Here is a 53,477-nt window from a genome sequence, read left to right on the forward strand (position 1 = left end):
TTGCAGAACCAATGCCCGTTCACGTTCATCCACAATGAACATCGACGACAGGCCGATAACTGCTGCGATCACCAGAATCGGTATGAGAAACGTTGTTTTACGCATCAGTTCGCCTCCTGCTGGGTCTGATTGCGACGCAGCTCGTTGAGCGGCAGATAGGGCACAACCCCCTGCCCGCCGCCAGTACTCGAATCATCAAGGATGATCTTGTCGACGTCTCCCAACACCTGCTCCATTCGTTCCAGATAGAGACGCTTGCGCGTCACTTCAGGCGCTTTGGCGTATTCCTTAAGAACCGCGCTGAAGCGGCTGGCTTCACCCTGGGCTTCATTGATCTGTTGGGCACGATACCCTTCGGATTCTTCCAGAAGCTGCGCGGCTTCACCGCGCGCTTCGGCCAGAACCCGGTTGGCATAGGCGTCGGCCACATTCTGCAGCCGGTCCCGTTCCTGCGCAGCGGCCTGAACATCACGGAAAGCGTCGATCACCGAAGGCGGCGGGTCGGCCTTGTCAAAGTTCACGCGGATGATGTTGACGCCACTGCCATAGCTGTCGAGCGTCAGTTGGATCAGGTCCTTCAGCCGTTCGGCGATGACACCGCGATCCCGGTTCAGGATCGGTGCCAGATCGGATTGCGCGATAATCTCGCGCATCGCCGATTCCGAGACCGCCTGAATCGTCTGACGCGGGTCGCGCAGGTTGAACAGGTATTGCGCCGGATCGTTGATGTTCCAGACCACCTGATAGTCGATATCGACCACGTTTTCGTCACCGGTCAGCATCAGGCCATCATTGCCACCACGGGCACCGCCCATGGGCTCGTTCCGTTCGCTGGTGACCGGGATCACCTCGGCGGTGACAAAGGGCCAGGGCGCGAAGTTCAGGCCGGGATTGCCGATGCCCGAAAACTCGCCCAGAAACAGTTCCACCGACTGTTCTTCCGGCTTCACGGTGTAGAAACTGGCGAAAAGCCAAACGCCGATTGCCGCCAGAATACCAAGACCGATCGTGCCTTTCGAAAACGCCGGTCCACCGGTTCCGCCCGAGCCACCGCCGCGGCGATTGTCGCCGCGACCGCCCATCAGGACGCGCAGCTGCTCCTGGCCCTTCTTCATCAACTCGTCGATCTCGGGGATCTGCGGGCCATCGCCTTCGGGCGGCTTTTGCCCGCCGCCATTGTTGCCCCGGTTTCCTCCGCCACCGGAAGAGCCTCCGCCCCCCCAGGGGCCACCGCTGTTGCCCGCCATGTGTGTTCAATCCTCGTCTGTTGTGCCGCGTTGCTGCGGCGTCAGTCTTAACCTGTGTGCGCGCCGGTGCAAATCAAGCGCTGCGCACCGGTGTTCGCATGGTTACCAGTTCTTCGGCCATAACGGGATGGACCGCAACCGTGCGGTCGAAATCTTCCTTGGTCGCGCCCATCTTGACCGCGATACCGGCCATCTGGATCATCTCGCCCGCCCCGGGAGCCACGATATGACAGCCCAGCACCTTGCGGCTGGCCTTGGACACGATCAGCTTCATCATCACCCGCGCGCTGCGACCCGCAAAGGCCGATTGCATCGGCTTGAACGAAGTCGCGTAGATCTCGACCGGTTCCTGTTCGGCAGCCGCTTCCTCGCTCAGGCCGATGGTGCCCATTTCGGGCTGGGTGAAGATCGCGGTCGGGATCAGGTCATGATCCACCGGCGTTGGCTTGCCCCGGAAAACGGTATCGACAAAGGCCATCCCTTCTCGGATCGCCACCGGCGTCAGGCTCACCCGGTCGGTCACATCCCCGATCGCATAGATCGAGGGCACACCGGTCTGGCTGTATTCATCCACGACGATCTGCCCCTTGCGGCCCAGTTCGACGCCCAGCGCTTCCAGCCCGAGATCATCGGTGTTGGGCGCGCGCCCGGTGGCATACATGACCACGTCAAAGAGGTTTTCATCGCCATTGGTGGCCTTGACCCTTATCTGGTCGCCTTCCTTGTGCATCTCAAGCACGTTGGTGCCCAGATGCACGTCGATGCCGTTCTGGCACATCTCTTCGCTGACCAGCCCGCGCGCCTCGTCATCAAAGCCGCGCAGAATCTGCGCGCCGCGATAATACTGTGTCACATCGACACCCAGCCCGTTCTTGATACCGGCAAACTCGCAGGCGATATAGCCGCCGCCGACGATCAGCATATTGCCGGGCAATTTCGGCAGGTGGAACACCTCGTTCGAGGTGATCGCCAGCTCCGAGCCGGGGAAGTCAGGCACCACGGGGCGGCCACCGGTGGCGATCAGGATGTGCTTGGCGCTCTTGCGGGTGCCATCGGCCAGCTCCACCGTATGCGGATCGACCAGCCGCGCGCGCTGATCGAAACTTTCGACGCCGTTGGTCTTGAGGATGTTGCGATAGATGCCTTCCAGCCGGTCCAGTTCAGCGGCCAGCTTGCCATGGAACATGTCCCAGTCGAAACCGCCCTGGCTGACATCCCAGCCATAGGCGCGCGCCTCGTCGATCATCTCGGGGTATTCGCTGGCAAAAACCATCAGCTTTTTCGGCACGCAGCCCCGGATCACGCAGGTGCCGCCATAGCGATCCTCTTCGGCCAGCGCCACCTTGGCCCCGGTCTCGCCCGCCGCCACACGCGCCGCCCGCACGCCGCCCGAGCCGCCGCCGATGACAAAGAGATCGTAGTCAAAGCTCATGGTTCTGCCTCATCCTTGGTCCCGCAAGGGGTGTAGCCTATCCCGCGCCACTGTCCAGCCCGTTCCGAGCCTTGATCTGATCCTGCCACGGTTTGTCCAGATCGGGCCAATAGGGGCGCAACGCTTCAACAAATTGCTCAGATATGTCCGAGGGCATTGATTTCAATGGCATCACAGAGCGCTTTAAACTCCCATTTTTCTTGTAGACAATGATGTTCTTGAAAGAGCGTCGACGACGCCCTTCGTAGATCTGAATGGCTTCTACTTTTTCCCAATTCAAACGAAAGGGTTTTCCAGTGCCGGTGCGCATATCTATTCCAGAGGCACCAACCGCTGCCTTCACATCGGTGAACTTTCGCACAGCTAAGTACTCTCCGGTGGCCCAAACGAGCGCGATCACGCCGCCAACACCTGTAATTGCGTTTGGATCGACCAATACGTTGTGAGCCAGCAAGAAAATTCCAACGACAAGTAGAAAGGTACCGTCCAAAACTCTCAGTACCCGCCTTAGATTAAGGCGAAATCGGCTTTCTCTGAAAACCAGACTTGGTTCTTCGCCCATTCTTAATCCGCGAGATCACTGAACAGGTTCTCGGTCTCGTCCAGCTCCAGCCGGTCATGTTCAACCGTGCCTTCGTTGATGTCGCGCAGCTCGACCCGGCCGTCGCCATAGCCGATCACGACGATGTCGCAGATGTCGATGAACAGGCCATTTTCAACGATGCCGGGGATCTGGTTGAGGGTCAGGGCCATCTGACGCGGGTTGCCGATGCGGCCCAGATGCAGGTCAAGGATGTGGTTGCCCTCATCGGTCATAAAAGGCGCGGAGCCGTTCATGCGCAGGCTCGACTGGCGGCCCAACACGTCCATCGAGACCAGCATCTCTTCGATCAGCGCCTGCGTGGTCTGCCAACCGAACGGGATCACCTCGACCGGCAGCGGGAAGGTGCCCAGCGCCTCGACCTCTTTGCCGACATCCGCGATCACCACCATCTGGTCCGAGGCGGTCGCCACGATCTTTTCCTGCAACAGCGCGCCGCCGCCGCCCTTGATCAGGTTCTGCTCGCCATCGAATTCGTCGGCGCCATCAATGGTCAGGTCCAGCCAGCGCGCCTCGTCCAGCGAGATCACCTCGATGCCGACCTCGCGCGCCAGTTCCGCCGTGCGGGTCGAGGTGGGCACGCCGCGAAACTTCAGCCCCCGCTCGCGCACCATCTCGCCCAGGCAACGCACCAGCCACACTGCGGTCGAGCCGGTGCCCAGCCCCACGCGCATTCCGTCCTCGACAAGGTCGGCAGCGCGCTTTGCGGCAACAAATTTGGCCCGGTCAATCGGTGACATTTCTGAGATCATGACAGCATCCCCTGGTTGGTCCCAGGGGACTTATAGGCAAGTCCCCCACCGCTTGCGAGAGGGATTCGGCGCGCCTAGCCCACGATCTGCTGCAGTTCGCTCAACTCGTCGAGCGTGGCCCAGCCATCGCGGTCGAGATCGATCAGCATGATCCGGCGCAATTCCTCGATATTCGCCGCGCCCATGGAAGACACCGCCTCGGCCTCGGCAAAGCCGCGCAGTTCCTGCGTGGTGACCGTACCGTCCGCGTCCTCGTCAGCGTAGCGGTGCAGCCGCACCAGCCGAGCGCGCAAACCCGCCGAGAGCGTCGGCAGAACCGTCCCCACCTCGGACCGGGTGACACTACCGTCATTGTCGAGATCAGCAAGGTTCAGGCGGCGATAATGACCGGCGCGCAGCGTGCCCAGCCGCACGGCGATCATCGCCTCGATCCCCGGCCTGTCAATGCGCCCGCCCTGCCCGTAGCCGATAATCGCGTCGGTCACCACGGTATAGAACTTGTCGGGTTCGGTTCCGAGCAGGTTCAGCAGCTCTTCTTCCAAGAAGCCCGCCAGATCCTGTGCCATCACGGCACGGGCCACGCCGCACCAGAACAGCAGAGATAGGAAAAGACACCTGAGCGCGCGCATCTGCGTTCCTCCGACGTTGCGAATGCGCCGAGCATGCACAGCGAAGGTAAACCCCGTCTTAAGACGCGCAGTGGTCGGCAGATCTGGCCACCTTGCATAAGACCGGCAGAAAATTTTGCGCGTTTCCTATCGGAAACGTCGGAAACGGTGTATGGGGAATCACCCAAACCCCCTAGAAGCCGATCATGACCGAAAAACTGCGCCTGCATTACGCCCCCGACAACGCCTCGCTGGTGATCCGGCTGGTGCTGGAAGAGATGGGCCTGCCCTATGAAACGGTGCTGGTCGACCGCTCGGTCCGTGAACAGGACAGCACCGCCTATCGCACGCTCAACCCCAATGGGCTGATCCCGGTGCTGGAGACCCCGCAGGGACCGATTTTCGAGACCGCCGCGATCCTGCTCTGGCTGGCCGACACGTATGGCATGATGGCACCGGCAGCAGACCACCCCGACCGGGGCGCCTTTCTGAAATGGCTGTTTTTCGCTTCGAACACGCTGCATGCCGATTTGCGCATCCTGTTCTATGCCGAGACCTATATCGACCCCGGTAACGCCGAGGCCCTGCGCGCCGGCATCCGACCCCGCCTGCGCCGCCACCTGCACCTTCTGGACAGCCAGGCCGCCGCCGCGCCGGGCTGGCTCTGCCCTGATCACCCGTCGGTTCTGACCTATTACCTGGCCTGCATGATGCGCTGGATGGCGCTCTATCCGGCGGGCAGCGACCGGGGCTGGTTTCAACTGCCCGACACGCCTTATCTGCAACGCCTGCTGAACGCGCTCGAAACGCGCGACGCCACGCGGGCGGCCATCGCCGCCGAGGGGCTCGGGGCGACGCCCTTCACCTCACCCACCCATCCCACGCCGCCGCAAGGGAGCGCGACCTGAATGTTTCTTTCCATCTTCGACATGTTCAAAGTGGGCGTCGGTCCGTCCTCGTCCCATACGATGGGGCCGATGGTGGCCGCAGCCCGGTTTCTGGACCTGATGCGCGCCTCGCCGTTTGAGTTCCACGGGCTGCGCGGCTCGCTGCACGGCTCGCTCGCTTTCACAGGGGTGGGCCATGCCACCGATCGTGCCACCATCCTGGGCCTCGCAGGCTTCAGTCCCGACAGCTATGATCATGACAAGGCCGAGGCTGAACTGGCGCGGATCGAGGCCGAGAAAACCGTGCAGCCCGAGGGTCTGCCAACGCTGCGCTTTGATCCCAAAGCCGATTTGATCTTCGACTATGACCAGACCTTGCCCGGTCATGCCAACGGCATGGTGCTGATGGCCACGGATGCGCAGGGCGATGTGATCCTGCGGCAGGTCTACTACTCGATCGGCGGCGGCTTTGTCCTGACCGAAGAGGAACTGGCCAATGGTGATGCCACCAATGAGGGCGATCCGGTTCCCTACCCGTTCAAATCCGCCGCCGAGATGTTGGAGATGGCGAAAACATCGGGCAAGAGCATCGCGGAAATGAAACGCGGCAACGAGATTGCGCGCGGTTGCGAGGTCTCGCTGAAATCCGGCACCGGTCGGATCTGGGAGGTGATGAATGCCTGTATCGAACGCGGATTGCACACCGACGGCATCCTGCCCGGCGGCCTCAGCGTGCGCCGCCGGGCCAAGGGCATCCATGACGCCCTGTTAGCTGAACGCGGCATGAACCTGAGCGCGCCGCACACCATCAACGACTGGATGAGCGTCTACGCGATGGCGGTCAACGAGGAAAACGCCGCAGGCGGTCAGGTCGTCACCGCGCCGACCAATGGCGCGGCGGGCGTTTTGCCTGCAACGCTGCGTTACTACCTCGACCATGTGCCCGGTGCGGCCCCCAGCCATGTCGAGGATTTTCTGCTGACCGCCGCCGCCATTGGCGGGCTGGTCAAGTACAACGCCTCGATCTCGGGCGCCGAGGCGGGCTGTCAGGCCGAGGTGGGCAGCGCCTCGGCGATGGCCGCTGCCGGCCTCTGCGCGGTGATGGGCGGCACGCCCGAGCAGGTGGAAAACGCCGCAGAGATCGCGCTGGAACATCATCTGGGCATGACCTGCGATCCAATCAAAGGGCTGGTGCAGGTGCCCTGTATCGAACGCAACGGGCTGGGGGCGATCAAAGCGGTGAGCGCCGCCTCGCTCGCCTTGCGCGGTGACGGTCAACATCTGGTGCCGCTGGATGCGGTGATCGAGACCATGCGCCAGACCGGTCAGGACATGCATGAGAAATACAAGGAAACCTCGCTGGGCGGGTTGGCCGTGAACGTGCCGAACTGCTGATCACCCGCTGGCCTAAAGCTTGTTCAGCGGGATCTTCAGCGTCGGGTTGCCGTCTTCGTCGGCGGGCACGTCGCCACCACGCATATTGACCTGCAGCGACGGCAGGATCAGTGCTGGCATGGCCAGTTCCGCGTCGCGCTCGGTGCGGAAGCGGATGAACTCGTCCCGGCTTTTGCCCGCGCCAACATGGATATTGGCGGCGCGTTCCTCGCCGATCGTGGTCTCCCAGGCGATTGCACGGCCGTTCGGGCCGTAGTCATGACAGATGAACAACCGCATCTCGTCCGGCAGGCTGAGGATGCGCTGGATCGAATCGTAGAGCTGCCCGGCATCGCCGCCGGGAAAATCCGCCCGCGCCGAGCCGCCGTCGGGCATGAACAGCGTGTCACCGGCAAAGACCGCGTCGCCCATCACGTGCACCATGCAGGCAGGCGTATGGCCCGGCGTATGCAGCGCGAAACACGCCATCTGCCCGACCTGATAGGTGTCGTTATCCGTGAACAATCGGTCGAACTGCGAGCCGTCGCGCTCGAACTCGGTGCCTTCGTTGAATATCTTGCCGAAGGTTTCCTGCACGGTGATGACGTACTCGCCAATGCCGATCCTGCCACCGATCCGGTCCTGAATATATGGCGCGCCGGACAGGTGGTCGGCGTGAACATGGGTCTCGATGATCCATTCGGTCGTCAGGCCATGTTCCTGGATGAAGGCGATGATCTTGTTGGAGCCGTCATGGGTCAGCCGCCCGGCGGCCGCGTCGAACTCCATCACCGGGTCGATCACCGCGCAGGCCGGGCTGGCCGGGTCCTTGGCCACATAGCTGATCGTGTTCGATTGCGCGTCGAAAAAGGCGGTGACCTCGGGCTTCACGGACAGATCGGGTTTGGGCTGGGTCATGACGTCCTCCTGCTGCGCGTGATGGTGACATGTGATCTGTGGCTATAAAAGTCAAAAACCACAGGCAGACTTGCTGAGAATATGATCCGGACCGCTGACTCCGGTCATATCCCCAGCGGTTTCGTCTTTCCCCGCGTCTGGTGACCGGATAGCGTCGCGCCATGACACAGGATCGCCCCGTTCTCGGCATCACGTTGATGCTTGCCTTTTGCGTGCTTGCCCCGCTGGGCGATGCGATCGCGAAATTGTTGTCGCACAGCCTGCCGGTCAGCCAGTTGGTCGTGGTCCGCTTCGGCATTCAATCCATCATTCTGGTGCCGCTGGTCTGGCTGACAGCGCGGCCCTGGCGCATGCCCGGTCGGTATTGGAGCCTGGCGGCGCTGCGCACCGTGCTGCATATCATCGGCATCGGTGCAATGTTCACATCGCTGAAATACCTGCCACTGGCGGACGCCTTCGCCATCGCTTTCGTGATGCCCTTCATCCTGCTGATCCTGGGCCGGTTTGTCCTGAATGAAGAGGTAGGCAAACGCCGCATCATCGCCTGCACCGTTGGCTTTGCCGGAACGCTGATGGTGATTCAGCCCAGCTTTGCCGCAGTTGGCTGGAACGCGCTCTGGCCCCTGCTCGTGGCCGTGGCTTTTGCCTTTTTCATCCTCGTCACGCGGCATCTGGCGAAGGACACCGACCCGGTCGCGCTGCAGGCGGTCTCGGGTCTCATGGCAACCGGATTTCTTGTGCCCGCGCTGGTTTTGGGCGACGCGGCAGGCCTGCACGATCTGGTGATCACCCCGCCCGAACGATGGGAGGCGTGGCTGCTGCTGTCGATCGGCCTGATTGGCACGGTGGCACATCTGCTGATGACGTGGTCGCTGCGCTTTGCGCCCTCGGCCACGCTGGCACCGATGCAGTATCTCGAGATACCCATGGCCACCCTGCTGGGCTGGCTGATTTTTCAGGACCTGCCGAACGGCTTGTCAAGCCTTGGCATCGCGATCACCATCGGCGCAGGGCTCTACGTCATCCTGCGCGAGCGGGCCATCGCGCGCGATCCGGGGCTAGAAACGCCTGCCTGACCTGCCCGATTGCGGCGCGCGGAACCATCACGATCATACCCGGATCATCAAAGCGCAAATGCACCGGACCAGTGACTTCGTTCGAGGTTCCGACCGCCCCGTCGGGTGCAAATGCGATCCCGTCAATGGGCCAGCGCAATCCGTCAGAGCGCCCCATTACCGGTGCCAATGGAAACAGTGACACAGTGGCGCCCGGATCCAGTGCCAGCCGGATCTCGGGCGGGGCATGGAAGATCACCTCGCGCGCGCCGATCAGGATGCAAGGCGATGTTTTCCGCCTGACCAAAGTGTTTAGGACGGCAAGTTGATGGTCCACCCGGCCGCCCAGAAACCCGGCAGCCAGAACAAGGGGGGCCGCGATGTGGCGCAGCGCCTTGTCAAAATCGGTGCTGTCCTGTTCACGAATCGGAAACAGGCGGTCGGCAGGCAGACGCGCCGCTGTTTCACCATCCAGAGAATCGAAATCGCCGATCACAGCATCCGGCACATGCCCCTGATCAAGCGCCGCCCGTGCCCCGCCATCCGCCGCAACCAGCGCCGTGCTGTCCGTCAGCGCCAGATCAATATCGCCCGCGTCGATCTGCCCGCCACCAATCAGGGCGACTACCCCACGTCGGGAAACAATAATTGCTTTTTTACCCATATTGTTTCCCAAAATCGAAGTTGGCCACATTCTGGCCACGAAATGATACTTTCATTTGCACAGATTCGGGCCGAAATTGACGCTACGCCGATGGTAAACGGGTAGCCACAAGTATGTGGAGGGCGAGCAACCCATGGTACAGAATAACAAGGTCTTAACTGTCTCTTACGGGACATTCTCCTGCACTCTGGAAGGGTTTGACGACTCGTTTGACACCATGAAGGCCATCGCCGAGTATTTCCGCGATCTGGCTTCGGATGACCGCTATTTCGGGGCCGAGCCTCCTCAGCCCGATGCCGACATGCTTGCGCGCATTGCCCAGCGCGAGGTTTCACGCCAGGTCGAGGCACGCACCGAACAGAAACATATCGTGCTGCGCGCGACGGAAACCGAAGCGGCGCCCGTCGCCCCTGCCCCGCAAACCGCCCCCGCACCACAAGTCGCCCCTGCCCCGCAGGCGGAAGCGGCGCCCGCGCCTCAGCCGGAGCCCGTTGCGGCACCGACCCCGGTCGCGCGCTCTGCCGCCGCACAGACAGCGCCTGCGCCCTCCGAGCCCGCAGCACCCGCCCCCGTCGAGAACATTGCCCCACCGGCACCCCCCGTAGCTGTCGAGCAGCCCATCCCAGAGGCGGAGCCGGTCGCAGAACCCGAAATCGTGCCCGCCGCCGACAGCATCGCCGCCAAGCTCAAGCGCATCCGCGAGGTTGTCTCGAACGCGGATCAGGAAACGGCTGGCCTGTCCTATTCCGAAGACGAACATGCCGAAGACACCACACCCAAAGTCGTGGCCGAAGAAGCGTCCGCGGATCTTTCGGAAGCGTTCGAGGAGGATGCATCGTCGGTCGAGGCATTCATGTCGCAGAACAGCGAGACGACAGAGACCGACTATGAGGAAGAGGCCGCCGAACCTGTCGCGTTGAAACCCGCCAACGTCGAATCTCTGTTTGATGATTCGGATGACGACGCCGAAGACGACAACGCGCTGTTCGGGGATCTGGATGACGAAGAAGGCGAGGATTTCTCCGCCGAGGATGACCTGTCCAACATCCTGATGAGCGATGACAGCCCGGAAGACGTTGAGACCGCCCCGGTCCATGTCCTGATGTCCAGCGCGGATGCCTCTGCACCACAGACCGGTGCTGCGGCTGACGCGCCCGACTTTGCCTCGGCCCTCTCGCCCGATGACGAAGCCGACCTGCTGCGCGAACTGGCTGCGGTGGAGGCCGAATTGAAGGCGGCTGCCGGAGAGGATACCGAAGCTGCGGAACAGACGCTGCCTGATCCGCGCGATGAGGCACCCGATACACCCCCTACTGAACACGCAACCCTGCCGCCGGTGACCGAGGAAGGCGGCGAGGACAACCTGTCGCGCCTGATGGCCGCTGCCGATGAGCGGCTGGACAATCCCGACGCTTCGACCAGCCGCGACACCTATTCGCATCTACGCGCCGCCGTCGCTGCCGCTGAGGCGGAGCGGTCGACCGGTGACACGCCGAAAGAGCCGGAACAGGCGGAAGAAACTGATCAATATGCCGACGATCTGTCCCATGTCGTGCGCCCGCGCCGCCCGATTGTGACTGAAGGTGCACCGCGTCCTCGCACCACGAACGACCGCCCCGCCCCTCTGAAACTGGTGGCCGAGCAGCGCGTCGATGTGACGACCGAGAGCAACAACAGCGGCCCGGTCCTGCCCCGCCGCATCGCCAGCGTCACCACCGAAGAGCCTGACGGCGAAAGCAGCGGTTTCGCCGAATATGCCACAGAAAACGGCGCCGTTTCGCTGCCCGACCTGCTTGAGGCTGCTGCTGCCTATATGTCCTTCGTCGAAGGTCGCGAGCAGTTTTCGCGCCCGCAACTGATGAACAAGGTTCGCCAGCTTGACACTCAGGAGTTCAACCGCGAGGACGGTCTGCGGTCCTTTGGTCAGTTGCTGCGCGATGGCAAGATCGAGAAAACCAGCGGTGGGCGTTTTACCGCATCGGGTGAAATCGGGTTTCGCCCGGACAATCGCGCCGCAGGTTAAGAAACCAGCAATAACGGTTTAAAAACGGGCCATTGTGGCCCGTTTTTCGTTTCAGAAACAGATCCTGGGTGATGCGATTTTGCCGCACCTGCATATTCGCCTCTTGCTGCGCCGCAGCGAAGCCCCCATCTAAGGCGTGAACTTCGTCAGACAGATCCTTTTGTAGGGGTAAAAGTCGATGCCGGATACAACGATACGCCAATTGCGGTCTTTCGATCAGGACCAGATCGAGGCCCATTTTCAGCGACTGAGCGCCGAAAGCCTGACCTCCCGCTTCAGCGGAGAGGTTTCCGAAAGCTATGTAGAGACATATGTGTCAAAAATCCTGAGCGATGACGCCTATGTCTATGGGGCGTTTCCCGACGGCCATCTGCGCGGTCTCGGGGAAATGCGCCTGATCGCGGACAGCGCGCCCGTTGCCTACGAGGCCGCCCTGACGGTTGAACCCGACTGGCAGCACCGCGGGTTGGGTGACGCCCTGCTGTCGCGGCTGATCATCGCCGCGCGCAACCGGGGCATCCGCGAACTGCACATGCTGTGTCTTGCAAGCAACCAGAAAATGCAGAACCTGGCGCGCAAACACGAGGCCGAACTCAAGACAATGCCCGGTCAGGTCGAGGCCACCCTCACCACACCCTGGCCGTCACCAGCGTCGCTGACCGAAGAAATCGCGGGCGAATGTGACGCGCTTGTTCGCGCAATATTGCACTGGCCCGCGCACGGCAAAGATTATTCTTCCCAGCCAACGGGTTGAGATCGAGCCTTTTTCCTGGCTGCCAGACGGGGCGGCCAGGATCGGACGTTCAACCACGCGCCACTGCAGGCCGCATCCAAGGGCCGCGCAGATCGTGCTGTGGGCGAAGCTATTTTTCCGCGCTGTCGGGGTCTTCCTGCCCCACACCGCGAAAAATGAACCGGAACGGCAGCGCCCAGAGCAGGCCAAGCCCCACATAGATTACCAGTTCCAGCCAAAGCGGCGGGCGGTCCAGCAGGTTCAGCACCGTCACCACCGCAACAATATAAAGCGGCAGCCCCAAAAGCAGGATCACCAGCGACCAGCGCCGCCGCGCCTTGTAGCTCAGCGCCATCAGTCGGCAAACGGGTCGGTCACCAGAATGGTGTCCTCCCGCTCCGGGCTGGTGGACAAGAGAGCCACCGGGCAGTCGATCAGTTCTTCGACCCGGCGCACATATTTGATGGCGTTGGCGGGCAGATCGGCCCAGCTGCGCGCGCCTTCGGTGGATTCGCTCCAGCCCGGCATCTCTTCGTAGATCGGGGTGCAGCGGGCCTGGGCGTCGGCGGCGGTGGGCAGATAATCCACGCGCTCGCCATCCAGCTCATAGCCGGTGCAGATTTTCAGGGTCTCGAACCCGTCCAGAACATCCAGCTTGGTCAGCGAGATGCCGTTGACGCCGCTGGTCGCGCAGGTCTGGCGCACCAGACAGGCATCGAACCAGCCGCAGCGGCGCTTGCGGCCTGTGGTGGTACCAAACTCATGGCCGCGCTCACCCAGCCTCTGGCCGTCAGCATCGTTCAACTCGCTCGGGAACGGGCCTTCTCCGACACGGGTGGTGTAGGCCTTGACGATGCCCAGCACGAAATCGATCGAGCCGGGGCCGATGCCAACACCGGTGGCGGCCTGTCCCGCGATCACGTTGGAGGACGTCACAAAAGGATAGGTGCCGAAATCAATATCCAACAGCGCGCCCTGCGCCCCTTCGAAGAGAATACGCTTACCGGCCTTGCGCTTTTCGTTCAGCACTTTCCAGACAGGCGCGGAAAACGGCAGGATATCGGCTGCAATCTCCTTTAGCTGGGCAATCAGCGCATCGCGGTCTACAGCGTCGATCCCAAGTCCTTTGCGCAGGGGATCGTGATGCTGCAACGCCCGGTCGACGCGCGCTTCAAGCGTTGCCTCATCGGCCAGATCAGCCACCCGGACCGAACGGCGGCCCACCTTGTCCTCATAGGCCGGACCAATGCCACGACCTGTGGTTCCGATCTTGGTGCCCTTGCTCGCGGCCTCTTCGCGGGCACGATCAAGCTCGCCATGGATGGGCAGGATCAGCGGCGTGTTCTCGGCGATCATCAGCGTGTCGGGCGTTATATCGACGCCCTGGGCGCGGATCGTCGCGATCTCTTTCATCAGATGCCAGGGGTCCAGCACCACGCCATTGCCGATCACACTCAGTTTGCCGCCGCGCACCACGCCCGAGGGCAGCGCGTGCAGCTTGTAGACCGCACCATCGATGACGAGGGTGTGCCCGGCATTGTGCCCGCCCTGAAAGCGCGCGATCACATCAGCGCGCTCGCTGAGCCAATCCACGATCTTGCCTTTACCTTCGTCACCCCATTGGGCGCCGACAACCACGACATTGGCCATTGCAGGTCCTTTTGCTGAAAAGAATGAAAACCCGCGCCGGTATAGCGTCGGGATCGTCCGGGCGAAACATCAAATTCGCCGCAGGGGAGCTGGCAGTAGGCCGGGGCCGGGTTTTCTGGCAGAATAAGCCATGGCGGAGGACCAGAGATGAAGAAAACAGACACCGATTTCCAGAAGTTCTATTTCGAAAAGGTCGCCACAGGCGAAGGCTGCGGCTGCGCCGAACGCATCATCGACGTGCATGAGTTCAACCGACTGGCCGGATCGAGGCCCCGCAAGCGCGCGGGATTCCCCTGGCCAAGCCGGACAGGGTTCCGGCGGTTTTTGCAAAAGGCCGGGCTGACCTCACGCCCAAGCGGGCGCGACGCCTGATTTGTTCCTCTGCCGCCATGGTTGGTACATTTGAGGGAGGATTTTCATGGACACCGAAACTGTCATTCGCAAGGCCGTGACCGCCTACGCCGCGTCGGATCTCGAAACCGTTCTGGGATTGTGCACCGACGACATCCACTATTGCATTCGATCGACGCCCGATTGTGGCCCCTACTGCGCCGACTGCCACGGAAAAGCGGCTTTCGTCGACGCCCTGAGCAAATATGTGGAAGACTGGACTTTCGGAGCATTCGAATTGATCGACCTGATCGTGTCTGGAAATCGCGCGGCGACGCGGCAGCGCGTCGAATTCATAAATCGCAGGACCGGCGCACCGCTGCAGACCCAGAACGCGTTGTTCTGGACGGTCGAGGACGGCAAGATCACCGAAATTCTGGAATTTCAGGATACCGCGACCATCTCAGCCGCACGGTCGTAGATTCGACTCGCGCTAGCCTGGCAGATGAACCGGCTGGCCATGCGGCGTGGTCAGGTAGGCGTTTTCCCATGCCTGCCGCACCCTGTCGCGTTCGCCGTCACCTGCCTCTCCGCTTTCGGCCAGCAAATCCTCAAGCGTTTCGAGCCAGGCGTTGAAATAGTCAGCGCCGCCGTTCAGTTCCCGTTCCAGCCCGTGCCGCTTCAGCGTTGCCGAAAAGCGCGCCGCCCAGTCCGGCCAGTCGAAGCGGCCGGTTTCGTTCAGATGCACGGTCAGCGCAAAAAGCTGCGCGTGCCAGGGGTCTTCGAAAACCGGTTCGGGTGCAGAATCGCTCATACCGGCTCCAGATAGCTTTGCCAGAGGTCCAGAACCACGTCGTCCTCGGGGTGTTCGGGGGCGGCCCACAGCGCGGATGCGTGGAACACCACCGCATAAAGCGGCTCTGGCGCTTCGCCCAGACCATGGGCGTTGCTGTCTGGCAGGACATGCGCGCCATGCAGGCGGAGGATGTATCCCAACGCGCCCTGAGCGTAGACCGGCAAACGGGTATGCCCCCCCTCAACCAGCCGGTTTGCGGCGGGCCGCAAGGTGCGGACCGCCTGCCCCTTGGTGAAACGCGGCGCCAGCGGGCTGGGCCGGTCGGCGGGTCCGCCACTGGCCAGAACGCCAGCAACCGAATCGGCGCGCAGAGCCTTGGCGGCCAGTTCACGCAGGTCCGAGTCCCCGGAACCACTCAGATCACCCACACTCAGCACCCCGGTTTTCACCAGCAGGTCGGCCAGCGCCGCGATCCATTTTTCGTAATAGCTGAAGCGGGCATAGTCCTGTGGCGACAGGCATTCACGGGCATGGCGCGAGATGTCGATGTTCCATTTGCCCAATGAACCGCAGGCCAACGTTACCGCCAGAACCCGCGCGTGCCAATCTTCGGCAAAGACCGGCGCGTCCTCGCGCTCGGGCACAACCGGACCATCGCCAAAACGGCCACCCATGTCATGCACGCGGGTCATGGCGCGCCCTCCGGCGCACGCGGCAGGCCGGTGCCGATCATGCTGTCGCGGGTGACCAGCGCCGCCAGCGCCTGTTCCGACAGACCGTCGCTGCCCTCGGGCCGCATGGGCAGGACCAGATAGCGAATCTCGGCGGTCGAATCCCAGACCCGCACCGAAGTCTCGGGCAGCAGTGTGACCCCGAACTCTGCCAGCACCTTGCGCGGCGCACGCACGGCGCGGGCGCGATAGGCGTCGGATTTGTACCAGCCGGGCGGAATGCCCAACAGCGGCCACGGGTAACAACTGCACAAGGTACAAACGACCATGTTGTGCTGCGAGGGCGTGTTTTCGACCACCACCATATGTTCGCCCTGACGGCCATAAAACCCCATCTCGGATACTGCGGCGGTCGCATCCTCCTGCAGCGCGGCGCGAAAGCCGGGATCGCTCCAGGCGCGGGCCACCACCTGCGCGCCGTTTCTGGGGCCGATACGGTTCTGGTAGGTGTCGATGATCTCGTCCAAAGCTGCCGGATCGATCAGCCCCTTGCGGGTCAGAATCGTCTCAAGCGCCTTGACACGCAGCGCCGGATCGGGTGGCAGAAGGGCATGCGGATGGTCGGAATGGTCATGTGGCATGGGGTCAGAGTGCGACCCCCGGACCGCCCCTGTCCAGTGCCTTTCTCGTGATGGTGCCCATCATCGGTTCTGATGCCATTCCTCCCTTGCCCCTGCCCGCAAACTTGCATACATACCGCGCGATACACGGCCCAAGCTGCTCAGGATTTCCGATGGAAAACGTCGTCCTCATCATTCACCTTCTTCTGGCCCTCGGGCTGATTGCCGTTGTGCTGATGCAACGGTCCGAAGGGGGTGGTCTGGGCATGGGCGGCGGCGGTGGCGGTGCGATGACCGGCCGGGCCGCGGCCACGGCGCTGAGCAAGGTGACCTGGGTTCTTGCGACCGCGTTCATCATCACCTCGATCACGCTGACGATCATCGCGGCAAAGAACGCCTCGGGCAGCTCGGTCATCGACCGGCTGGGAGTGTCGGCACCCGCCACAAACGACGAGGGCAGCACTGATCTGCCCGCAGGTCAGGACCTGCTGCCACCGGGTATCGACGAAACCGGTCCGCTGACGCCAACCGCCGAATAATCCACTACACCTTGCCATCCGGGAAAGAACCGCAACAGCATCTTGCGGTTCCCTTGCGCAATGCGCGCGAATCCTTTATTAGTGAAGTCCCGTGATGCAGCGGTTTTTCAGCGGACCGCCGGGCACTCGAATCTTGAAGTCTCACGGGGTAATCGGACACTTATGGCGCGTTTCATCTTCATCACGGGCGGGGTCGTATCCTCGTTGGGCAAAGGTCTTGCATCGGCGGCTCTGGGCGCGCTGTTGCAGGCGCGCGGCTTTTCAGTACGGCTGCGCAAGCTCGACCCCTACCTGAATGTCGATCCCGGCACGATGTCGCCGTTTGAACATGGCGAGGTCTTCGTGACCGATGACGGGGCCGAGACCGATCTGGACCTTGGCCACTATGAACGCTTCACCGGGGTTGCGGCGCGCAAGACGGACTCGGTCAGCTCGGGTCGCATCTATTCCAACGTGCTGGAAAAAGAGCGGCGCGGCGATTACCTGGGCAAGACCATTCAGGTCATTCCCCACGTCACCAACGAGATCAAGGATTTCATTTCGATCGGCGAGGATGAGGTCGATTTCATGCTCTGCGAGATCGGCGGCACCGTCGGCGATATCGAAGGCCTGCCGTTCTTCGAGGCGATCCGCCAGTTCAGCCAGGACAAGCCGCGCGGTCAGTGTCTGTTCATGCACCTGACCCTGCTGCCCTATATCAAGGCCAGCGGTGAGCTGAAAACCAAACCAACCCAGCACTCGGTCAAGGAACTGCGCTCGATCGGGCTGGCACCGGATATTCTGGTCTGCCGCTCCGAGGGGCCGATCCCGGCCAAGGAACGGGAAAAGCTGGCGCTGTTCTGCAATGTACGGCCCGACAGCGTGATCGCCGCACAGGACCTCGGCACCATCTATGACGCACCGCTCGCCTATCACGCCGAAGGGCTGGATCAGGCGGTCCTGGACGCGTTCCAGATCAGCCCCGCCCCGAAACCCGATCTGACCAAATGGGAAGATGTCAGCGACCGCATCCACAATGCCGAAGGTCAGGTCAAAGTGGCCATCGTCGGCAAATACACCCAGCTTGAGGATGCCTATAAGTCAATCGCCGAGGCGCTGACCCATGGCGGCATGGCCAACCGGGTACGCGTCAAGGTCGAGTGGGTCGATGCCGAGGTCTTCGACAGCGAAGACGCCGCGCCTTATCTTGAAGGCTATCATGCCATTCTGGTCCCCGGTGGCTTTGGCGAGCGCGGCACCGAGGGCAAGATCAAGGCGGCGCAATATGCCCGCGAGAACAATGTGCCTTATCTGGGTATCTGTCTGGGCATGCAGATGGCGGTGATCGAGGCGGCGCGCAATGTGGCCGGGATCGCCAAGGCGGGGTCCGAAGAATTTGACCACGAGGCGGGTCAGAAACGGTTCGAACCGGTGGTCTATCACCTCAAGGAATGGGTGCAGGGCAACCACAAGGTTGAACGCAAGGTTGGCGACGACAAGGGCGGCACCATGCGTCTGGGGGCTTATGATGCAGCCCTGAACGACGGCTCGCTGGTGGCCTCGGTCTATGGGTCCACCGCCATCGAGGAGCGCCATCGCCACCGCTATGAGGTGGATATCAAATACCGCGACAAGTTGGAAAAGGCCGGGTTGAAATTTTCCGGCATGTCTCCTGATGGCCGCCTGCCCGAGATCGTGGAATGGACCGATCATCCGTGGTTCATCGGCGTGCAATTCCACCCCGAGCTGAAATCGAAGCCGTTCCAGCCGCACCCGCTTTTCGCCGATTTCGTGCGCGCCGCCAAAGAAAGCTCGCGTCTGGTCTGATGGCTCCGGGGCGCTCAGCCGCCCCAGGTCTCGCGCAGCACGCGCATCCAGTTCGACCAGCAGATGCGCTCTATCCGGTCAGCGGTGTAGCCATGGTGTTCCATGGCTGCGATCAACGCGGGCAGTTTTTCTGCCCCGTTCAGCCAGAGCGGCGGGGTACAGCCATCGAAATCAGAGCCCAGCGCCACGCCCTCCTCTCCCAACGCGCCCAGCAGATGGTCGAGATGCGCCATCACCACCGACTCGGGGATATCCGGGTTGGGCTGCCCATCAGGGCGCAGGAAGGTGCTTTCGAAGTTCAGGCCGACCACGCCGCCGCTCTGCGCGATCAACGCCAGTTGGTCATCGGTCAGGTTGCGGGCATGCGGGCTGATGGCATGGGCGTTGGAATGGGTCGCCACAAGCGGAGCGTCGCTGATCGCCGCCACATCCCGCACGCCCGCCGCGTTCAGGTGGCTGAGGTCCACCATCACCCGCATCTCGTTGCACCTCTCGACCAGCGCGTGACCCATCGCCGTCAGACCCGGCCCGGTATCGCCGTCGGAAGGGTAGCGGAACGGCACGCCGTGACCGAATCGATTCGGTCGGCTCCAGACCGGACCAAGTGAGCGTAAGCCCTGCTCATAGAGCCATTCCAGTTCCTGCAGGCTGTCGCTGATCGCTTCGGCGCCTTCCATATGCAGGACCGCCGCGACCTTGCCGTGCTGACGCGCGGCTTCCATCTCAGCCACAGATCGACATAAGCTCAACGATTGAAGCTTTTGTAAATCAATCAAAATATCCGCTTGAACTCGCGCCACGCGCCACGCGTCTTCTTGTGCAATCTCGGCAGGCAATGGCAGATCATAGGGGCCATAGATACCATCGAAATCGATCGTACCGGGTGAGGCCACCCAGATCGCGAAAAAGCCGCCTCCGAAGCCGCCCATTGCGGCGCGAGCGGCGTCCAGGTGCCCGGAAAGGCCGGAGCCGAATGTAGGGGCCGCCGCGACGCCGCCTGCCTCGAACAGCTCGGTCAGAACGTCGTTATGTCCGTCAAATATCAGCATGTGCGCAGCCTGTTCGAAATCCGGCGCGGGAACAAGCGGCACTCCGCACAACCGGCAACTTGCGGGTGAATTCGCTTAGGGTGTAGTTCGCGCTTGGCGACCCGCGCTTTCCGCGATAATTTTCGCCCATGTTGAAAAAGCTCTTCCAGGCGTTCCGCCCCGCCGAACCCGCCCCGCTACCCGATCCGGATGCCGAATTGGCATTGGGCGCGCTGCTGGTGCGGGTGGCGCAATCCGACCGTGACTATCAGGTCGAAGAAATCAGCCTGATCGACCGCATCCTGGCCCGGCTCTATCAGCATAACGCCATCGAGGCCGCCAAAGTGCGCGCCACCTGCGAAAAGCTGCACGCCGCCGCCCCCGACACCGATACGTTCGGCAAGCTGATCCGCGAAACCACCGGGTTGACCGAACGGCTCGCCGCCATCGAGGCGCTGTGGGAGGTCGTGCTGGCCGATGGCGAGCAGAAGGAAGGCGAGCTGAAGATCGTGGAAGAGGCCCGCGTCGCCATGGGGCTGAGCTACAATGACAGTCAGGCCGCGCGCCGCCGCGTGATGGACCGTGTCGCACAGGCCCTTGGCTGATCTGCCTGACGCTTCTATATCTGTCTCATGTTCAAGGATTTCCTCTCCCGCCTGACCCAGGAAACGCCAGATGATCTGGCCGAACCTGACGCGCGCCTGGCGCTGACCGCGCTGCTGGTGCGGATCGCACGCTCTGACGACGATTATGCCGACGCCGAGATTCGCCGCATCGACAAGATCATCGAGGCACGCTACGGGCTGAGCCCTTTCGAGGCGGCGCATCTGCGTGGTCAGGCCGAAACGCTGGAAACCGAAGCACCCGACACGGTGCGCTTCACCCGCGCCATCAAAGAGGCGGTGCCATATGACCACCGCAAGGCCGTGGTCGAGGCGGCCTGGTCGGTGGTTCTGGCCGATGGCGAACGCAGCGAAGAGGAAGATTCGCTGCTGCGTCTGGTCTCCAGCCTGCTGGGCGTGAATGACCGGGATTCCGCCATCGCCCGCCACAAGGCCGCACGCAGCTAGTTGGCAACGCCTGCGGGCACCCCGCTTCGTACAATGCCGCTGGATCAGGCAACAAGCTCCGAATCCGCCTCCGCCGATGCTCGAATCGGTGCATTCAGGCGCTGTTTTTTGCGTTTTGCACATTGCATTACGCCAATTTTTCCGACCTAGTAGCGCATTAACAGTTCACAACATACGGACCCGTCGTGTCAGACAGCCCTCCCGTTATTCAGATCAGGAACCTTCACAAGAGCTTTGGACAACTTGAGGTCCTCAAAGGTGTGGATGTTACGGCCCATCGCGGCGACGTTGTTTCACTGATCGGATCGTCGGGCTCTGGTAAATCCACGCTTCTGCGCTGCTGCAACCTGCTGGAGCACAGCCAGGAAGGCGAGATTCTGTTCAAGGACGAGCCGGTGCGCTGGCGCGGGGAGGGCCACCACCGCTACCCTGCTGATCCCAAACAGGTGCTGCGCATCCGCACCAATCTGAGCATGGTGTTTCAGCAGTTCAATCTGTGGGCGCATATGACCATCCTGCAAAACGTGATGGAGGCGCCGGTGACCGTGCTGGGCCGTGACCGGGACGAGGTCGAGGACAGCGCGCGCAAATACCTGCACAAGGTGGGCATCGGTGACAAATGCGATGTCTATCCCGCGCAGCTATCCGGCGGCCAGCAGCAGCGCGCCGCCATCGCGCGCGGCCTTTGCATGGAGCCCGAGGCGCTGTTGTTCGATGAACCGACCTCGGCGCTCGACCCCGAGCTTGAGCAGGAAGTGATCAAGGTGATCAAGGATCTGGCCGCCGAGGGCCGCACGATGATCATCGTCACGCATGACATGAAAATGGCCGCCGATATTTCCAGCCACGTGGTGTTTCTGCATCAGGGGCTGATCGAAGAAGAGGGTCGTCCCGAAAAACTGTTCGGCGCACCCGAATCCAACCGCTTGCGGGGCTTCCTTTCCGCCACGCAGGCTGCATAAATCAAAACACGACCAAATAAGGGGAGACCACTCATGAAGAAACTGATTCTGACCACCGCCGCACTGGCGCTGAGCGCTGGTATGGCAATGGCCGACACCGTGCGGATGGGCACCGAGGGCGCCTATCCTCCGTATAACTTCATCAACGACGCCGGCGAAGTCGACGGGTTCGAGCGCGAAGTGGGCGACGAGCTGTGCACGCGCGCCGGGCTGACCTGCGAATGGGTCAAGAATGACTGGGATTCGATCATTCCGAATCTGGTCTCGGGCAACTACGACACCATCATCGCAGGCATGTCGATCACGCCCGAGCGGGACGAGGTCATCGACTTTACCCAGGATTACTTCCCACCCGCCGCCTCGGCCTATGTGGCCGCAAGCGCGGATGCGGATATCGAAGATGTCGTTGCCGCCCAGACCGCCACGCTGCAGGCGGGTTTCGTCGCCGATAGCGGCGCGACTCTGGTCGAGTTCGCCACACCGGAAGAAACCATCGCCGCTGTCCGCAACGGCGAAGCCTCGGCAGTGTTCGCCGACAAGGACTTTCTGGTGCCGATCGTCGAGGAATCCAACGGCGAGCTGATGTTCGTTGGCGAAGATGTCGCGCTGGGGTCCGGGATCGGCGTCGGCGTGCGGGAATCGGACGGTGAGCTGAAAGGCAAGCTCGACGAGGCGATCACCTCGATGAAGGCGGATGGTTCGCTGACCGCGCTGATCAAGAAATGGTTCGGCGAAGGTGCGGTGACCTACGGCGAGGACGGCTCGGTCGTCACCAACTAAGACCTTGGTCTTCGGGTCCGGCGCGGATCGCGCCGGACCCGTTCCGGAGCCCTCCGACAGGGGCGCTCCGGGTTTTGAAAGCTGACACATGTTTTCCTTCTGCGCCGATCCTGACGCTCTTGGCACGTTTCGCTGGTTTTCCTGCTATCTGACCAACGGCGTGCACATGTCCTTCTACCTGTCCTTCGTGAAGGTGCTTGTGCTGCTGGCGGTCACGGCCCCGGTGGCGCTGAGCTTCGGCTTTGCCGGTGCGATGGCGGCGCGGTCGCACGTCTTTCCGGTCAGCTGGCTGGGCAAAGGGTATATTGCAATCGTGCGCGGCGTGCCCGATATCGCCTTTTTCCTGTTCTTCGTGATCGCGCTGGATCAGGGCTTTGAATGGATGCGACACCAGATCCTGTGCCCGGACTGGGACGCGCCGATTCGGCAAGGCAATGACTTCCTTGTCTGCTCGAACGCGAAGCTGCCCCTGGGGTCCGCCCCGCAATGGGTGCATCAAACCTATAGCTTCTTTCTGGCGGTCATCACTTTCTCGATCGTCTTCGGTGCCTTTGCCGCAAATGTCCTTTATGGCGGCATGCGCGCGGTGCCCCATGCGCAGCTTGAAACCGCCGAGGCCTATGGCATGTCGCGCCGCCAGACTTTCTGGCGGGTGCTGGTGCCGCAGATGTGGGTCTATGCCCTGCCCGGCCTCAGCAACCTGTGGCTGGTCTTGATCAAGGCCACGCCGCTGCTGTTTCTGCTGGGGATCGAAGACATCGTCTATTGGGCGCGCGAGCTGGGCGGCACCAAGACCTCGCGGTTCACAGACTATCCCCATCCCGACTGGCGCATGTGGTATTTCCTGTTCCTTTTGGTGTTCTACCTGGGCTTTACCCGCGTTTCAGAGATCGTTCTTGAAAAGCTGATGGTGCGGCTAAGCCATGGTCAGGCGACCACCGGTGGTGAAGCGCTGCGCAAGCAGGTGACAGCATGAAAAACTGTATCCAGACCATTCAGGATTACGGACTGCGCTCGATCGGTATTGGCGAGCGGCGGCTGCCGACCTCGGATTTCACCCTGTGCGAGCAGTTCACGCTGATCGGTTCGGGCATGATGTGGAACATCTATTTCGGGATCATGGCGCTGGTCACCGGGTTCCTGCTGGCCACCGCGCTGGCGGTCGGAAAATCCTCGAAGAACCGCTATATCCGCAAACCGGCGCAATGGTTCATCTTCCTGTTCCGCGGCTCGCCGCTCTTCATCCAGTTCTTCTTTGCCTATTTCCTGTTCCTGTCGCTGAAGAAGACCAACCCGATGTTCGATGCCTTCACCTCGGCCTGGCTGGGGGCGTTGATCGTTCTGTTCCTGAACACCGCCGCCTATTCGGGCGAGATTTTCTACGGCGCGCTGCGCTCGATCCCCAAGGGCGATGTCGAGGCCGCCGATGCCTATGGCCTGAGCGGCTGGGCGCGGTTCCGCCGGGTGATCTGGCCCACCATGCTGCGGCTGGCCTGGCCCGCCTACACGAATGAGGCGATCTTTCTGTTCCAGGCCACCACGCTGGTCTTTTTCTCGGCCTTTCCGGCCTGGCGGCAAGAGGGCGATGCGCTCTATTACGCCAGCTATTTCGCGGACAAGACCTTCAACCCGTTCATCCCCTACCCAATCCTGGCCTTCTATTTCATCCTCTTCACCCTCTTCATCGTCTGGATGTTCGGACGGATCAACACGCGACTGAACCGGCACCTGCCGCAGGCGCAGAAGAAGAAGCTGCGGCTGCGGCTGAATCTGGCGCGCTAGAGGGCCCGCATGGATCTGACCACGCTGCGCACATTCCGCATCGCCGCCTGCGATCTGAACGGTCAGATGCGCGGCAAATGGGTGCCCGGCGCCTATGGGGCCAAGCTGGAAAGCGGCGCGTTGCGGATGCCGCTCTCGGCGGCGAATGTCGATCTCTGGGGCGCTGATATCACCGACAGCCCGCTGCTGTTTGAAACCGGCGATGCCGATGGCATCCTGCGCCCGACCGAGCGCGGCGCCGTGCCCGCGCCCTGGGCGCATGCCGAAACCGCGTTGGTGCCGATGGTGCTGCATAATGAGGATGGCACGCCGTTCGACGGCGATCCGCGCCATGCGCTGGCCCGTGTATTGGGCGGCTTTGACGCGCGCGGCTGGACGGTTCTGGCCGCCACCGAGCTGGAATTCACGCTGGTTGATGCCAGCGGCGACAGCTTGCGCCCACCGCGCAATCCGCTGACCGGTCTGCGGCTGGAAAGCCCGGCGGTATTGTCCCTGGCCGAGATGGACGGGTTCGAAGGGTTCTTCAACGATCTCTACGACGCCTGCGCGGCCATGGACATTCCGGCGCAGGCGGGGATATCGGAAAGCGGCATCGGCCAGTTCGAGGTCAACCTGACCCATCAGGACGCGATGCGCTGCGCCGATGATACCTGGCTTTTCAAGACGCTGGCGCGCGGGTTGGCCCGCAAACACGGTTTTGCCGCCAGCTTCATGGCCAAACCTTATGCCGAGGATGCGGGCAACGGGATGCATGTGCATTTCTCGGTTCTGGATCGCGGCGGGCGCAACATCTTCGACGATGGCGGTCCTGAAGGCACTGACGTTTTGCGCCATGCGGTGGCGGGCTGTCTGGCGGCAGCCCCTGCCTCGAGCTTGATCTTCGCGCCGCATGGCAATTCCTATGACCGGCTGGTGCCCGGCGCGCACGCGCCTACCGGCCTCTGCTGGGCATATGAGAACCGCACCGCCGCGATCCGCATCCCCGGCGGACCACCCGCCGCGCGCCGGATCGAACACCGCGTGGCCGGGGCCGATATCAACCCATACCTGCTGCTCTCGGCGTTGCTTGGCGCGGCGCTGAGCGGGATGGAAGACCGGATGCAGTCCCCTGCCCCCATTTCCGGCAACGCCTACGAAATCGCCGGTCTGCCGCAGCTCTGCACCTCGCTTGCAGACGCCGTGACCCGGTTCGAAAATGACCCGTTGATTGCGCGCGCATTCGCGCCCGACCTGATCCGCAACCTGTGCCTGACCAAACGGCAGGAGGTCGCCGGTTTCGCCGCCCGCCCCCCTGAAACGCATTGGCACAGCTATGTGGAAAGCGTCTGATCCCTTGCCAGAAAATTGCCGCTCCACTACCGTCGGGCCAATTCTCACTCGGTGACTTATGAAAATCGGACTACTGCAAGCCGGGCATCTGGCGGATACCATTGTCGAAACCCATGGCGACTATGACCGGCTCTACCCTGAACTGCTAAAAAATCAGGGCTTTGTCTTTGCCTCTTATCCCGTGGTCGACGGTGTCTTTCCCGACGGGCCCGGTGCCGCCGATGGCTGGCTGATCTCGGGCTCGCGCCACGGGGCCTATGAGGATCACGACTGGATACCGCCGCTGGAGCACCTGATCCGCAACATCCGTGACAGCGGCGTGCCGCTGGTGGGCATCTGTTTCGGCCACCAGATCATCGCGCAGGCGCTTGGCGGCAGGGTCGAGAAATTCGACGGCGGCTGGGCGATCGGCCCCACCGATTACGCCGAGGATGATAACACGCTCACCCTGAACGCCTGGCATCAGGATCAGGTCACGCGCCGCCCCGATGGCGCGCGCGTGACGGCCAGCAACGCGTTTTGCGAAAACGCCATGCTGACTTATGGCGACCGGATCTGGACCATTCAGGCGCATCCCGAGTTCGAGAACAACTTCATCCACGATCTGATGGAGGCACGCGGGCGCGGCATCGTGCCCGACCCGATCCTGGACGCGGCCGAGGCGCGGCTGGCCGAACCCATCGACAACGACACAATTGCGCAGCGTATCGGCGCATTCTTTCGCGGAGCGAGGACCTCATGAGCGACTGGATCAACACCCTGCCCGACGCGGCGCGCGCCTATCTGGACGGGCGCAGGCTGGACGAGGTGGAATGCATTGTCTCGGACCTGCCCGGCATCGCGCGCGGCAAGGCGGTGCCGGCGTCGAAATTCGCAAAACAGGACTATTTTCACCTGCCCGACAGCATCTTCTACCAGACCATCACCGGGGATTGGGGCGAGGCGGCGGATGAGGACGGGTTCATCGAAAAGGACATGATCCTGAAACCCGACATGTCCACCGCCACCGCCGCACCCTGGACCGGGGATTGGACGCTGCAGGTCATCCACGACGCCTATGACCGCGATGGCAACGCGATCCCGTTCAGCCCGCGCAATGTGCTCAAGCGCGTGGTCGATTTGTACCACAAAAAGGGTTGGGAACCGGTTGTCGCGCCCGAGATGGAGTTCTTTCTGGTCGCCCGCAACCTCGACCCCGCCCATGAGATCAAACCGATGAAGGGCCGCTCGGGCCGCCCTGCCGCTGCGCGTCAGGCCTATTCGATGACAGCGGTGGACGAGTTCGGGCCGGTGATCGACGACATCTATGATTTCGCCGAGGCGCAGGGGTTCGAGATCGACGGCATCACCCAGGAAGGCGGTGCCGGACAGTTGGAGATCAACCTGCGCCATGGCGACCCGGTGAAACTGGCTGATGAGGTGTTCTACTTCAAACGCCTGATCCGCGAGGCCGCGCTGCGCCATGACTGTTTTGCCACGTTCATGGCCAAGCCGATCGCGAATGAGCCCGGCTCGGCCATGCATATTCACCACTCGCTGATCGACATCGAGACCGGCAAGAACGTCTTCTCCGGCCCGCAAGGGGGTGAGACGGACGCGTTCTATCACTTCATCGCCGGGCTGCAGACCCATCTGCCTGCAGCACTTGCCGTGATGGCGCCCTATGTGAACTCCTATCGCCGCTACGTGAAGGATCAGGCTGCGCCGATCAATCTGGAATGGGCGCGCGACAATCGGACCACCGGTATCCGCGTGCCCTTGTCCGGGCCGGAAAGCCGCCGGGTGGAAAACCGCATCGCAGGGATGGATTGCAATCCCTATCTGGGCATCGCGGTCTCGCTGGCCTGCGGTTATCTGGGCCTGACCGAACAGGACCGCCCCCGACGCCAGTTCTACGGGGACGCCTATGAGGGCGACGGCGACATCCCGCAGGTCATGGGACAGGCGCTGGACCTGTTCGATCAGGCGCACGCGCTGCATCAGGTGCTGGGTCCGGATTTCGCCCGGGTCTATGGCATCGTGAAACGCTCGGAATACGAAGAGTTCCTGCAGGTCATCTCGCCCTGGGAACGGGAACATCTGCTGCTCAACGTCTGAACTGCCCACCTTAGCTTCCATGAAAGATTGGTGAAATTTCGCTGCCTTGTGGCGAAGCCCCTTGGCAGATCCCCGCATTAGTTTTATGTTTTCGAAAATGTCGATTAAGCAAGGCGAATATGATGCAGGCTCCCAACGTCCACGAAGCTGAACCCATTCCAGCAGCCGCCCGAGACGCGATCGACGCGCTTTTGCAATCGGGCGATCTGTTTCGCTACACCGCGCCGCAAGACGCGCCGGTGTCCCTGCTTGAGGCGGAGTTTGCCGCATTGCTGGGATCGAAATACGCGCTGGCGGTGTCTTCCTGCTCGGCGGCGCTGTTCCTGTCGCTCAAGGCGCTGGATCTGCCGCGTGACGCGCGGGTGCTGATCCCGGGCTTCACCTTTGCTGCTGTCCCCTCTTCGGTGGTGCATGCCGACTGCATTCCGGTGCTGTGCGAGGTTGGCGGGAACTACCGCATTGATCTGGATGATTTCGAAGCCAAGCTGGACAGCGTGCAGGCGGTCATCATCAGCCATATGCGGGGCCACACCTCGGACATGGATGCGATCATGGCGCTGTGCGATGCGCGCGCCATTCCGGTGATCGAGGACGCGGCCCATTCGCTGGGCACCACATGGGCGGGCCGCAATATCGGTACCATCGGCAAGGTGGGGTGTTTCTCGTTCCAGTCCTACAAGATGATCAACGCGGGCGAAGGCGGCATCCTGATCACCGACGATGCCGATCTGGTGGCCCGTGCCGTGATCATGTCCGGCGCTTATGAGCATAACTGGCAAAAGCACAAAGGCCCGCATGGCGAAAACGCGCCCGATCTTGAGCAGGCCTTTGCCCGCTGGCAGAACAAGCTGCCGCTTTATAACCTGCGGATGAGCAATCTGAGCGCGGTTGTGATCCGCCCGCAATTGCCGGAACTGGCGCGGCGGGTGCGCGACGGCCTGGCCAACCATGACCATGTGGCCGCGCAGCTGAACGCCTCGCCCCATATTGACGTGCCCGCGCCGCTGGCACCCGAGAACCGCGCACCGGATTCGATCCAGTTCAATCTGGTGGGATTGGATGATACGCAAACCCGCGCCTTTGCCGGTGCCGCCGCAGCGCGCGGGGTCAAGGTGCAGGTGTTCGGCCTGAGCGAGGACAATGCCCGCGCCTTCTGGAACTGGCAGTTCCTGCCCGAACAGGTCGAGCTGCCGCAAACCCGCGCCATGCTGATGCGCGCCTGCGATGTGCGCCTGCCGGTCCGGCTGACCCGCGACGAGTTGGACCTGATCGCGGATATCCTGCTGGCCGCAATGGAAGATGCGACCGGCCCGGTCCGCGCCTACGGTACCTGATCGCGGGCACGCTGCAGCCCCTGTTCGAACGTTTGGCTGCCCAGAAACACGCCGCGCGCGCCATCCGGTGTGGCGCGGCCTTTCGACAGGATGCCCACCACTTCCGGCCCGTCGGACCCTTCTACCAGAAGTGGCGCGCCGGAATCGCCCTGCATGATCGGGCAATCCAGAATCGCTACCGCTCGCAAATGACGCGGTGCCTGCGGTTCGCAGGGTCCGGCCCGGCTCAGCACATGAGGGCGCAGGCCGGAATAGCCCGCAACATTCAGGGCTGCGGCGGGGCGATTGGGATCAGCGAGCGGCAATGTTCCGACCTGCTGCCCGATCGGGTCCTTGAGGATCAGCACGGCCCAATCGGCAATGGTCGTGGGTGCGAAATCACGGCTTTGCACATTCTGGGCCGGGTCGGTCACATAATCTGACACCTGGGACACCGCCTGCGCCTCACCTTTCTGGTACCCGGCAACAAAGCGAATGCTGCTGGGCGGAATCCAGCGTTTGCGTGCGCCATTATACAGACAATGTGCCGCCGTCAGAACCAGCCGGTCGGCGACCAGGACGCCGGTGCAGTGCTGGCGGATATCGGTGCTGGCGAAGTTCACCCGCCCGATCGCACGCCAGGGCGCGCTGGCCGCGTCCAGCACCGGCCGTTCACGGATCAAAGCGCAGTCGCGCGCCAGATCGGGCCCCAGCAGGCACAGGCTTTGTGCCTCGGAAAACCCCGAGGTGACAACAAACGCAAATGCCCCCGCAAGCAGGCGCATCACAGGCATGTCAGCTCAGTTTCGAAAGCTTTTGCTGAAGCTCGGCCAGTTGCTTCTTGATCTCGTCCAGATCTTCGCCGGGGGCGTCTTGGACCTCTTCGGTGTCCTTGGCCGGTCCGGACCAGTTGCCGGACAACCCGCCGGTCATCGCCTTGAGAAAGGCTTGCTGCTGCGCCTTGAGTGCATCGAAGCCGGGTATCTGCGCCATCGGGTTCATGGCGCTCATGTTCTTCACGACCTTGGCCTGGCTTTCGCGCAGCATGTCGAACGAGCTTTGCAGGAATTGCGGCATCATCCCGCCCCCCGGCAGCATGTAGCTGCGCACAAGATCGTTCAGCACGTTGACCGGCAGCACGTTTTCGCCCCGGCTTTCATGCTCGGCGATGATCTGGAGGAGGTATTGCCGGGTCAGGTCATCACCGGATTTGAGATCGACGATCTGAACCTCGCGCCCATCGCGGATGAAGCCTGCGATATCTTCCAGCGTGACGTAGTCGCTGGTTTCAGTGTTGTAGAGCCTGCGGCTGGCATACCGCTTGATCAGCAACGGTTTTTCCTGTTCGGCCACCCATATCCCTCCCCGGTATTGATGCGACGCAGCAAAGACTATGCGAGTGCAGCAGAAAAGGGAAGTGCCCGTCTGAACAGAAAAAGGGCAGGTCTTGCGACCTGCCCAGAGAAATTGCACCTAAATGGGAGGAAAGGGCGCAATTTTTCGTCAGCGATTACTTCGCGCCTGCTTTTTTGGCAGCAGCTGTCACGTCGTTGGTCGCTTTTTTGACGGCGGCGGTTGCATCTTCGGTGATGTCTTTGCCAGCAGCCATCAGCAGCTCGACGGTGTCCATCTGAACTTTTTTCGCAACTTCAGCGAAGGCGGCCAGGTTTTCAGCAGCAACTTCAGCCGAGGAGGAGGCGAAGTCGGTTGCGGCTTTGGCGTAGTCTGCCGGCTCTGCCTTGGCTTTGGAAACGTCGCCCAGTTTGGCCAGAGTGTCCTTGGCCCATTTGTTGGAGATCTCTGCCGACTTTTCAGCAGCTTCCAGAGCAACACCCGACAGCTTTTCGCTCAGGTTGGTGGTGGTTTTGAAAGCGTCCTGGAACGCGGCAGTGTCAACCGGGAATGCGCCCATGGTGTCTTTGATGATGGTGGTGAAGTCTTGTGTCTTAGCCATTGTCTCAATCCTAATTACCGGGTACGGGCCCACCCCGTTTCCTTCGGCTTGAGACGAATATGCATGCTGCAGCGCAGCATTGCAAGTATTTTCTCGCTGCACTGCAGAATTTTTCGTGTTTCTAAATAAAATCAGAGCTTTGCAGAAACCTTCACATAGGCTCCGGGGGCTGGCCCCAACGATTTATGCGTCGAATCGCCCGGAATTCGGGCCGGAACCTGCTTGCCGGACCGCTTTTTCAGCCACCCCTCCCACCGGGGCCACCAGGAGCCCTTGTTGTATTTGGCCGCCTTCATCCAGCCCTCGTGATCGGGTTTCAGATCGGCATTGGTATAATGGCCGTATTTGTCCTTGCTGGGCGGGTTGACGATACCGGCAATATGGCCCGACTCCGAAACCACGAAAGTCTTCGACCGCGACCCCATCATCTGCACCCCGCGGTAACAGTCTTTCCAGGCGGCGATATGGTCGGTTTCGCAGGTGATCGCCATCAGCGGGACCGTCACATCGCGCACATGCAGGGTGTGACCCATCAGCTCGATCCCGGTGGTGGTGAACTCGTTTCGCTGGCAGAGGCCGCGCAGATACTCGACCGCCATTTTTGCAGGAAGGTTCGCCCCGTCCCCGTTCCAGTAGAGCAGATCAAAGGCGGGCGGTGTCTCTCCCATCATGTAGTTGCGGATGGCGGGCGAATAGATCAGATCGCGCGAGCGCAGATAGGAAAACGTGCGCGCCATGATGAAGGACCGCAAAACGCCCTGGGTGTTCACCTCTTCCTCAATGGCATCGATGAAATCATCCTGCAGGAACGGAGTGAACTCGCCCTGATCCGAGAAATCGGTCAGCGCGGTGAAGAACGTCGCTGATTTGACCGACTTGTCGCCGCGCTGTTTGAGCAGCGACAAGGTCAGGCCGAGCGTCGTTCCCGCGATACAATAGCCGACCGCGTTCACCTGCTTGACGCCGCAGATCTCTTTGACGGTCTCGATCGCAGTCAGAAAGCCGTCCTGAACATAATCCGCCATGCCGACATCGGACAGCGACCGGTTCGGATTGACCCAGCTGACCACAAACAGCGTATAGCCCTGCTCGGTCACCCATTTGATCAGACTGTTCTGGGCCTTGAGGTCGAGGATATAGAATTTGTTGATCCAGGGCGGAAACAGGATAAGGGGCGTTTCATGCACCGTCTCGGTGGCCGGTGCGTATTGGATCAGTTCCATCATCCGGTTGCGAAAGACCACTTCTCCGGGCGTCGTCGCGATGTTGCCGCCCAGTTCGAACGCGGACTCATCCGCCAGCCGGACCGTAAGTTCGCCGTCATTTGCCTCGAGGTCGGAAACGAGGTTCTCAAGTCCCCGGATCAGGGATTCGCCTTCAGTCTCGACCGCCTTTTCCAGCGCATCGGGATTGGTGGCCAGAAAATTGGTCGGCGACATCAGGTCGACGATCTGCTGCGCGAAATAGTTCAGCCGCCGCCGTTGGGTCACGTCGATATCCTCGGCGGCGGCCACCGCCACTTCGATCGCCCTGGTCGTGGTCATATACTGTTTCTTGACGAACCGGAAATAGGGGCTGGATTTCCACATCGGGTTGGAAAATCGGCGGTCGGCGGGCTCGTCATCGTCCTCTTCCACCCCGCCGGTCAGCAGCGCCTTCTGCGCCTCGGCGAAATTCAGAACCGATTTGCTCCAGAACTCGATCTGCTGTTCAAGTATCTTGGCGGGGTTTTGCAGCGCCTCGGACAGATAGGACGTTGCTGCCTTTGCAAAAACTTCTTGATTCGGGCCATCCAGGCCGGGATTATGTCCGGGCTTATTGGCCATAACCTCAACAAATCGCTTTGACAGGCCTTCAACCTTCTCCAGGTTTTCCTTCAACTTATCAAAGCTTTCCTGCGAAATCTCTGATGGCCGGTCTTCGCTAGTTGTCATTTTAAGGAATCCCTCATAGTCTCGCTGCTGTGCAGAATAATGTTCGGCCCGGAAAGGTGCGGAGCGACGCGCTGTCTGGTGCATAAGCCATAGCACAAGAGGGATAGATCATGCGATACATGATGACCTACGATCTGATGGAGACCGTCAGGAATACCAACCAGTGGTTGGGTGCCTCGGCGCGGTCTCTGGCGTCTTATCCGATGTTCGCCATGGCTCCGAATCCGGTGTTCAGCTGGATGGCGGCCTGGGGTGAGGTGACCGAACGCACCTATCAGCGCATGATCGTCAAGCCCGACTGGGGCATCCGCACCTTCACCTGCGAAGACGGCAAGGACCACCTGGTCGAGATCGAAACGGTTGTCGAGCGTCCCTTCGGCGATCTGATCCACTTCAGGGTGAACGGGCGCAAAACGCAGCCGCGCAAGGTGCTGCTGGTCGCGCCGATGTCGGGTCACTACGCGACATTGCTGCGCTCGACCGTGAAAAGCCTGCTGGTGAATTGCGAAGTCTATATCACCGACTGGCACAATGCGCGCGACATTCCGGTCTCCGACGGCAAGTTCGATATCGAGGATTATACGCTCTATCTGGTCGATTTCATGCGTGCGCTTGGCCCGGATACCCACGTGGTCGCCGTCTGCCAGCCCGCCCCGCTAACGCTGGCCGCAACCGCCTATCTGGCCGAACAGGACCCCGAGGCGCAACCCTCGTCGCTGACGCTGATCGGCGGCCCGGTGGACCCCGATGCCACGCCCACAGACGTGACCGATTTCGGGCGCCGGGTGACGATGGGCCAGCTCGAAGAAACCATGATCCAACGCGTCGGTTTCAAGTACAAGGGCGTGGGCCGCAAGGTCTATCCCGGCCTGTTGCAACTGGCCTCGTTCATGTCGATGAATTCGGACCGCCACAGCCAGGCCTTCGTTGATCAGATCCAGCGCGTCATGCGCAATGAAGCCTCGGATCACGACGCCCATAACCGGTTCTATGACGAATATCTGGCGGTGATGGACATGCCTGCCGAGTTCTACCTGTCCACCGTCGAACGCGTCTTCAAGAACCGTGAGATTGCACGCAACGAATTTGTCGTGGCCGGGCACAAGGTGGATATGAGCAAGATCACCAATGTCGCGGTCAAGACCGTCGAAGGGGCGAATGACGACATTTCCGCCCCGGGCCAATGCGTCGCCGCGCTGGACCTGTGCACCGGCTTGCCCGACAGCAAGAAGGCCAGCCATGTCGAACCCGGCGCGGGCCATTACGGCATTTTCGCGGGCCGCAGCTGGCGCGACAACATCCGCCCGCTGGTCATCGATTTCATGAACGCCAACAGCAAGGGCGGCGCGGCGCGCAAAGCCGCCAACACAAACGCCGCCTGAGCCTTTTTGACCGGGCGCAGGAATGCCCTGCACGTTGCAGATCAATGCGGAATTGTCAGCCAGTCCCGCAGCGCTTCTGTCACCGCGCCCGGCGCTTCGAGCGTCGGGAAGTGTCCGGCCTCGTCCAGAACACGCAGCGTCGCCGTCGGGATCAGCTCCGACATGAAGACATGGCGTTTGACTGGCGTCAGCATGTCCTGCGCGCCGCACAAAACCAGCGTCGGCACCGAGATTTTGCGCAAGGTCGCCTGCTGATCGGGGCGGCGCTGTAGCGCGCGCATCTGCCGAACGAACACATCAGGCCCCTGCCGCGCGCTCATGGCGTGGACCAGCTCCAGAATTCCGGCGCGGTTCGGCCCCGGCGCCAGCACATCCGGCGGCAGCGCCTCGCGCATCACCTCGTCCAGCCGACCACTCTGCGCGCCGACGATCAACGGTTCGCGGGCAGCAGCGATCTGCGGCGTGTCAGCCAGACTGTCGGTCGAGATCAGGCACAGCCGCGCCACCCGGTCGGGGGCGCGGCTGTAGAGCTCCATCGCGATGATCCCGCCCATGCTGTGCCCGGCCAGCGCAAAACGATGCGGCAATTGATCCAGCAAGTCCGAGGCGATCTGTTCGACCCGCTCACCCATCGAGGTCGGCGCAACCGTAACCGCACGATCCGCCGACACCTCAAGCAGTTGCGCGCCGAACACCCGCGCGTCACACATCAGCCCGGTCAGAAAAACCAGGGGCTCAGCCACGGCGCGCCACGCCCTGTAAGTCGGAGTTTTTCACGCTGCCCTCGCTATCTTTGCCTGCCCGCAGGATGCGGGTTTAATCAGCCGCCGACAAGCCCGCGATAAGGCGGAAAATCGCCATAGCGTGCGCGCCGCTCTGCCAGCGTCTCAGCGGGGTCCGCGCCGGGACGCAGCAGGCATCCGCGCGGGGCAATATAGCTGTCGATCCGGCGCAGCGGCAGCGGACGCCAGACCAGATTGAATGCGCAGAGCTTTGGAAAGAACCAGATCTCGGAATAGTCCAGATGATCGTGCATCCACCAGGCCAGATCACGCCAATCGCGGCCTTCGGCATAGAGATCGGCAAACCACGGGATCACGATCGACGCTCCGGCCACGCGGGCGTTGCCGGTGGCGATATCCCAGATATGGCATTCCAGCGGGTTGTCATTGCGGGCGCAGTTCAGCTTGTTCTCGTTCCCGAAACGGTTCAGCCTGGGCGAGCGATAGCCCGAGCGGATCGCGACGCGGCCAAAGGTCTCTTCCAGCGGGTCGAGCAGCGTCTCGCAGAGCATGCGGCCCGTCTCGATGGCCAGATCCGGGTTTTCGGGGATGTTCTGGATCTGGTGAAAATTGCCAATCTCGGAATAGAGAAACTCGCGCATGTAGAAATATTTCGACAGGCGCACGCGGCCCAGCGTCTCAAGGCTCCACATGCTGCGGGGCGGGCGCATCAGCCGTAGCCGTTCCAGCGAAACTCGCCATTGGGACCCAGCGCGGAAAACGGGTTATGCGCCACTTCCCAGATCGTGCCCTCGGGTGCGCGAAAATAACCGTGATGGCCGCCCCAGAACACGTCGCTGGCGGGTTTCAGGATCGTGGCCCCTGCTGCCTCGGCTGCGGCCAGAACCTCACCCACCTGCTCTTTCGCGGCGCAATTGTAGCTGAACGTGGTGGCGCCCTGCCCCAGATCTTCGGGCGCGCAGCCGATATCCTCGGCCAGCTTGTCCAGCGGATAAAGCCCCAGCACCTGCCCGATCAGATCAAAGGCGATCACGCCATCCGGCGTCTCGACCCGCTGCCAGCCCAGAGCCTCGTAGAACCGGGCCGAGGCGTCCATATCATCGGTGCCAATTGTGATCAGGCTGACGCGCTGGTCCATCACTCTACTCCGTTTGTCTGCAGCCAACTCAGGATCGCGGCAACCGCGCCCGCCGTCTGGCCCGGCGACATGATATCGCCTGCAATGACATGGGAATAAGGATCGTCCCCGTTGCCCATGGTCACTGCCTCAATTGTAGCCGGTCCGCCCCAGCGGCTCGCCACCTCTCGGGTCAGGTCCGGGCGCACCACCCGATCATCCTCCGAGAACAAGAACAATACGGGAACATTAGCCTGTGAGAAATCCAGAGTCACCACCTTTTTGACCAGCGCTGCCATCGACAGAACCGGTGGCCAGCCATAGGAGGTGGTCCAGTATTTCTCTTGCCCCGGATTGCGCGGCTCGAAACTGCGGCCCTCGCCCATGACCAATGGCAGCCAGAACCGCGCCGCCGGCAGCGTCAGAAGCCACGCCATCGGGTCGTTGATGCCGAAATTGGGCGACACCAGCACCAATGCCGCAACATCCCGGCTCTGTTCGGGGTCTAGCGCCGCCGCAGCAGCCAGGGTCGCGCCGGTGGAGGTTGCCAGCACGATGACCTTGTCCCCACAGGCGCGCGCTGCGGCCAGCCCTTCGGCGGCATCCTGCATCCATGCGGTTGCATCACCTTCGGCAAAGGCGGCGCTGCCACGGCCATGCCCGCGCAGGCGGGTATAGACCAGATTGGCGCCCAGCGCCTCGGCCACCCGATCCGGCACCGGACGTATTTCCTCGGAGGTGGCAGAGAACCCATGCAGGTAGAGCACCGAATAAGGCGTCCGCTGTTCCTTGAAACCGGGCTGCCAGATCACCCGTTTCTGCGTGCCCTCGGTGATATCGTCATGCAGCGATTCCACGGATTCGAAATAGACCTGCACGCCCTCACCGAATTTGCGCGGATCGAAACGGGCGTTGAGATCGACTTCCTCATAAGGACCGAAGACCCAGAGCAGTCCGCCCGCCGCCAGCAAAACCAAAAGGACGCGCCCCAGAAACCTTCCGAAGGCGCGAATCATCCATCCCCCAGAACATCAAGCACCGCCTGCTCGATCATCCCCAGGCACGGCCCATCCGAGAACCGGTGATCGGCGTCCTTCACAAGCGTCAGCCGCATGTCGTCACTGGTGGCATGGTCCAGCAGGCGCACTGCCGTTTCGGTTGAAACCGCCGTATCAGCTGTGCCCTGCAAGCATCTGACAGCGAACGGCAATTTCAGCGGATCGCGCAGCACCAGCCGCTTACGGCCATCTTCGATCATCCGCTTGGTGATGATGTAGGGCTCCATGTAATCCGAGGGCAGTTCCACCTGCCCGACATCCTCCAGCGCCTGTTTCTGTGCGTCCGAGAAGGAAGCCCAGTAGCCGTCCTCGGTGAAATCCGGCGCGGCCGCGATGGTGACCATTCCGACGATCCGTTCGGGCATCGCGCGGGCGAGCAACAGCGCCTGCCAACCGCCCATGGAAGACCCGACCACAACGATCGGCCCCTCAGTCAACGCCCCGACTGCAGCGACTGTATCCTCGTGCCAATCGCCGATGCAGCCCTCTTCGAAGGTGCCCGAGCTTTCGCCATGCCCGGAATAGTCGAACCGCAGATAGGCGCGGCCCTGCGCCTGTGCCCAGGCCTCCAGATGTACGGCCTTGGTGCCTTCCATGTCTGATTTCAGACCGCCCAGAAACACGATGCAGGGTCCACGCCCTTCGGTCCGGTGATAGGCGATCCGCCGCCCCTGCGCGGTGTCCAGATACTGCGTCCCTGCCATTGCTGCCTCCTTCTTTGCCGCAATCATGCAAGCCCTGCCGCGTAGCCGCAATTGCAGATTTTAATGTTACCATATTGTCACGTGACTAATTAGTAACGTATAATCGAATCCCATGGACGCGATCTTCAAGGCCCTTGCCGACCCGGCCCGCCTGACCCTGATGGACAGTTTGCGCCGGAAGGACGGGCAATCCTTGAGCGAGTTGGAAGCCCAGCTCGACATGAGCCGGTTCGGGGTGATGAAACACCTCAAGGTGCTTGAGGACGCGTCCCTGATCGTCGCCCGCAAGAAGGGGCGGTTCAAATACCACTATCTGAACGCCCTGCCCCTGCAGGAGGCGATCGACCGATGGATCGACCCGTATCGCGCCAAACCGGCGGCGCGCGGCGTGCTCGATCTGAAAGCGAAACTCGAAGGAGCTGCCCCAATGAGTGAGACTCAAAACCCCGATTTCATGATGGCCACGTTCATCCGTTGCACGCAGGACGCGCTGTGGTCGGCGCTGACCGACCCGCAAGAGGTCATCCGGTATCATTTCATGGCCAAATCCGCCGAAGGCACGCTGGAACAGGGCGGCTCGACCACTTATCGCGTTGACGGAGGCATGCCGATGCTGACCATCGACGTGACCGAGGCACGGCCCAAAACCTATCTCGACATGCTGTTCCGGCCCTGCTGGGAGGGCGACGGTATGCCAACGTCACGCTGCGTCTACCTGATCGAGCCGCAGGGTGATCACTGCAAGCTCACGGTCGAACATTATGACATCCCGCCGGGGCAGGAAGGCGTCGCAGATGGCTGGTACCGGTTGATTGCGGGGCTCAAGACCTGGCTGGAAACCGGCGAGGCACACCGCTTTGCCATGGCCGAGGCCGGGTGACGCAACGCCAGACAGCCGCTTGCCCCGGCCAGAAACCCTCCCTAGGGTTCCCGCAACAATCACGGAGCCTGCGCTGCTTACTTTCCTGCGATTTCTGCTGATCGCATTGATCATGATCGGCGTGGCCCTGTTCACGCTCTGGGGCAGCCTTGCCCTCTGGTTTCACCTGCCCGGCCCTGAGGTCGCCCGTGGGATCTTCGCCGGGCTATTCACCCTTCTGGGCTGCGCCACGCTAATCGCCCAGTTCTGGCCCGGCCTGGTGAAGATGCTGGCAGGCTTTGTCGCAGCTCTGATCGCGGTCGCCATTTGGTGGCAAACCATCACCCCTCCGCTGCAGGGCGACTGGGCTGCCGATGACGCGATACAGGTGACCGGCACGATCGAAGGCGACAGGCTGACACTGGACGGCGTGCGCAATTTCAATTGGCAGTCCGAGGACAGGTTCACGCCAAATTGGGAAACCCGCAGCTATGACCTGAGCAAGCTGCAATCGGCGGATCTGTTCATGTCCTACTGGTCCGGACCCGCCATCGCCCATATGATCGTCAGCTTCGGGTTCGAAGACGGCACCTATCTCGCCTGGTCCGCCGAGGTGCGCCATTTCAAGGGCAGCGCATTCTCGCCCCTGAAAGACGCCTTCAAGACCCACACGCTGATCCTGCTCGCCGGGGACGAGCGCGACCTGGTCGGCCTGCGCACCAATATCAGGGGCGAGGATGTGCAACTGTATCGCCTCAATGCCTCGCCCGAGACCGCCCGCGCCTTGCTGGTGGACTATGTCGAAACCTCCAACGCGCTCGCCACCGATCCAAAATGGTACAACAGCCTGACAACCAATTGCACCACAGTGGTGATGTCGATGATCCGGCAGTTGTTTGACACCGTCCCGATGGATTGGCGCATCTTCGTCAACGGATACCTGCCCGAATATGCCTATGATCTGGGCGTTCTGGACACGCGCCTCAGCTTCGACCAGTTGCAGGCCCGCGCCCACATCACCGATGTCGCACATGAGGCGGGCCTGACCCCGGACTATTCGACCGATATCCGAAAGGCCGTGCCCGACCCCTTGCGGTGATCCGCTCTTTACCGGGGTGACAAGACTGCAAGCGAATTGCCCGTTGCCCGCGCTTGACAGGCAGCAAAACCCCTGCCACATCACTGCGACGCAAATAACCCGCAACCGGGCGTTCAGTGGGCGCCAAACCGACGAGGAGAGCCAGATCATGGCCCTGGATTCAAAATCCGTCTCTCTTACTTTTCCCGATGGCAATGCACGATCCTATGACGCAGGAATTACGCCCGCGCAGGTGGCTGCCGACATCTCGACCTCACTGGCGAAAAAGGCTATCTCGGCCACTGTGAACGGCCAGCACTGGGACCTGCAATGGCCCATAGAAGCGGACGCGCAGATCGCCATCCACACCATGAAGGACGAAGATCAGGCCAACGAACTGATCCGTCACGACCTGGCCCATATCATGGCCCGCGCCGTGCAGGAGATCTGGCCCGACACCAAGGTCACCATCGGCCCGGTCATCGAAAACGGCTGGTATTATGATTTCGACCGCAAAGAGCCATTTACCCCCGAGGATCTGGGCGCGATCGAAAAGAAGATGAAAGAGATCATCAACAAGCGCGAGCCGGTGACCACCGAGGTCTGGGATCGCGCCAAGGCGGTGCAGCATTACACCGACAATGACGAGCCCTATAAGGTCGAGCTGATCGACGCCATCCCCGGTGACGAGCCGCTGCGCATGTATTGGCACGGCGACTGGCAGGATCTCTGCCGCGGCCCGCATCTGCAGCATACCGGCCAGGTGCCGGGCGACGCCTTCAAGCTGATGTCCATTGCGGGCGCCTATTGGCGCGGCGACAGCAACCGCGCCATGCTGCAGCGCATCTATGGCGTGGCCTTTACCGGCAAGGAAAAGCTAAAAGCGCATCTGCACATGCTGGAGGAGGCCGCCAAGCGCGACCACCGCAAGCTGGGCCGCGAGATGAACCTGTTCCACATGCAGGAAGAGGCGCCAGGCCAGATCTTCTGGCATCCCAACGGCTGGACCATCTACACCACCCTGCAGGACTACATGCGCCGCAAACAGCGCGCGGGCGGCTATGACGAGATCAACACGCCGCAGATCGTCGACCGCAAACTGTGGGAGGCCTCGGGCCACTGGGACAAATACCAGGAGCACATGTTCATCGTCGAGGTCGAGGAAGAGCATGCCAAGGAAAAGGCCGTCAATGCGCTCAAGCCGATGAACTGCCCCTGCCATGTGCAGGTGTTCAACCAGGGCCTGAAATCCTATCGCGACCTGCCGCTGCGGCTGGCCGAGTTCGGCTCGTGCTCGCGCTATGAACCCTCGGGCGCGCTGCATGGCATCATGCGGGTGCGCGGGTTTACCCAGGACGACGCCCATATCTTCTGCACCGAAGATCAGATCGAGGCGGAATGCGCCAAGTTCATCAACTTCCTCGCCGATGTCTACAAGGACCTCGGTTTCGAGAAGTTCGAGATCAAGTTCGCCACCCGCCCCGAAAAGCGCGTGGGCAGCGACGAAAGCTGGGATCACGTCGAAGGCGCGCTGGAAGGCGCGATCAAGGCGACGGGGCGTGATTTCACACTGGAGCCGGGCGATGGTGCCTTTTACGGGCCAAAGCTGGATTTCTACCTGACCGACGCCATCGGCCGGGTCTGGCAATGCGGCACCTTCCAGGTTGACCCGAACCTGCCCGACCGGCTGGGGGCGAGTTATGTCGCCGCCGATGGTTCCAAGCAGCGGCCCTATATGCTGCACCGCGCCTGCCTCGGTTCGTTCGAGCGGTTCGTTGGCATCATGATCGAAGAACATGCCGGCAAGCTGCCTTTCTGGCTGGCCCCGCGACAGGTGGTCGTGGCCTCGATCACCTCGGAGGCCGACGATTACGTGACCGAGGTCGTGGCGGAACTGCGCGCTGCGGGCGTCCGGGCCGAAGCGGATATCCGCAACGAAAAGATCAACTACAAGGTTCGCGAGCATTCGGTCGGCAAGGTGCCGGTCATCCTCGCCGTTGGCCACCGCGAGGTCGAGGACCGCACCGTCAGTGTCCGCAGGCTGGGTGAGAAACAGACCAGCGTGCAGCCGCTTTCGGATGTAACAAATGAACTCAAACGCGCGGCCACCCCACCCGATCAATTGTAACATTGGGCAGAATCCCGCCCGGAATCCGGCCCCCACGCGGGGCCGGTTTTCGTTTTTGGCCCGGATTTCCTTGATTTACACGATGTTAGAGGTACCCTCGCTATGACATTGTCTGACGGGACCGTGAGGCACGGCCTCGTGAGTTCAATGATCGCAGCCTAATAGCTATGTTCTAGTCGTCACCCCAGACGAGTGAAATCACCGAAAGAGGATTTAACGAGATGTCGAATTCCGCCAAAACCCTTGCAGTTGCCGGTGCGGTTGCTGCCGCCCTGACCGCTTCGGTCACCACCACCGCCCACGCGCAGGCCAAGGAAAAGTGCTATGGCGTGTCGCTGGCCGGTCAGAACGACTGCGCCGCAGGTCCGGGCACCACATGCGCCGGTACCTCGACGGTCGACTACCAGGGCAACGCATGGACGCTGGTCGATGCGGGCACCTGCGACAAGATCGAACTGCCCAAAACCGCAGATGGCGGTGCGCGTGCAGGTTCACTCGAGCCGCTCGATCGCGACCTGCCTGCATAAGCTACAGATTGAGTGCCGAGGGGCGGGCGCAATTTCACCGCCCGCCCCTTTTTCATTGATCCACTAAGTCACAGACAGGCGGAGGGTGCCCCGATGCTGGACAATTCGCTCGGATCGAACCGCCTGCCCTTGGCTGCGGGTGTCGGGTACAAGCCCCAGCATTTCACCCAGATCCTTGAAGATGCCGCGCCCGTCGGCTGGCTTGAGATCCATGCCGAGAACTATATGGGCGATGGCGGGCGGCCCCTGGCGCAGCTGCGCCACCTGTCCGAGCAATTCCCGATCTCGGTGCATGGCGTCGGCTTGTCGATCGGAGGCGAGGACCCGCTGGATGCCGATCATCTGGCCCGGCTCAAGCATCTCGTCGGATGGCTGAATCCGGCCAGCTTCTCGGAACATCTGGCCTGGTCGACCCATGACAGCCACTTCCTGAACGACCTGCTGCCGCTGCCCTATACCGATGCAAGCCTCGCCCGCATCTGCGCCCATATCGATCAGGTGCAAGAGGTTCTGGGCCGCCCCATGCTGCTGGAAAACCCCTCCAGTTATCTGGCCTTTGCCGAAAGCACCTGGTCCGAACCCGATTTCCTGCGCGAGGTCGCCCGGCGGACCGGCTGCGGGCTGCTTCTGGACGTGAACAACGTCTTTGTGTCGGCCACCAATCTGGATTTCTCGCCACAGGGTTACATCGACGCATACCCGCTTGAAAAAGTCGGGGAAATCCATCTGGGCGGCCATGACGAGGATGAGGATGATCACGGCCACCCGCTGCTGATCGACAGCCACGGGCGCGAAGTGGTCGATCCGGTCTGGGCACTGCTGGATTACGTGCTGGAGCGGTCCGGCCCAAAGCCTGTTCTGGTGGAACGGGACACCGACGTGCCCGATTGGCCGATCCTTCGATCTGAGGCCGCACGCGCCCATGCGGCGCTGGAGCGTATCCCGGCATGAGCGTCAGTCAATCCACCTTTCACACCGCGCTGCTGGACCCGGCGCAGCCGGTTCCCGATGGGTTGTTCGATGCCGAAACACGCCCCGCGGGCCGCCGTTTCAGCGTCTATCGCAACAATGTGGCTGTGTCGCTGACCGAGGCGATGCATCAGGCCTTCCCCGTCATCACCAAACTGCTCGGGACACAGAATATGGATGGTCTGGCGGGGATTTTCCTGCGCCGTCACCCGCCCACGTCGCCACTGATGATGTTTTATGGCGCGGAATTCCCCGAATTTCTGGCGGGCATGGAACAGCTCTCGCATCTGGGCTACCTGCCGGATGTGGCGCGGCTGGAACTGGCGCAGCGCCGGTCCTATCACGCGGCCGACAGCACGGGGATCGACCCACAGGCGCTGGCCATCGAACCGGAAAAGCTGATGACGGCGACCGTGGAATTTGCGCCCGCAATGATGCTGCTGCGCTCACCCTGGCCGGTCCATGCGATCTGGCGGTTCAACACCGAGGCCGACGCCCCGAAACCGCAAGCGCAGGCCCAGGACACGCTGATCACCCGCCCCGAGTTCGACCCGATGCCGCATCTGCTGCCCCCCGGCGGTGCGGAATGGATCGCGGCCTTGCAGCGCGGCCAGAGCATCGGCACCGCGCATGAGACGACGCTTGCCGCGCATCCCGATTTCGACCTCGGCGCCACTCTCGCCCTGCTGTTGCAGGGCGGCGCGATTACCACTCTGAATACGGAAAGGCCGCAAAAATGACTGCGCTAATAACGCTTTACAACGATGTTTTCGACAGGTTTGACAGGGCTTCGGACATATTGGTCCCGACCCTCGCGCGGCTGGTCTTTATCGCGATATTCCTCGTCTATTACTGGAACTCGGCCATGCTCAAGATCGACGGGTCGATCTTTTCACCCTCGGCAGGAGCGTTCGGCCAGATGTTCCCGAAAGCGGCAGAGGCGGTGCTCTATGACATCAGCAAGATCACCTTCTTCCAGCGGATCGTGATCTTCTTCGGCACCGTTGCCGAGTTTGCCCTGCCGGCCCTGTTGCTTGTCGGGCTGCTGACCCGCGTGACCGCGCTGGGAATGATCGGGTTCACCTGGGTTCAGACACTTGTGGATGTGAACGGCCACAATATTCCCTTTGGCGGGCTTTTCGACAACGCCATCACACTGGCCGATCAACGCGTGATGTGGACCTTCCTGTTCCTTGTCATCGCGATCAAAGGCGCTGGCCCGCTGTCGCTCGACCGGTTGCTGCGCCTGCGCTAGCACTCAGAAATGCGCCTTGGGTTCATCGGGTTTGCCAGCCGTCACTGCCAGAACTCCGGCCACGCCGGCAAAGGCAATCGGGAACATGGTGAAGGCGTTGAACCCAAAGGCGTGATACATTCCCGCAGCCGAGAGCAGCAGCAGGGTTCCGCCCCAAAGCGCGCGCGCCCGCGACATGGCTCCACCGGCAATCGCCAGCAGCGGCGCGACAATCGACATGGTCTGGATCAGCTGGGTGTTGGTGACTTGGCTGAACAGCCCATCCACCTCGCCGAAATGTTGCACTGCCTCGACATACCCGAAGCTGAAAAAGCCAACGATCATCCCGATCACCCCGGCGACAATTCCCAATACCGATGCGGCACTGCGCATGCGTCACCTCCTGTTGCGGTTCTGAGCAGATAGGGGCGCGCTCAGTCCACGCCAAGGGCTGCGCGCGTCTGGGGCGTCCATCCAAGGAACAGATCGCCATCCCGTTCGATCAACGGTCGCTTCATCAGAGTCGGGTGGCTTTGCAGCAATTGCAACTGCGGCAATTCACGCGCACGCGCATCCAGCTGTCGCCATGTGGTTGAGCGCGTGTTGACCAGCGCCGCGCCGAAATCCGCCAATGCGCGGGTTAATACCGCCTCTGAAATACCACTTTCCCGAACATCGACAAGTTCCGCATCCGGGATTGATTTCAATGCCTTACGACAGGTATCACAGGTTTTCAGACCGTAGAGTTTCATGCCATCTCCTTGTTGCAGAGAGGAAATATCCGGCATTTGGTCGCGATGCATCCCCTTTCTCTTGATTTTTGAGGGCACCGTGCAATCTTGTAGCCGGTGCAACCAAAACGCGTCACCTCCGCCACTATCTGTCAAAGCCGGGTGAGCGGGTTTTGGGCTGTGCAGTCGACCACCCCGCCAATTTAGGGGTCACGTACAAGTTCAGAAGGAGACACGGGACATGCCGACCGGCACCGTGAAGTGGTTCAATTCAACCAAAGGCTACGGCTTCATTGCCCCCGATGACGGGGGCAAGGATGTATTTGTTCATATCTCGGCGGTCGAGCGCTCGGGAATGACGGGCCTCGCCGACAATCAACAGATCTCGTATGAGCTAATCGACGGCCGCGACGGACGTCAGATGGCCGGAGACCTCAAGGCCACATAAGGCTCTGCGGTGCCCCGGAATTAGACGGGGTACCGCCATCTGCAGGCTCCATGCGACAGGTTCAGTTGCCCCGCACGATCGTTTCGAATTCGCGCCATTCGCGCGCTGACAGGCCCGAGTTTTCCTGGCTGACCTCCTCGCCCCGCAGCATGCGCTGTACGCAGTTCACCATCTGGGCCGACAGGCTGGCCGCGCCAAGCCGATAATCCTCGAACGCCTTGTAGGCGAAAGGGACCCAGTCGGCGACGATATTGCACATCGTCTCGGCATAGACCCGGATTTCATATTGCGCATGGGCATCCGCCCGCAACCGCAGGAAGTGGAACAGGTTATGCAGGTCCACTTTCCAATACCATTGCGTATAGACATTGGCGGGCAGGTTCATCCGCGCCAGTTCACGCGCCAACCCCTGCTGGCCATCCTGGCTGATCATCGCTTCGTAATTGTCATAACACCGCATGCTGTCGGATTTCAGCATGTCCAGCACACGGGCAGCCTCTTCGCCCTGCAGCGCGTCGCCGCGGCCTTGATTGTTGATCTCGGACTGGGCGGCGACATGTTCGGGCGCCGGGATGTAGAACTCGCGGTCCAGGATCGAATAGCGCGCGGAATATTCGTTCACATTGGCAGTGCGGTGGCGGATCCACTGGCGGGCGACAAAGACCGGCAGTTTCACATGCAACTTGATCTCGCACATCTCGAACGGGGTCGAATGCCAGTGCCGCATCAGATAGCGGATCAGCCCTTCGTCATTTTGCACCGATTTGGTGCCCTTGCCGTAGGACACCCGCGCCGCCTGACAGATGGCCGCGTCGTCACCCATGTAGTCGATGACCCGGACAAAGCCGTGATCCAGTACCGGATGCGCGGTGAACAGACGCTCTTCGAGCCCCTCGGACACCGCGCGCCGGGTCGGGGCGGTTTGCCCGCGCTGTTCTTCGATTTCCGCCAATTGTTCAGTCGACAGCGACATGATTGGGTCCCCTCCCTGCGGGCGCTCAGAATCTTCTTGCAGAGACTATATCTGGACAATCCCAAAGGTTGAACCGCAATATCGGCACTTTCATTAATATCACATTTCGCGCATTGGTGTATCAACGCGATTGACATTCGCCTGTGCGTGAAAGATTTTCCGGCAAGCTAAGAAAAAAACGAGGTTGAGGCGATGAAGCGGTATTTGCTGGCGATAGCAGCCCTGTCTTTGGTATCCGCATGCGGTTCGGGCGTGTTCACCGAGGACAGTGCGGATACTGGCGGCGGCGAGGGCGGCGAAGGCACCGATGACAGCGGTATTGTTGTGCCCGAAGAAATCGCCGGAGAGGTTGAATCTGTCATCTATAATCCAGGCGACCCTTCCAGCGGAGTTGCTCCGACACTAACCCTGACCGGTCTCCCCTTCGACTCTGGGGTAGATACGGCCGAATATGTACGCGATGCCAGTTTGGACGTGGGCGACTTTCAAGCCTTTACGTTTCAGGCCGCTAATCCCAGCGCGCGCAAATATACCGCGTTGGTGCGCGAGCAGGATGGACTTGTTGTTGTAGCCTCCGGATCTGGAGGATTTGAGCAGTTTTTTGGTGGTTCCAGTTTTAGCCGCACTGGCACCTACACAGCTCCGACAGCTGCAGATTTGCCAACAGATCCAGTAACAGGGGGTCCAGGCAATATCGGGAGCGTCGAATACACTGGCACCTATGCGGGAATTTTGAATGTGGGCTTGACCGGCGGAGGCAACGAGAGTCAAGCCCGCATGTCAGGCGATGTCGTCGTTGTCGGAGACTTTAGGGATCAAACCAACGTCATTGGCGAAATCAACAATCGTCAATTCGAAGATACATTTAATGTAGTCAATGGTGTAAACGATAGCGATCCAAATAGACCCGGTGGAGATCCTGACGACATCAGGATCGTCGGCGCAGATACAGCCACAATGCCGGGAGACCTGACAGCAGTCGAAGACTTGATTTTCACGGCAACAACACTCAATGCCGATGGTTCGTTCAATGGGAATCTGAAGAACGCCAACGGAAGCTACGCCGGTGCCTTCACCGGAGAAGCAGCAACCGCTGTTGGTGGCGCGATCCGTGCGGAAGGACATATCAGCGAACTTCCCAGCATCGATGGCACCCCGATCTTCGAACATGGTGTGTTCACAGCGACCCGTTAGTCCTTGAGGGGACATCGCTCCATGACAGGGAAAATTTGGTGTACGGCTTGCGTTTTCTTGAAGGGCAGCCTCTATACACTTTGTCTGTTTCCAATGCTTGCCTTTGCACAAGGCGAAACCAAGACGGTCACGCTGGATGAAGGTACAGCGCTTGCGGTCGTCGCCCTGCGCAGCGGACAACCCCGGCTCGCACTGCAACTGACTAACGCGCTGATCGAGGCCCGCCCAAAAGACCCGGCGCTTTTTTACCTGAAGGCGACCGCCCACGCGGGTCTGCAAGAGCACCGGCAAGGGCGCAAGGCAGCGGCGCGGTCCTACCGCTTATCAAATGATACACGCGAAAAATTCCAGGCAGCGCAACTGGCCTCGCGCATGGCGTTGGGGGCTCGGCAATACACGTTGTCTCAGGTCTGGCTGCGCCGCACGGCGATCCATGCGCCAGATGACGAATCCGAGCGCCTGATCGCACGGGACTACCGGGTGCTGCGGCAGTTGAACCCCTGGGCGTTCCGGCTGCGCGGGGAACTCAGCCCGTCGGACAACGTCAATGGCGGCGCCGACACCGCGTTGCAGATCATCGACGGGGTGCCGGTTGTGGGCCAGTTGAGCGGCGGCGCGCAGGCCCTGTCGGGGCTGATCGCCTCGGTCGATCTGGCGGTGTCCTACCGACTGCGTCAAACACAGGACAGTCGAACGACGCTAGGCAGCCGGATTTACGTGCAACGGGTCAAACTGTCGTCCTCCTCCGAGGACAAGGCGCCCGATTTCGACGAATCCGAGCTTGATTCGACCTTTGCCGAACTCTCGTTCCGGCATCTTTTTGCGGTCGGAAAGCCGGAACGCGGTGGCAGCGCATCGGTGGGTGCTGCCGCAGGGGCTTCTTATTGGGGCGGTGAGCGGGCCTACAATTTCGCCCGGATCAGCGGCGACCGGACCTGGCGGCTGAACAATGGCGTCAAGCTGCGTTTTGGCGGTTTGGGCGAAACCCGTTTCGCCGAGCGGTTCGGTACCAATGACGCCAACATCCTCGGATTGGGTGGCTATCTAACCAAACCGCTGAAAAACGGCGATACACTGTCGCTGGATATGGCTCTTCGCGACACCAAGGCGCGTTGGGACAATGGCACTTTCTATTCCGCCTCGGTCCGCATCGCCTATGGGTTCGGCAAACCGGTCGGACCGGTGCTGATAGATACCGGTCTGGTGCTGGGATATTCCCACTATCCCCGTTTCCTGTCAGCCGGATTCATCGAGGTTCCGGGCGGGCGCACCGACAAGTCGATCTATGGCGATGTCAGCTTTTTCTTTCACCGCTATGATTATGCGGGCTTTGCCCCGGTGCTGCGACTTCGGACAGGCAAGCGGTCGTCCAATGACAGCCGCTACGACATCTCTGAGACCTCGCTTTCGCTGGGAATTGAATCAACCTTCTGACTTGCTCTGGTCCTTTGCGGCGTTAGCGCTAATCTAGAGCCGAACGCAAGGGAGTTTGCCGATGAGTCTGACCTATCTGCACACCATGGTCCGCGTGAAGGATCTGGAAAAATCAATGGCTTTTTACGAATTGCTGGGCTTGAAGGAAACGCGCCGCTACGAAAGCGAACAGGGGCGGTTCTCGTTGGTCTTCATGGCCCCTCCCGGTCAGGAGGACGCGCCGATCGAACTGACTTACAACTGGGACGGCGATGGCGCGTTGCCCAGCGACAGCCGCCATTTCGGCCATCTGGCCTATGGTGTCGACAACATCTACGAGGCCTGCCAGCACCTGATGGACAATGGCGTGACGATCAACCGGCCCCCACGCGACGGTCATATGGCCTTTGTGCGCTCGCCCGACAACATCTCGGTCGAACTTCTGCAAAAGGGCGAATCGCTGCCAACTGCTGAACCCTGGGCCAGCATGGAAAACACCGGCCATTGGTGATCCGTGCACTGGTACTGACTGCATTCTGCCTTGCTGCTGTCGGCGCCCAGGCGCAATGTCGTCAGGCGCTGGCGCTGGGGTTGGATGTTTCCGGCTCGGTCGACAGCCAGGAATACCGGATGCAACTGGATGGGTTGGCCAACGCGCTGCTCCATCCCGAGATCGTGACGCTGTTGACCGCGCAACCGGCGGCACCTGCTCGGCTTGCGGTCTATGAATGGAGCGGTGCAAACGATCAGAGACTGCTGATCAACTGGCGTGACATTCGCGATCGAACGGATCTTGATCAGATCTCCGCGCTTTTGCGTGCGACCCGAAGAGCAGAGGCCGACCCCGGCACCGCCGTCGGCGCGGCGATGCGGTTTGGTGCGGGGATGCTGGTGCAACAGGGCGATTGCTGGAAACGCACGCTCGATCTGTCCGGTGACGGCAAACATAACCTCGGCCCGCATCCACGCGACGTGCAGGCGGAACTGATCGCTCAGGGTCTCACCATCAACGGGTTGCTGATCGGAAGTGATCCGAGATTCGGACAGAACCGAAGATATGGCGAGATCGGCGAGCTATCGGCCTATTACCGCGCATGGGTGATTCTCGGCCCCGGTGCTTTCGTCGAAATCGCACTGGGGTTCGAACACTATGAGCAGGCGATGGTGCGCAAGCTCAGGCGCGAGCTTGAAGCACCGGCGATGTCCGCAATCCGTCCCGAACATCGTCTGGCGCTTCGCCGCCCTGCCCCTCAGTAGATGTAACGGATTTGGTCAGTCCAGTAGCGTTCAACCCGGCGCAGCGAGCTTGTGATATCCTCAATCCCCTCCATACCCAGCACACCTTTGTGCTGCAGCCCGATGGCATGGCGGGCAAAGAGATCGGCCACAATGTTGCGGATCTCGCGCCCGCGCTGGGTCAGACGCACGCGGACCGAGCGACGGTCAATCTCGCAGCGCTGGTGGTGCATATAGCCCATCTCGACCAGTTTCTTGAGGTTGTAGCTGACATTGCTGCCCTGATAATAACCCCGGCTTTTCAATTCACCCGCCGTGACTTCATTGTCGCCGATATTGAACAACAGCAGCGCCTGCACCGCGTTGATCTCCAGCACACCGACCCGCTCGAATTCGTCCTTGATCACATCGAGCAGCAGCCGATGCAGCCGTTCCACAAGCGCAAGCGCCTCGAGGTAGGTGGTCATGTACCCCTTGCCGCCATCAGTGGCGATCTGTGTTTCGATACTCATCCGCTTCTCCGACTCGCTTGCTTTCGACAAGAGTGACGGGAAAAGCCGAACAATCGGTTAAGGGAAATTTTCGTTTATTTTTGGAAGGTTTGCGAGATTTCGGCGATCATCGGACCATAGGGCGAAGGCACGCTGGCCTGGCCTGTGACCCATTGATACAGGTCCTGATCGTTCTCATGCAGAAGCTGGTCGTAGAGATCCAGCGCCGCCGCATCAAGCTGCGCCAGATTGGCGTCGGCATAGGCGCTCAGGATCAAGTCCATCTCTTTGATACCGCGCCGCATCGAGCGCATCTTCAGACGCTTGAGGCGATGCGTGCGTGGCTCGCTCACACGCCCTGCTCCGCCAGACCGCGCAGTTTCTTCTCCAGCCGCGCCGCCCGTTCGGTCAACCCGCGCATCTCGCCGCGGATCGCGCGCAGCTCGCCCACCAGCGAAGTCAGTTCGCCATTGGTCTCGCCTTCCTCGGCGGGCGCGTCGGTGCCTTCGCCCTCACCGGTCAGCAGCCACATGATCGAGACGTTCAGCAGCCCTGCCATCATCGACAGCTTGTTGGCACGCGGCTCGGCCAGATCATCCTCCCACCCGGCGATGGTCGCCTTCTTGACGCCGATCCGGCGCGCAAGCTGTGTCTGCGTCATGCCCGCCGCTTCGCGTGCTCCGGCGACCCGGTCCCCGAAGGTGGCCGCGTCGGGGCCGTACCAGTCAATAGCTTCATTGTTCATCAGCGCATGTCCTTCATCGCTTGATCGCCGGTTGGGCGCACCCTATGACAGTCGCGCCCATGATACAAACCGAGGTGGCCCATGAACTTCCTGTCAGCGACATTGTCCCGCGTAAAGCCGTCTCCGACCATTGCAATGACAGCAAAAGCGGCGGAATTGAAGGCCGCAGGACGCGACGTTATTGGCCTGAGCGCCGGTGAGCCGGATTTCGACACGCCGCAGAACATCAAAGACGCGGCTGTGGCAGCCATCGCAGCGGGGAAAACCAAGTACACCGCGCCCGACGGCATCCCAGAGTTGAAGCAGGCGGTTTGTGCCAAACTCAAGCGCGATAACGGGCTGGAATACACACCCGCGCAGGTGTCGATCGGCACCGGCGGCAAGCAGACGCTGTATAACGCGCTGATGGCCACGATGAATGCGGGCGACGAAGTGATCATCCCCGCCCCCTATTGGGTCAGCTACCCGGATATGGTGCTGCTGGCGGGCGGTACGCCGGTGGTGGTCGAAACGGCGCTGGAAAACAGCTTCAAGCTGACGGCGGCGCAGCTCGAGTCTGCGATCACGCCCAACACCAAATGGTTCATCTTCAACTCGCCGTCGAACCCGACAGGCGCTGGCTACAGCCGGGACGAGTTGAAAGCGCTGACCGATGTCTTGATGCGTCACCCGCATGTCTGGCTCATGACCGACGACATGTATGAGCATCTGGCCTATGACGGCTTCACCTTCTGCACCCCCGCGCAGGTCGAGCCGGGGCTTTTTGAGCGCACGCTCACCTGCAACGGGGTGTCGAAAGCTTATGCGATGACCGGCTGGCGCATCGGCTATGCCGCTGGACCGGTCGAGTTGATCGCCGCCATGCGAAAAATCCAGTCGCAGAGCACTTCGAACCCCTGCTCGGTCAGCCAATGGGCGGCGGTCGAGGCGCTGAACGGCACGCAGGAGTTTCTGGCCCCCAATAACGAGACCTTCAAGCGCCGCCGCGATCTGGTGGTGTCTATGCTGAGCCAGATTGACGGCATCACCTGCCCGGTGCCCGAAGGGGCGTTTTATGTCTACCCCTCCATCGCCGGGCTGATCGGCAAGACCACCCCCGCCGGGACCGTGATCGAAAATGACCAGGCGTTTGCCACCGCCTTGCTGGGAGAAGCGGATGTGGCGGTGGTGTTCGGCGCGGCCTTCGGGCTTTCGCCAAACTTTCGGGTCAGCTACGCTACCTCGGACGAAGCACTGAGCGAGGCCTGCACGCGCATCCAGCGCTTCTGCGCCGCGCTCAGCTGAACAGGAGCAGGCATGTCCGCCGAACTGCCAGAGTACTATTTCCGTGTCCGCGAAAACGGGGCCGTCGTGTTCCGCGTGGACACGGAGAACCGCCAGCGCCGGATCGAGATGGATCAGATCGCGGTGGTCAATATCCGCAATGGCGAGATCAAGCCGCATGGTCAGCGGGACCTGTCCGAACGGGACCTGCAGGAAATCCGCAGTTGGA

At 61.5% G+C, this 53,477-nt stretch carries 63 protein-coding genes (2 of these 63 cut by a window edge); 34 read left to right on the top strand and 29 right to left on the bottom strand.

What is annotated here, in order from left to right; all coding sequences use genetic code 11:
- The 6 genes from hflC to M3P21_RS12810 all read right to left on the bottom strand — a co-directional run.
- Positions 1-105, bottom strand: partial view of a protease modulator HflC gene (hflC, locus tag M3P21_RS12785; protein WP_249710430.1) — the start only. Its footprint begins 771 nt before the window's first position; the window shows 105 of its 876 coding nt (coding positions 1-105); the start codon lies at positions 103-105; its stop codon lies off the left edge, out of view.
- Positions 105-1,247 (bottom strand): FtsH protease activity modulator HflK, encoded by a 1,143-nt coding sequence (gene hflK / locus M3P21_RS12790; RefSeq protein WP_249710431.1) that lies wholly within the window; start codon positions 1,245-1,247, stop codon positions 105-107. The genes hflC and hflK overlap by 1 nt, the downstream gene beginning before the upstream one ends.
- Before the next feature lie 73 nt (positions 1,248-1,320).
- The gene (gor, locus tag M3P21_RS12795; protein ID WP_249710432.1) at positions 1,321-2,679 is read right to left on the bottom strand and encodes a glutathione-disulfide reductase; all 1,359 of its coding nucleotides are present in this window, start codon (positions 2,677-2,679) and stop codon (positions 1,321-1,323) included.
- Between the two features lie 37 nt (positions 2,680-2,716).
- A complete protein-coding gene (locus M3P21_RS12800) occupies positions 2,717-3,241 on the bottom strand; it encodes a hypothetical protein (RefSeq protein ID WP_249710433.1) in 525 nt (174 codons plus the stop codon).
- Positions 3,242-3,243: 2 nt separating this feature from the next.
- Complete coding sequence (gene rpiA, locus M3P21_RS12805; protein ID WP_249710434.1) at positions 3,244-4,032, bottom strand: ribose-5-phosphate isomerase RpiA; 789 nt, start codon at positions 4,030-4,032, stop codon at positions 3,244-3,246.
- 74 nt (positions 4,033-4,106) lie between these two features.
- Positions 4,107-4,661: an EF-hand domain-containing protein gene (locus M3P21_RS12810; RefSeq protein ID WP_249710435.1), complete on the bottom strand. Its 555-nt coding sequence runs from the start codon at positions 4,659-4,661 to the stop codon at positions 4,107-4,109.
- Positions 4,662-4,846: 185 nt separating this feature from the next.
- On the opposite strand from M3P21_RS12810, the gene M3P21_RS12815 reads away from it, so the two are divergent.
- Positions 4,847-5,548, top strand: a complete 702-nt coding sequence (locus M3P21_RS12815) for a glutathione S-transferase family protein (protein ID WP_249710436.1) — start codon at positions 4,847-4,849, stop codon at positions 5,546-5,548.
- A complete protein-coding gene (locus M3P21_RS12820) occupies positions 5,549-6,922 on the top strand; it encodes an L-serine ammonia-lyase (RefSeq protein ID WP_249710437.1) in 1,374 nt (457 codons plus the stop codon). It begins immediately after the preceding gene.
- Positions 6,923-6,934: 12 nt separating this feature from the next.
- On the opposite strand, the gene M3P21_RS12825 is transcribed toward M3P21_RS12820, so the two are convergent.
- Complete coding sequence (locus tag M3P21_RS12825) at positions 6,935-7,819, bottom strand: MBL fold metallo-hydrolase (RefSeq protein ID WP_249710438.1); 885 nt, start codon at positions 7,817-7,819, stop codon at positions 6,935-6,937.
- 161 nt (positions 7,820-7,980) lie between these two features.
- On the opposite strand from M3P21_RS12825, the gene M3P21_RS12830 reads away from it, so the two are divergent.
- Positions 7,981-8,895, top strand: a complete 915-nt coding sequence (locus M3P21_RS12830) for a DMT family transporter (RefSeq protein ID WP_249710440.1) — start codon at positions 7,981-7,983, stop codon at positions 8,893-8,895.
- On the opposite strand, the gene M3P21_RS12835 is transcribed toward M3P21_RS12830, so the two are convergent.
- On the bottom strand, positions 8,840-9,538 hold the full coding sequence (locus tag M3P21_RS12835; protein WP_249710441.1) for a thiamine diphosphokinase: 699 nt from the start codon (positions 9,536-9,538) through the stop codon (positions 8,840-8,842). The genes M3P21_RS12830 and M3P21_RS12835 overlap by 56 nt on opposite strands.
- Before the next feature lie 133 nt (positions 9,539-9,671).
- Between M3P21_RS12835 and M3P21_RS12840 the strand changes: the two genes are divergently transcribed.
- Complete coding sequence (locus M3P21_RS12840) at positions 9,672-11,561, top strand: hypothetical protein (protein ID WP_249710442.1); 1,890 nt, start codon at positions 9,672-9,674, stop codon at positions 11,559-11,561.
- Between the two features lie 178 nt (positions 11,562-11,739).
- Entirely contained in the window at positions 11,740-12,315 is a 576-nt protein-coding gene (locus M3P21_RS12845; RefSeq protein WP_249710443.1) for a GNAT family N-acetyltransferase, read from the top strand.
- Between the two features lie 109 nt (positions 12,316-12,424).
- On the opposite strand, the gene M3P21_RS12850 is transcribed toward M3P21_RS12845, so the two are convergent.
- Both M3P21_RS12850 and M3P21_RS12855 read right to left on the bottom strand, forming a co-directional pair.
- Positions 12,425-12,649 (bottom strand): DUF2842 domain-containing protein, encoded by a 225-nt coding sequence (locus tag M3P21_RS12850; protein WP_249710444.1) that lies wholly within the window; start codon positions 12,647-12,649, stop codon positions 12,425-12,427.
- Positions 12,649-13,944, bottom strand: coding sequence for an adenylosuccinate synthase (locus M3P21_RS12855; RefSeq protein WP_249710445.1), 1,296 nt, complete (start codon positions 13,942-13,944; stop codon positions 12,649-12,651). The genes M3P21_RS12850 and M3P21_RS12855 overlap by 1 nt, the downstream gene beginning before the upstream one ends.
- Before the next feature lie 147 nt (positions 13,945-14,091).
- On the opposite strand from M3P21_RS12855, the gene M3P21_RS12860 reads away from it, so the two are divergent.
- Entirely contained in the window at positions 14,092-14,316 is a 225-nt protein-coding gene (locus tag M3P21_RS12860; RefSeq protein ID WP_249710446.1) for a hypothetical protein, read from the top strand.
- Positions 14,317-14,362: 46 nt separating this feature from the next.
- Positions 14,363-14,755, top strand: a complete 393-nt coding sequence (locus tag M3P21_RS12865) for a nuclear transport factor 2 family protein (RefSeq protein ID WP_249710447.1) — start codon at positions 14,363-14,365, stop codon at positions 14,753-14,755.
- 12 nt (positions 14,756-14,767) lie between these two features.
- Here M3P21_RS12865 and M3P21_RS12870 read toward each other — a convergent pair whose 3' ends face one another.
- The 3 genes from M3P21_RS12870 to nthA are packed head-to-tail and all read right to left on the bottom strand — an operon-like array spanning position 14,768 to position 16,382.
- Complete coding sequence (locus tag M3P21_RS12870) at positions 14,768-15,088, bottom strand: nitrile hydratase accessory protein (protein WP_249710449.1); 321 nt, start codon at positions 15,086-15,088, stop codon at positions 14,768-14,770.
- On the bottom strand, positions 15,085-15,762 hold the full coding sequence (nthB, locus tag M3P21_RS12875) for a nitrile hydratase subunit beta (protein ID WP_249710450.1): 678 nt from the start codon (positions 15,760-15,762) through the stop codon (positions 15,085-15,087). The genes M3P21_RS12870 and nthB overlap by 4 nt, the downstream gene beginning before the upstream one ends.
- The gene (gene nthA / locus M3P21_RS12880; protein ID WP_249710451.1) at positions 15,759-16,382 is read right to left on the bottom strand and encodes a nitrile hydratase subunit alpha; all 624 of its coding nucleotides are present in this window, start codon (positions 16,380-16,382) and stop codon (positions 15,759-15,761) included. The genes nthB and nthA overlap by 4 nt, the downstream gene beginning before the upstream one ends.
- Before the next feature lie 152 nt (positions 16,383-16,534).
- Here nthA and secG point away from each other — a divergent pair, with 152 nt between their 5' ends.
- Together secG and pyrG are read left to right on the top strand one after the other, a co-directional pair.
- Complete coding sequence (gene secG, locus M3P21_RS12885) at positions 16,535-16,900, top strand: preprotein translocase subunit SecG (RefSeq protein ID WP_249710452.1); 366 nt, start codon at positions 16,535-16,537, stop codon at positions 16,898-16,900.
- A gap of 162 nt (positions 16,901-17,062) precedes the next feature.
- Positions 17,063-18,706 carry a CTP synthase gene (pyrG, locus tag M3P21_RS12890; RefSeq protein WP_249710453.1) on the top strand — a complete coding sequence of 548 codons (1,644 nt, stop codon included), beginning with the start codon at positions 17,063-17,065 and terminating at the stop codon, positions 18,704-18,706.
- Between the two features lie 14 nt (positions 18,707-18,720).
- Here the strand turns inward: pyrG and M3P21_RS12895 are convergent, their stop codons facing one another.
- Positions 18,721-19,755 carry a dipeptidase gene (locus M3P21_RS12895; protein WP_249710454.1) on the bottom strand — a complete coding sequence of 345 codons (1,035 nt, stop codon included), beginning with the start codon at positions 19,753-19,755 and terminating at the stop codon, positions 18,721-18,723.
- Positions 19,756-19,883: 128 nt separating this feature from the next.
- Here M3P21_RS12895 and M3P21_RS12900 point away from each other — a divergent pair, with 128 nt between their 5' ends.
- The 10 genes from M3P21_RS12900 (at position 19,884) to M3P21_RS12945 (ending at position 29,088) form a co-directional block, all read left to right on the top strand.
- Positions 19,884-20,339 (top strand): tellurite resistance TerB family protein, encoded by a 456-nt coding sequence (locus tag M3P21_RS12900; RefSeq protein WP_249710455.1) that lies wholly within the window; start codon positions 19,884-19,886, stop codon positions 20,337-20,339.
- Between the two features lie 27 nt (positions 20,340-20,366).
- On the top strand, positions 20,367-20,804 hold the full coding sequence (locus M3P21_RS12905; protein WP_249710456.1) for a tellurite resistance TerB family protein: 438 nt from the start codon (positions 20,367-20,369) through the stop codon (positions 20,802-20,804).
- 185 nt (positions 20,805-20,989) lie between these two features.
- Entirely contained in the window at positions 20,990-21,766 is a 777-nt protein-coding gene (locus M3P21_RS12910; RefSeq protein WP_249710457.1) for an ABC transporter ATP-binding protein, read from the top strand.
- Between the two features lie 33 nt (positions 21,767-21,799).
- Positions 21,800-22,546 (top strand): transporter substrate-binding domain-containing protein, encoded by a 747-nt coding sequence (locus tag M3P21_RS12915; RefSeq protein WP_249710459.1) that lies wholly within the window; start codon positions 21,800-21,802, stop codon positions 22,544-22,546.
- 88 nt (positions 22,547-22,634) lie between these two features.
- On the top strand, positions 22,635-23,522 hold the full coding sequence (locus M3P21_RS12920; protein ID WP_249710461.1) for an ABC transporter permease: 888 nt from the start codon (positions 22,635-22,637) through the stop codon (positions 23,520-23,522).
- Positions 23,519-24,328, top strand: a complete 810-nt coding sequence (locus M3P21_RS12925; protein WP_249710463.1) for an ABC transporter permease — start codon at positions 23,519-23,521, stop codon at positions 24,326-24,328. The genes M3P21_RS12920 and M3P21_RS12925 overlap by 4 nt, the downstream gene beginning before the upstream one ends.
- A gap of 9 nt (positions 24,329-24,337) precedes the next feature.
- Positions 24,338-25,657, top strand: a complete 1,320-nt coding sequence (locus M3P21_RS12930) for a glutamine synthetase family protein (protein WP_249710465.1) — start codon at positions 24,338-24,340, stop codon at positions 25,655-25,657.
- A gap of 58 nt (positions 25,658-25,715) precedes the next feature.
- A complete protein-coding gene (locus tag M3P21_RS12935) occupies positions 25,716-26,399 on the top strand; it encodes a type 1 glutamine amidotransferase (RefSeq protein WP_249710467.1) in 684 nt (227 codons plus the stop codon).
- Positions 26,396-27,754 carry a glutamine synthetase family protein gene (locus tag M3P21_RS12940; protein WP_249710468.1) on the top strand — a complete coding sequence of 453 codons (1,359 nt, stop codon included), beginning with the start codon at positions 26,396-26,398 and terminating at the stop codon, positions 27,752-27,754. Before M3P21_RS12935 ends, M3P21_RS12940 begins: the two co-directional genes overlap by 4 nt.
- A 119-nt stretch (positions 27,755-27,873) precedes the next feature.
- Complete coding sequence (locus M3P21_RS12945) at positions 27,874-29,088, top strand: DegT/DnrJ/EryC1/StrS family aminotransferase (RefSeq protein WP_249710469.1); 1,215 nt, start codon at positions 27,874-27,876, stop codon at positions 29,086-29,088.
- Here the strand turns inward: M3P21_RS12945 and M3P21_RS12950 are convergent.
- From M3P21_RS12950 to phaC, 4 genes are all read right to left on the bottom strand, one after another.
- Positions 29,076-29,861 (bottom strand): trypsin-like serine peptidase, encoded by a 786-nt coding sequence (locus M3P21_RS12950; protein WP_249710470.1) that lies wholly within the window; start codon positions 29,859-29,861, stop codon positions 29,076-29,078. The genes M3P21_RS12945 and M3P21_RS12950 overlap by 13 nt on opposite strands.
- 1 nt (position 29,862) lies before the next feature.
- Entirely contained in the window at positions 29,863-30,420 is a 558-nt protein-coding gene (phaR, locus tag M3P21_RS12955) for a polyhydroxyalkanoate synthesis repressor PhaR (RefSeq protein WP_249710471.1), read from the bottom strand.
- Positions 30,421-30,577: 157 nt separating this feature from the next.
- Positions 30,578-31,021: a phasin family protein gene (locus M3P21_RS12960; RefSeq protein WP_249710472.1), complete on the bottom strand. Its 444-nt coding sequence runs from the start codon at positions 31,019-31,021 to the stop codon at positions 30,578-30,580.
- A gap of 131 nt (positions 31,022-31,152) precedes the next feature.
- A complete protein-coding gene (gene phaC, locus M3P21_RS12965) occupies positions 31,153-32,955 on the bottom strand; it encodes a class I poly(R)-hydroxyalkanoic acid synthase (RefSeq protein ID WP_249710473.1) in 1,803 nt (600 codons plus the stop codon).
- Between the two features lie 110 nt (positions 32,956-33,065).
- Here phaC and phaZ point away from each other — a divergent pair, with 110 nt between their 5' ends.
- Entirely contained in the window at positions 33,066-34,337 is a 1,272-nt protein-coding gene (gene phaZ / locus M3P21_RS12970; protein WP_249710474.1) for a polyhydroxyalkanoate depolymerase, read from the top strand.
- A 41-nt stretch (positions 34,338-34,378) separates the two neighbouring features.
- Here the strand turns inward: phaZ and M3P21_RS12975 are convergent, their stop codons facing one another.
- From M3P21_RS12975 to M3P21_RS12995, 5 genes are all read right to left on the bottom strand, one after another.
- Positions 34,379-35,080 (bottom strand): alpha/beta fold hydrolase, encoded by a 702-nt coding sequence (locus M3P21_RS12975; RefSeq protein ID WP_249710475.1) that lies wholly within the window; start codon positions 35,078-35,080, stop codon positions 34,379-34,381.
- 77 nt (positions 35,081-35,157) lie between these two features.
- A complete protein-coding gene (locus M3P21_RS12980) occupies positions 35,158-35,772 on the bottom strand; it encodes a hypothetical protein (RefSeq protein ID WP_249710516.1) in 615 nt (204 codons plus the stop codon).
- A 17-nt stretch (positions 35,773-35,789) separates the two neighbouring features.
- A complete protein-coding gene (locus M3P21_RS12985) occupies positions 35,790-36,218 on the bottom strand; it encodes a VOC family protein (RefSeq protein WP_249710477.1) in 429 nt (142 codons plus the stop codon).
- Entirely contained in the window at positions 36,218-37,213 is a 996-nt protein-coding gene (locus tag M3P21_RS12990; protein ID WP_283780958.1) for an alpha/beta hydrolase, read from the bottom strand. Before M3P21_RS12990 ends, M3P21_RS12985 begins: the two co-directional genes overlap by 1 nt.
- On the bottom strand, positions 37,210-37,959 hold the full coding sequence (locus tag M3P21_RS12995; RefSeq protein ID WP_249710478.1) for an alpha/beta hydrolase: 750 nt from the start codon (positions 37,957-37,959) through the stop codon (positions 37,210-37,212). The genes M3P21_RS12990 and M3P21_RS12995 overlap by 4 nt, the downstream gene beginning before the upstream one ends.
- 112 nt (positions 37,960-38,071) lie before the next feature.
- Between M3P21_RS12995 and M3P21_RS13000 the strand changes: the two genes are divergently transcribed.
- The 7 genes from M3P21_RS13000 (at position 38,072) to M3P21_RS13030 (ending at position 44,775) form a co-directional block, all read left to right on the top strand.
- Complete coding sequence (locus M3P21_RS13000; RefSeq protein WP_249710479.1) at positions 38,072-38,839, top strand: ArsR/SmtB family transcription factor; 768 nt, start codon at positions 38,072-38,074, stop codon at positions 38,837-38,839.
- A 112-nt stretch (positions 38,840-38,951) separates the two neighbouring features.
- Complete coding sequence (locus tag M3P21_RS13005; protein WP_249710480.1) at positions 38,952-39,917, top strand: Lnb N-terminal periplasmic domain-containing protein; 966 nt, start codon at positions 38,952-38,954, stop codon at positions 39,915-39,917.
- 148 nt (positions 39,918-40,065) lie between these two features.
- A complete protein-coding gene (gene thrS / locus M3P21_RS13010) occupies positions 40,066-42,024 on the top strand; it encodes a threonine--tRNA ligase (protein WP_249710481.1) in 1,959 nt (652 codons plus the stop codon).
- A gap of 221 nt (positions 42,025-42,245) precedes the next feature.
- Complete coding sequence (locus tag M3P21_RS13015; RefSeq protein ID WP_249710482.1) at positions 42,246-42,551, top strand: BufA1 family periplasmic bufferin-type metallophore; 306 nt, start codon at positions 42,246-42,248, stop codon at positions 42,549-42,551.
- Positions 42,552-42,644: 93 nt separating this feature from the next.
- The gene (gene bufB, locus M3P21_RS13020) at positions 42,645-43,502 is read left to right on the top strand and encodes an MNIO family bufferin maturase (protein ID WP_249710483.1); all 858 of its coding nucleotides are present in this window, start codon (positions 42,645-42,647) and stop codon (positions 43,500-43,502) included.
- Positions 43,499-44,260, top strand: a complete 762-nt coding sequence (locus tag M3P21_RS13025) for an HvfC/BufC N-terminal domain-containing protein (RefSeq protein WP_249710484.1) — start codon at positions 43,499-43,501, stop codon at positions 44,258-44,260. Before bufB ends, M3P21_RS13025 begins: the two co-directional genes overlap by 4 nt.
- Positions 44,257-44,775, top strand: a complete 519-nt coding sequence (locus M3P21_RS13030) for a DoxX family membrane protein (protein WP_249710485.1) — start codon at positions 44,257-44,259, stop codon at positions 44,773-44,775. Before M3P21_RS13025 ends, M3P21_RS13030 begins: the two co-directional genes overlap by 4 nt.
- A 3-nt stretch (positions 44,776-44,778) precedes the next feature.
- Here the strand turns inward: M3P21_RS13030 and M3P21_RS13035 are convergent, their stop codons facing one another.
- Both M3P21_RS13035 and M3P21_RS13040 read right to left on the bottom strand, forming a co-directional pair.
- Positions 44,779-45,147 carry a hypothetical protein gene (locus tag M3P21_RS13035; protein ID WP_249710487.1) on the bottom strand — a complete coding sequence of 123 codons (369 nt, stop codon included), beginning with the start codon at positions 45,145-45,147 and terminating at the stop codon, positions 44,779-44,781.
- A 41-nt stretch (positions 45,148-45,188) separates the two neighbouring features.
- A complete protein-coding gene (locus tag M3P21_RS13040; protein WP_249710488.1) occupies positions 45,189-45,506 on the bottom strand; it encodes an arsenate reductase family protein in 318 nt (105 codons plus the stop codon).
- Positions 45,507-45,726: 220 nt separating this feature from the next.
- Between M3P21_RS13040 and M3P21_RS13045 the strand changes: the two genes are divergently transcribed.
- A complete protein-coding gene (locus M3P21_RS13045) occupies positions 45,727-45,933 on the top strand; it encodes a cold-shock protein (RefSeq protein WP_249710489.1) in 207 nt (68 codons plus the stop codon).
- Positions 45,934-45,994: 61 nt separating this feature from the next.
- On the opposite strand, the gene thyX is transcribed toward M3P21_RS13045, so the two are convergent.
- The gene (thyX, locus tag M3P21_RS13050) at positions 45,995-46,906 is read right to left on the bottom strand and encodes an FAD-dependent thymidylate synthase (RefSeq protein WP_249710490.1); all 912 of its coding nucleotides are present in this window, start codon (positions 46,904-46,906) and stop codon (positions 45,995-45,997) included.
- Positions 46,907-47,098: 192 nt separating this feature from the next.
- Here thyX and M3P21_RS13055 point away from each other — a divergent pair, with 192 nt between their 5' ends.
- The 4 genes from M3P21_RS13055 to M3P21_RS13070 all read left to right on the top strand — a co-directional run bounded on the left by M3P21_RS13055 (position 47,099) and on the right by M3P21_RS13070 (position 50,770).
- Positions 47,099-48,100, top strand: a complete 1,002-nt coding sequence (locus tag M3P21_RS13055; protein ID WP_249710491.1) for a hypothetical protein — start codon at positions 47,099-47,101, stop codon at positions 48,098-48,100.
- 21 nt (positions 48,101-48,121) lie between these two features.
- Positions 48,122-49,534, top strand: a complete 1,413-nt coding sequence (locus M3P21_RS13060) for a tetratricopeptide repeat protein (RefSeq protein ID WP_249710492.1) — start codon at positions 48,122-48,124, stop codon at positions 49,532-49,534.
- Positions 49,535-49,595: 61 nt separating this feature from the next.
- Positions 49,596-50,024 carry a VOC family protein gene (locus M3P21_RS13065; protein ID WP_249710493.1) on the top strand — a complete coding sequence of 143 codons (429 nt, stop codon included), beginning with the start codon at positions 49,596-49,598 and terminating at the stop codon, positions 50,022-50,024.
- A complete protein-coding gene (locus tag M3P21_RS13070) occupies positions 50,021-50,770 on the top strand; it encodes a DUF1194 domain-containing protein (RefSeq protein ID WP_308445957.1) in 750 nt (249 codons plus the stop codon). Before M3P21_RS13065 ends, M3P21_RS13070 begins: the two co-directional genes overlap by 4 nt.
- Here M3P21_RS13070 and M3P21_RS13075 read toward each other — a convergent pair.
- From M3P21_RS13075 to M3P21_RS13085, 3 genes are all read right to left on the bottom strand, one after another.
- Complete coding sequence (locus tag M3P21_RS13075) at positions 50,764-51,261, bottom strand: MarR family winged helix-turn-helix transcriptional regulator (protein ID WP_249710495.1); 498 nt, start codon at positions 51,259-51,261, stop codon at positions 50,764-50,766. The two genes, M3P21_RS13070 and M3P21_RS13075, sit on opposite strands and share 7 nt — an antisense overlap.
- A 74-nt stretch (positions 51,262-51,335) precedes the next feature.
- A complete protein-coding gene (locus M3P21_RS13080; RefSeq protein ID WP_249710496.1) occupies positions 51,336-51,593 on the bottom strand; it encodes a succinate dehydrogenase assembly factor 2 in 258 nt (85 codons plus the stop codon).
- The gene (locus M3P21_RS13085; protein WP_249710498.1) at positions 51,590-51,985 is read right to left on the bottom strand and encodes a helix-turn-helix domain-containing protein; all 396 of its coding nucleotides are present in this window, start codon (positions 51,983-51,985) and stop codon (positions 51,590-51,592) included. The genes M3P21_RS13080 and M3P21_RS13085 overlap by 4 nt, the downstream gene beginning before the upstream one ends.
- A gap of 81 nt (positions 51,986-52,066) precedes the next feature.
- Here M3P21_RS13085 and M3P21_RS13090 point away from each other — a divergent pair, with 81 nt between their 5' ends.
- Positions 52,067-53,269 carry a pyridoxal phosphate-dependent aminotransferase gene (locus M3P21_RS13090; protein ID WP_249710501.1) on the top strand — a complete coding sequence of 401 codons (1,203 nt, stop codon included), beginning with the start codon at positions 52,067-52,069 and terminating at the stop codon, positions 53,267-53,269.
- A 12-nt stretch (positions 53,270-53,281) separates the two neighbouring features.
- Positions 53,282-53,477, top strand: partial view of a hypothetical protein gene (locus M3P21_RS13095; RefSeq protein ID WP_249710503.1) — the 5' end (the start) only. Its footprint extends 218 nt past the window's final position; the window shows 196 of its 414 coding nt (coding positions 1-196); it begins with the start codon at positions 53,282-53,284; its stop codon lies beyond the right edge, outside the window.

The organism is Ruegeria spongiae (assembly GCF_023502395.1).
GTDB classification, from domain to species: Bacteria; Pseudomonadota; Alphaproteobacteria; order Rhodobacterales; family Rhodobacteraceae; genus Ruegeria_C; species Ruegeria_C spongiae.

What these genes read in the sequence shown, in the direction of transcription:
- M3P21_RS13035 (WP_249710487.1), bottom strand. Translation starts at nt 45,147, where the DNA reads ATGCGCAGTGCCGCATCGGTATTGGGAATTGTCGCCGGGGTGATCGGG.
- M3P21_RS12995 (WP_249710478.1), bottom strand. Translation starts at nt 37,959, where the DNA reads ATGGCAGGGACGCAGTATCTGGACACCGCGCAGGGGCGGCGGATCGCC.
- nthA (WP_249710451.1), bottom strand. Translation starts at nt 16,382, where the DNA reads ATGCCACATGACCATTCCGACCATCCGCATGCCCTTCTGCCACCCGAT.
- M3P21_RS12980 (WP_249710516.1), bottom strand. Translation starts at nt 35,772, where the DNA reads ATGTGGAGCCTTGAGACGCTGGGCCGCGTGCGCCTGTCGAAATATTTC.
- M3P21_RS12865 (WP_249710447.1), top strand. Translation starts at nt 14,363, where the DNA reads ATGGACACCGAAACTGTCATTCGCAAGGCCGTGACCGCCTACGCCGCG.
- M3P21_RS12985 (WP_249710477.1), bottom strand. Translation starts at nt 36,218, where the DNA reads ATGGACCAGCGCGTCAGCCTGATCACAATTGGCACCGATGATATGGAC.
- M3P21_RS13075 (WP_249710495.1), bottom strand. Translation starts at nt 51,261, where the DNA reads ATGAGTATCGAAACACAGATCGCCACTGATGGCGGCAAGGGGTACATG.
- M3P21_RS12950 (WP_249710470.1), bottom strand. Translation starts at nt 29,861, where the DNA reads ATGCCTGTGATGCGCCTGCTTGCGGGGGCATTTGCGTTTGTTGTCACC.
- M3P21_RS12815 (WP_249710436.1), top strand. Translation starts at nt 4,847, where the DNA reads ATGACCGAAAAACTGCGCCTGCATTACGCCCCCGACAACGCCTCGCTG.
- gor (WP_249710432.1), bottom strand. Translation starts at nt 2,679, where the DNA reads ATGAGCTTTGACTACGATCTCTTTGTCATCGGCGGCGGCTCGGGCGGC.
- M3P21_RS12900 (WP_249710455.1), top strand. Translation starts at nt 19,884, where the DNA reads ATGTTGAAAAAGCTCTTCCAGGCGTTCCGCCCCGCCGAACCCGCCCCG.
- secG (WP_249710452.1), top strand. Translation starts at nt 16,535, where the DNA reads ATGGAAAACGTCGTCCTCATCATTCACCTTCTTCTGGCCCTCGGGCTG.
- M3P21_RS12860 (WP_249710446.1), top strand. Translation starts at nt 14,092, where the DNA reads ATGAAGAAAACAGACACCGATTTCCAGAAGTTCTATTTCGAAAAGGTC.
- M3P21_RS13060 (WP_249710492.1), top strand. Translation starts at nt 48,122, where the DNA reads ATGACAGGGAAAATTTGGTGTACGGCTTGCGTTTTCTTGAAGGGCAGC.
- M3P21_RS12810 (WP_249710435.1), bottom strand. Translation starts at nt 4,661, where the DNA reads ATGCGCGCGCTCAGGTGTCTTTTCCTATCTCTGCTGTTCTGGTGCGGC.
- phaZ (WP_249710474.1), top strand. Translation starts at nt 33,066, where the DNA reads ATGCGATACATGATGACCTACGATCTGATGGAGACCGTCAGGAATACC.
- M3P21_RS12800 (WP_249710433.1), bottom strand. Translation starts at nt 3,241, where the DNA reads ATGGGCGAAGAACCAAGTCTGGTTTTCAGAGAAAGCCGATTTCGCCTT.
- M3P21_RS12835 (WP_249710441.1), bottom strand. Translation starts at nt 9,538, where the DNA reads ATGGGTAAAAAAGCAATTATTGTTTCCCGACGTGGGGTAGTCGCCCTG.
- M3P21_RS12825 (WP_249710438.1), bottom strand. Translation starts at nt 7,819, where the DNA reads ATGACCCAGCCCAAACCCGATCTGTCCGTGAAGCCCGAGGTCACCGCC.
- hflK (WP_249710431.1), bottom strand. Translation starts at nt 1,247, where the DNA reads ATGGCGGGCAACAGCGGTGGCCCCTGGGGGGGCGGAGGCTCTTCCGGT.
- M3P21_RS12945 (WP_249710469.1), top strand. Translation starts at nt 27,874, where the DNA reads ATGATGCAGGCTCCCAACGTCCACGAAGCTGAACCCATTCCAGCAGCC.
- M3P21_RS13040 (WP_249710488.1), bottom strand. Translation starts at nt 45,506, where the DNA reads ATGAAACTCTACGGTCTGAAAACCTGTGATACCTGTCGTAAGGCATTG.
- M3P21_RS12905 (WP_249710456.1), top strand. Translation starts at nt 20,367, where the DNA reads ATGTTCAAGGATTTCCTCTCCCGCCTGACCCAGGAAACGCCAGATGAT.
- M3P21_RS12845 (WP_249710443.1), top strand. Translation starts at nt 11,740, where the DNA reads ATGCCGGATACAACGATACGCCAATTGCGGTCTTTCGATCAGGACCAG.
- M3P21_RS12940 (WP_249710468.1), top strand. Translation starts at nt 26,396, where the DNA reads ATGAGCGACTGGATCAACACCCTGCCCGACGCGGCGCGCGCCTATCTG.
- M3P21_RS13055 (WP_249710491.1), top strand. Translation starts at nt 47,099, where the DNA reads ATGAAGCGGTATTTGCTGGCGATAGCAGCCCTGTCTTTGGTATCCGCA.
- M3P21_RS13000 (WP_249710479.1), top strand. Translation starts at nt 38,072, where the DNA reads ATGGACGCGATCTTCAAGGCCCTTGCCGACCCGGCCCGCCTGACCCTG.
- rpiA (WP_249710434.1), bottom strand. Translation starts at nt 4,032, where the DNA reads ATGATCTCAGAAATGTCACCGATTGACCGGGCCAAATTTGTTGCCGCA.
- M3P21_RS12935 (WP_249710467.1), top strand. Translation starts at nt 25,716, where the DNA reads ATGAAAATCGGACTACTGCAAGCCGGGCATCTGGCGGATACCATTGTC.
- M3P21_RS12920 (WP_249710461.1), top strand. Translation starts at nt 22,635, where the DNA reads ATGTTTTCCTTCTGCGCCGATCCTGACGCTCTTGGCACGTTTCGCTGG.
- M3P21_RS13025 (WP_249710484.1), top strand. Translation starts at nt 43,499, where the DNA reads ATGAGCGTCAGTCAATCCACCTTTCACACCGCGCTGCTGGACCCGGCG.
- M3P21_RS12830 (WP_249710440.1), top strand. Translation starts at nt 7,981, where the DNA reads ATGACACAGGATCGCCCCGTTCTCGGCATCACGTTGATGCTTGCCTTT.
- M3P21_RS12990 (WP_283780958.1), bottom strand. Translation starts at nt 37,213, where the DNA reads ATGATTCGCGCCTTCGGAAGGTTTCTGGGGCGCGTCCTTTTGGTTTTG.
- thrS (WP_249710481.1), top strand. Translation starts at nt 40,066, where the DNA reads ATGGCCCTGGATTCAAAATCCGTCTCTCTTACTTTTCCCGATGGCAAT.
- M3P21_RS12960 (WP_249710472.1), bottom strand. Translation starts at nt 31,021, where the DNA reads ATGGCTAAGACACAAGACTTCACCACCATCATCAAAGACACCATGGGC.
- thyX (WP_249710490.1), bottom strand. Translation starts at nt 46,906, where the DNA reads ATGTCGCTGTCGACTGAACAATTGGCGGAAATCGAAGAACAGCGCGGG.
- M3P21_RS13015 (WP_249710482.1), top strand. Translation starts at nt 42,246, where the DNA reads ATGTCGAATTCCGCCAAAACCCTTGCAGTTGCCGGTGCGGTTGCTGCC.
- M3P21_RS13065 (WP_249710493.1), top strand. Translation starts at nt 49,596, where the DNA reads ATGAGTCTGACCTATCTGCACACCATGGTCCGCGTGAAGGATCTGGAA.
- phaC (WP_249710473.1), bottom strand. Translation starts at nt 32,955, where the DNA reads ATGACAACTAGCGAAGACCGGCCATCAGAGATTTCGCAGGAAAGCTTT.
- M3P21_RS12870 (WP_249710449.1), bottom strand. Translation starts at nt 15,088, where the DNA reads ATGAGCGATTCTGCACCCGAACCGGTTTTCGAAGACCCCTGGCACGCG.
- M3P21_RS13045 (WP_249710489.1), top strand. Translation starts at nt 45,727, where the DNA reads ATGCCGACCGGCACCGTGAAGTGGTTCAATTCAACCAAAGGCTACGGC.
- M3P21_RS13090 (WP_249710501.1), top strand. Translation starts at nt 52,067, where the DNA reads ATGAACTTCCTGTCAGCGACATTGTCCCGCGTAAAGCCGTCTCCGACC.
- M3P21_RS12840 (WP_249710442.1), top strand. Translation starts at nt 9,672, where the DNA reads ATGGTACAGAATAACAAGGTCTTAACTGTCTCTTACGGGACATTCTCC.
- M3P21_RS13030 (WP_249710485.1), top strand. Translation starts at nt 44,257, where the DNA reads ATGACTGCGCTAATAACGCTTTACAACGATGTTTTCGACAGGTTTGAC.
- M3P21_RS12915 (WP_249710459.1), top strand. Translation starts at nt 21,800, where the DNA reads ATGAAGAAACTGATTCTGACCACCGCCGCACTGGCGCTGAGCGCTGGT.
- M3P21_RS12850 (WP_249710444.1), bottom strand. Translation starts at nt 12,649, where the DNA reads ATGGCGCTGAGCTACAAGGCGCGGCGGCGCTGGTCGCTGGTGATCCTG.
- nthB (WP_249710450.1), bottom strand. Translation starts at nt 15,762, where the DNA reads ATGACCCGCGTGCATGACATGGGTGGCCGTTTTGGCGATGGTCCGGTT.
- M3P21_RS13085 (WP_249710498.1), bottom strand. Translation starts at nt 51,985, where the DNA reads ATGAACAATGAAGCTATTGACTGGTACGGCCCCGACGCGGCCACCTTC.
- M3P21_RS12820 (WP_249710437.1), top strand. Translation starts at nt 5,549, where the DNA reads ATGTTTCTTTCCATCTTCGACATGTTCAAAGTGGGCGTCGGTCCGTCC.
- bufB (WP_249710483.1), top strand. Translation starts at nt 42,645, where the DNA reads ATGCTGGACAATTCGCTCGGATCGAACCGCCTGCCCTTGGCTGCGGGT.
- M3P21_RS12855 (WP_249710445.1), bottom strand. Translation starts at nt 13,944, where the DNA reads ATGGCCAATGTCGTGGTTGTCGGCGCCCAATGGGGTGACGAAGGTAAA.
- M3P21_RS13005 (WP_249710480.1), top strand. Translation starts at nt 38,952, where the DNA reads ATGATCGGCGTGGCCCTGTTCACGCTCTGGGGCAGCCTTGCCCTCTGG.
- pyrG (WP_249710453.1), top strand. Translation starts at nt 17,063, where the DNA reads ATGGCGCGTTTCATCTTCATCACGGGCGGGGTCGTATCCTCGTTGGGC.
- M3P21_RS12895 (WP_249710454.1), bottom strand. Translation starts at nt 19,755, where the DNA reads ATGCTGATATTTGACGGACATAACGACGTTCTGACCGAGCTGTTCGAG.
- M3P21_RS12925 (WP_249710463.1), top strand. Translation starts at nt 23,519, where the DNA reads ATGAAAAACTGTATCCAGACCATTCAGGATTACGGACTGCGCTCGATC.
- M3P21_RS12930 (WP_249710465.1), top strand. Translation starts at nt 24,338, where the DNA reads ATGGATCTGACCACGCTGCGCACATTCCGCATCGCCGCCTGCGATCTG.